Raw genomic sequence first — 55,675 nt, forward strand, 5'->3', positions numbered from 1 at the left:
GTCGTGAAAGAACGCGACACGCCAGGCGCCAGGCAGGAAAAAAGCCGTCCATTGGACGGCTTTTTTGCTTTAGCCAGCTTTAGCAATCAAAGTCTTATTGCGCCGCCTTCTGCACAGCCGCCGCGACCGCGGCGTCCTTCGCCAAAGCAGCATCCTCTGCGACATCCGAGAGTTGCTCCTGCGTCAGCTCCTCGAGCAGCGCCAGGTCGCGTTCGATGACTTGCGGAAGATGCGCGCGCAAGAATTCCACCCACGTCTTTGTTTTCGCGTCGACGAACTTGCGCGACGGATAAAGCGCGTAGACGTTCGTCTTCTGCAGCTTGTGCTGCGGCAGCACGCGCACGAGCGTACCGTTACGCAGTCCTTCGATTGCCGCGTAGACCGGCAGCATCCCAATCCCCATCCCCTCGCGTATCGCCACTGCGAGGGATTCCGCGATATTCACCTGCACGGGGCCGTCCACGTGCATTTCGACGCTACCCTCGGGTCCGTCAAGCGTCCATTCGTGCGCTGGAAACGCCGGTGATTTGAGAATCAGACAGTCGTGATGCGATAGATCGGCGGGTGAGCGCGGTGCGCCGTGCGTATGCACATAACCAGGCGATGCGCACAGAATGCTGTACGTCGAGCCCAACTGGTGCGAAACAAGATCGGAATTCGGTAGTGACGACGCCGTGACCACCGACACATCGCTGCTGCCCTCGAAAAGATCTGGCATGCGTTGCGAGAGCGTCAGTTCGACGGTGACCTCGGGATGCAGTGCGCGATAGCGCGAAATCGCCGGCAGGACGTACTGTTGACCGATACTCGCGAAGCTGTGCATGCGCAGCGCGCCGGCCGGGCGTTCGTGTGCGCAGCTCGCTTCTTCTTCTGCACTATCGACGTCCGCGAGAATCTGCGAGCAGCGCTTCAGATACCGCTCGCCGGCTGGCGTGAGCGCAAGCCGGCGCGTTGAGCGATTGAGCAGACGGGTGCGCAAATGCGCTTCGAGTTCCGATACCGCGCGCGACATTGCGCCGGTGGTCGAATCCAGCGACTGAGCCGCTGCCGTGAAGCTGCCCGCTTCTACGACGCGGACGAACACCCGCATGTTTTGTAACGTATCCATCAGACCTTCTTGACCTTCTTGTTCGGTGCAGAAACGATATTGTCCGCCTCTCGGGGCGCGTCATTGTTGAGTGATCTGGAACGGAGGTTCCCCGCGCGTCCCATTAATGCGGCGCAATGACGCTCCTACAATCGGCCCCTGTCCTCGAAACAGCCCGAGCGTTTGTCATGAGCCGCCAGCCTGCGATACATCGAGCGTTCGACTCGCGTCGGCGCGCGGAAATCATATGGCGCGCCGCCAGACGGGCGCTGCGCGACTGGCAGGCCACCGATGGCGCGATCTGGATTCATCTGCTGAAAACGGTGGCGGCCGGCTTGCTTGCCATGGGCATTTCCATGCTGCTGGATTTGCCGCAGCCGCGAATCGCGATGACCACGGTCTTCGTCCTGATGCAGCCGCTCTCCGGCATGGTGTTCGCCAAGAGCTTCTATCGCATCGTCGGCACCGCGGTGGGAATGATTGCAGCAGTCGTGCTGGGCGCCGTGTTCGTCCAGCAGCCCGAGCTTTACATACTCGGGATGACGGTGTGGGTGGCTGCCTGTACGGCTGCCGCCATGAGGAATCGCCATTTTCGCTGGTACGGTTTCGTGCTCGCCGGCTACACGGCGGCGCTGATCGGCATCCCGCTAGTCATGCAGCCCAACGGTCTCTTTCTCGCCGCGTTAGGACGCGGCGCCGAAGTGGCCGTTGGCATTCTTTGCTCGGGCATGGTCAGCGCAGTGATCGTGCCCCGGCAGTCGGGCTCGCTGCTCGATCGCACCCTGCGCGCCCGATATCTCAATTTTACTGCGTTCGCCGCGGCGGTGTTGGCAGGGCGGCTCGAAAGGGGCGCGTTCGAAGGGCGATTCGCGAGTCTCGTCGACGATGTCGTCGGTTTCGAGGCGACGCGCGCTTTCTCATTCTTCGAAGATCCGACCATGCGCGCGCGCAGCGGCCTGCTTTCGCGCCTGAACTCCGAATTCATGGACGCCTGCGCGCGGCTGCACGCGCTGCGCCAGTTGCTCAAAAGGCTGCATTGGAGCGACGCGGCGATCGCACCGCTCGCGCCATATTTCGGCGAGCTTGCCGCGCTGCTCGCGCAACGGCCGAGCCGCAACGAAAGCGATCGCGCCTATACGCGGCGGCTCGCCGACGGGCTCGAAGCCTTCCAGCGCACGCTGCCGCGTCACGTGCGCGAGACGCGGCGGCCGCTCGAACATACGCTTCCCGACGCGCTGCCCGACTTCGACACCTCGGCTGAACTCATCTATCGCTTCACGACGGAGATCGTGCGCTACAGCCGCACGTGGGCATCGCTCATGGACGCGCGTCCTGCGCAGGAGCCGCGCGGCGCGCGCTACGTGCCTCGCACGAGCTGGTACGTGGTGGCGTTCACCTTCGTGCGCACGGCCGTGGTGGTCGCGGCGCTGGGCTGGTTCTGGGTCGAGACGGACTGGCCGAGCGGCGGCCTCGCGATGATCGCGGCCGCGCTCACGTGTGCGCTCACCTCGTCGTCGCCGAACGCGTCGCGCATGGCCGTGCAGATGGCGGTCGGCGCAGTCTTTGCCGCCGTGACGGGCTATCTCTTCACCTGCTACGTCTATCCCAATGTCGATGGCTTTCCGTTGCTCTGCGCGACGCTCGTACCCGTGCTCGCCATCGGCGCTTTTCTTGCCACGCGCTCGCGCATCGCGGGCTACGGCGTCGGCTTCTCGGTGTTCTTCTGCTTGCTTGCGGGTCCCGACAACGTGATCGTCTACACGCCGGATCTGCTGATCAACAACGGCATCGCCGTCGTTGCCGCGATGCTGGTTGCCTCGCTCGCATTCGCAGTGGTGTTTCCACCGCACATGAACTGGCTCGTCGAGCGTATGTGCGTGTCGTTGCGCGGGCAGGTCGTGCTGGCCTGCCATGGGGAACTGAAAGGCCTCGGGCAGCGCTTTCAGTCCGGCACGCACGATCTGATGCACCAGTTGCGGCTCCTGCTGAACGGGCGCCGCCAGGCGCACCGGCGCGCGCTGCGCTGGATGCTCGTGACGCTCGAAGTTGGGCATGCCGTGGTGGATCTGCGCAACGAGGCGCATGCGGCAGCGTGGTTCGACCGTCATGACGCGCGCTGGCCTGCCGCATTGGAGCGCGTGCAGGAGGCTATCGCGCATCTTTTCGAGAGCCCGGACGGAACCTCGCTCGACCACGCGCTCAGTGCCGTGCGCGCGGCGACCTGGATCGCCCAGGAAGCGCTCGCGACGGTGCATCACGAGCGAGAGAGGCGGCACGCGGTGCAGCGTCTGTTGAGCCACCTGCACTTCATCCGCAGCGCGCTGCTCGACCGCGATGCGCCGCTCGGGCCGCTGGCGCACCGTGCACGCCGCACGCGTGCGCCGCGCAGATCGTTGAAAACACAATGAAAAAGCAGGCGCGCGCGATCTTGCTGCAGTCTGGAAATATGCCTTCCACCCCGCCTTCTTAATCAATTCGACCGTGAGTCATATAGTCACATCACTGCTTCGCAGTACCCGTTAGCACTGGAGAGTAAAATGAAGTCCGTGAAGATCGCTGTTGTTGCCTGTTCGCTGTTTGCCGCCGCCGCTGCTTATGCACAGAACGAAGCACCGGCAGCGAGTGTCCCTCAGCAGGTCGCGCAGTCCGCTGCTCCTCAAGTAGCGCAAGCGCCCGCGCACCGCGAAATCGTCAAGCCGGCAAAGAAAGATGAATGCGTCGGCCCGGTCAGCTTCTGCAATATTTATTTCGGTAGCTGAGATCGAGATCACGCCCGCCATGTGCAGGCGCACGCCGACATCTTGTGCCGCGACGCCTTCATATGGGTGCCGCGGCTTTGCGCATTGTGGCTGCGCGAAACACTGCAACAGTGTTTTGTGAAACTCGCAGTGCACGACCGCCGATGCAAGACCTGAGAATAGGCACCAGGCGATCAGAGAGTTTGTGGAGACTGTGATGTACGAAGACCGTATTCGTTGTGCCGCCTTGCGCGGGAAAATTACTTCGGCTGCCGAGGCGGCTCAACTCGTGCGCAATGGCATGCGCGTTGGCGCGAGCGGCTTCACGCGCGCGGGCGACACGAAGGCCGTGCCGATCGAACTGGCGCGCCGCGCGCGCGAAGAGAAGGAGCCGCTGCGCATTACGCTGATGACGGGCGCCTCGCTCGGCCACGACGTCGACCGCATGCTCACCGAAGCCGGTGTGCTCGAGCGCCGTTTGCCGTTCCAGGTCGACTCGACGCTGCGTAAGGCAATCAACCGCGGCGAGGTGATGTTCGTCGACCAGCATCTTTCGGAAACCGTCGAGATGCTGCGCGCGAACCTGCTCGGCAAGCTCGATCTCGCGATCATCGAAGCCGCCGCGATCACGGAAACCGGTGCGATCGTGCCCACCACTTCGGTCGGCAATTCGGCGAGCTTCGCGATTCTCGCGGAGAAAGTGATCGTCGAGATCAACCTCGCGCAGCCGCTCGCGCTCGAAGGCCTGCACGACGTGTGGATTCCCGGCCGGCGCCCGCATCGCGATCCGCTGCCGATCGTGCGGCCGCAGGACCGCGTGGGTACGACCGCCATCGAAATCCCGCCAGAGAAGATCGCCGCCATCGTCATCACGAACGAGTCGGACAGCCCTTCGACCGTGCTGCCCGCCGATGAAGAAACCGCGCGCATTGCCAGCCATCTCATCGAATTCCTGCAGCACGAAGTGAAGCATGGCCGCATGAACGCGCAATTGCCCCCGCTGCAGGCCGGCATTGGCACGATCGCGAATGCGGTGCTCTCGGGCTTTGTGGATTCGCCGTTCGAAGCGCTTACGATGTACTCCGAAGTATTGCAGGACTCGACTTTCGATCTGATCGATTCCGGCAAGATGGTCTTCGCCTCAGGCGCCTCGATGACGCTCTCCGCACAGCGTCAGGCTCAGGTGCTTGCCGAACTCGACCGCTATCGCGACAAGCTCGTGCTGCGTCCGCAGGAAGTGAGCAACCATCCCGAAGTCATTCGCCGTCTCGGCTTGATCGCACTGAACACCGCGCTCGAATGCGACATCTATGGCAACGTGAATTCCACGCACGTGGGCGGCACGCACATGATGAACGGCATTGGCGGCTCGGGCGATTTCGCGCGCAATGCATCGTGCGCGATCTTCGCGACCAAGGCGATTGCAAAGGACGGCCGCATTTCGAGCATTGTGCCGATGGTGCCGCACGTCGATCACAACGAGCACGACGTGGACGTGATCGTGACCGAACAAGGTCTGGCCGATCTGCGCGGTCTCGCGCCGCGCGAACGTGCAAACCTCGTGATCGAGCGCTGCGCGCATCCGCTCTATCGCGACCTGCTGCGCGACTACTATCGCGACGCCCTCAAGATCGGCGGCCAGACACCGCACGATCTCGCGCGTGCGTATGAAATGCATCTGCGCTTCAATCAAACGGGCTCGATGCTGCCCGAAGCGACGGGCGGACTCGCATCGAACGCATAATCGCGGGAGCGATCAAAAGCAGTACACAAAATAAAAACGGGAGCACCGGCAACGGTGCTCCCGTTTTTCATTGATAGCGCGGATTCGCTACGCTCGTCTAACCAACCGGATGATGAAGAGCAGAATGACCGCACCGACAATGGCGGTGATGATCGAACTGATGATACCGGCGCCGATATGAATGCCGAGCACCCCGGCAAGCCAGCCGCCGATGAACGCGCCGACAATGCCGACGATGATATCGATGAACAATCCGAAGCCGCCGCCCTTGACGAGGACGCCAGCGAGCCAGCCTGCGATTGCGCCGATGATGAGCCAGGCAATGATGCCGTGTTCCATATGAATAGACTCCCCTTGTTGGCGTGAAAGAATCACGGTGAATGCAGCTTAGTCCAAGGGCGAATAAGCGTCCATGCAACGCGGCCAGAATTGACAGTTCTTGAACTCTGTCGCGGATAGTTTTAAAAAGCGCAATAAATTAGAAATGCAATCGTAAGGAATCCGAGCCGATGCCATGCGCAATCGTCATTCGGGCGCGATTTCGGGTTCCGCAGCCGTCCAGCTCACGCTGGACACGCCTTTCTCCATGCTCAGGCGGCTCGCCATGAGTTCGAGCTTCGACTGGTACTTCGGATGCAGGCGCATCGTTGCCGTCACGCGCAGGCGCGGCGGATCGCCGGCCAGGTCCTCGCTCGTGAGGCTTTGAAATGAAAGCGGCGTGGAGTACAAAGAATTTGAAAGCAACGTGCGGATATGGACTTCGTCCTCTTCGCGGCAAACCACGGTAAGCACATAAGCGCGCACGAGATCCGCATTCGAAACGGGCGATGCGTTGATGATGCGGCTCACCTCGCGCAGCACGGTATTCGTGAGCAGCACGACGACGGTGCCGGCCACCGCCGGGCCGTAATGACCTGCGCCGCACAGCACCCCCACGGCCGCCGAACACCATAGCGTCGCCGCAGTATTGATGCCCTGAATCGAGCCCTTCTCGCGCATGATGACGCCACCGCCCAGAAAGCCCACGCCAGAAACCACATAGGCCGCAATTTGCGTGACGCCGGTCGAGCCATTGCCGGTCAGCACGCCGAGCGTGACGAACAAGCACGCGCCGCTTGCCACGAGCGTGATGGTGCGCAGACCGGCCGTGCGTTGGCGAATCTGGCGTTCGAGGCCGATGGCGACGCCGCAGGCGAACGCCGCGAGAAGGCGCAGGGCGAATTCGAGAGTCATCGTTTTGTCATGAAAACGCAGGGCGGCCGCACGCCTTGCGGCTCTCGCGCAAGCGTGGCGGGTACATCGGGGGCCCGTGGATCATACGCGGGACGGGGCTTTGCGCCAAGCTGTCCGCGCCGTCATGTTCGAGTCAGGATCTGGCCACGGCTCGTAGGCGAAACTAGTTTCATTCGTGTGGAGATGGGAAGGCAGGCCGAATGAACGGGAGTTTCTGATGGATACGCTGCGCAATATGCGGGTCTTCGTGCGAGTGGTGGAGTCCGGCAGCTTTACGCGCGCTGCGGCGAGCGAAACGATGACGACCGCGCAGGTCTCGCGCGCGGTCACCGACCTCGAATCGCGGCTGCGCACACGGCTCCTTAACCGGACCACGCGGCGCATGTCGATGACAGAAGCGGGCGAGCGCTACTTTCAAAGCTGCAAGCGCATTCTCGCCGACATCGAGCAGGCCGAGGCCGAAGCCGCCGCGGCGCACGCGAACCCCGCGGGCAAGCTGCGCGTGTACGGCGGCACGAGTTTCGGGCAGCACTATGTGATGCCGCTCATCGCGCGCTATCAGCAGCATTTGCCGGAGGTCTCGGTCGATCTCACCATCGCGCAGCAAATGCCCGACATCATCGAGGAGGGCTTCGATGTGGCGGTCGTGGTGGCCGCCGAGCTCGAGGACTCCGCGCTGATCTCCCAGCATCTGGGCAGCACCGCCGCGATTCTCTGTGCTTCGCCGGCGTATTTGCGCATGCGCGGCGAGCCGCAATCGTTCGACGACCTCGAGGCGCATACCTGCCTGCATCTGACTGACGCGAGTCTGCCCGCCGGCCAATGGGTTTCCGAGGGACCGCTCGGCGAGACCTTCCGGCATACGGGCGTGACGCCGTTCCAGGTGAACAACCCCGAAGCGCTCGCGCTTGCCATACGCGAAGGCATGGGCATCGGCCCGCTGCCGGTGCCGGTGGCGCTGCCCGGGCTTGCCGACGGCACCCTGGTGCGCGTGCTGCCCACGCACACGCTGCAAAAGCTCAATATTTACGCGCTGTACGCTTCGCGCCGCTATCTGGACGCGAAGATCCGCACCTTCGTCGAGTTTTTACGCGAGAAGGTGCCGCTCGTTCTCGCCGAACAGGAGGCCGCGCTCGCCACCTGTGACGAGCCGCCGCTTCGCGAGATGGAGGCGCACACGGGGCCGCGAGGTACGCGTGCGCGCAGCGGCCGTGGCCGCGCTCACAACGCGCACGACCTGGAGCGCCTGCGCCTCGTGAATTGAAGCAGTGAACTGAAGCAGTTAAAGAACGGCTCGCGAAGCGCGCGGCTGTTACCGGGCGTTTCGCGGGCGGCTTTTCAGGCGCTTCGCGACGCTGCAGCGGCGATCTATCTGCGTTCCCGTACGCTTTCGCGCGCCTCGCGCGTTGCCTGTCAATTTCGCCATATTGGCGCCAGCAAACTGCCACCGCCATTGCCTATGATGCGGCACCCGCTGGATGAATGCGTCCTCGTCTCAACCCCTCGCCTGAGTTGTCCGAAACACTGACATGTGGATTGTCAATCTCGCGCTGAAGCGACCGTACACGTTTATCGTGATGGCCATCATGATCGTGCTGGCCACGCCGTTCGTGCTTATGTCGATGGCCACCGACGTGCTGCCGAACATCAACATCCCGGTCATCAGCATCATCTGGTCGTACACGGGCTTTTCCGCGAAGGACATGGCCGACCGCATCACTTCGGTCAACGAGCGCAGTCTCACGACCACGGTGAGCAACATCGAGCACATCGAGTCGCAATCGCTGCCGGGCATCGCCATCATCAAGCTGTTCCTGCAGCCGGGCGCGAGCCTGCAAACGGCGATCGCGCAGGCCGTGGCGTCGGAGCAGGCGCAGGTGAAGCAGATGCCGCCCGGCGCCACGCCGCCGCTCGTCATCAGCTATTCGGCCTCGAGCATTCCGGTGATCCAGCTCGGCCTCTCCAGCAAGTCAATGAGCGAGCAGGCGCTGGCCGACATCGCGATGAACTTCCTGCGCCCGCAGCTCATTACGATTCCCGGCGCGCAGGTGCCTTACCCGTATGGCGGCAAGACGCGCGTGATCTCCGTGGATCTCGACACGCGCGCACTCATTTCGAAGGGCCTCACGCCCGCCGATATCGTCAACGCAGTCAACGCGCAGAACCTCATTTTGCCCACGGGTACGGCCAAGCTCGGGCAAACCGAATATCGTGTGGACACCAATGCGTCGCCCGATACGATCGCGGGCCTGAACCGGATTCCCGTGCAGACGGTGAACGGTGCGACCACCTATCTCGGCGACGTGGCGCACGTGCGCGACGGCTTCACGCCGCAGACCAACGTCGTGCGCCAGGACGGCCAGCGCGGCGTGCTGCTGTCGATCCTCAAGAGCGGCGACGCATCGACGCTGCAGGTGGTGGGCGTACTCAAGGACCTGTTGCCCAAGGCGCGCGACACGCTGCCCGCCGACCTTGTTGTCAAACCGCTCTTCGACCAGTCCGTATTCGTTTCCGCAGCCGTGCAGGGCGTGGTGCGCGAAGCGCTCATCGCTGCGGCGCTCACGGCGGCGATGATCCTGCTCTTTCTCGGCAACTGGCGCAGCACGCTCATCATCGCGGTGTCGATTCCGTTGTCGATTCTCTCCTCGATCATCGCGCTCTATGCGCTTGGCGAGACCATCAACATCATGACGCTCGGCGGCCTCGCGCTCGCGGTCGGCATTCTGGTTGACGACGCAACGGTCACGATCGAGAACATCGAACGGCACTTGCATCTGGGCGCGAAACTGCACGACGGCATTCTCGAAGGCGCGGGCGAAATCGCCGTGCCCGCGCTCGTTTCGACGTTGTGCATCTGTATCGTGTTCGTGCCGATGTTCTTCCTGACGGGCGTGGCGCGCTTTCTTTTCGTGCCGCTCGCGGAAGCCGTGGTGTTCGCGATGATCGCGTCGTACATCCTCTCGCGCACGCTCGTACCGACGCTCGCCATGCTGCTGTTCGAGGGCCACGATCCCAGCGCGCATGCGCAGCGCGCGCAAGGCTCGTTCTTCTCGCGCATTCACTGGCGCTTCAATCATGCATTCGAGCGCGTGCGCGCCAATTACATCGCGCTGTTGAGCCTGCTGCTCTCGCGCCGTAAGCTTTTCGGCGGCAGCTTCCTCGCGTTTTGCCTGCTGTCGCTCGTCCTTGTGTTCTTCCTTGGCCGCGACTTCTTTCCCTCGGTCGATGCCGGCAACATTCGCTTGCACATGCGCGCGCCAACGGGCTTTCGCATCGAGGAAACCGCGCGCCTCGCCGACCAGGTGGAGCAGGTGGTCCGCGACGTGGTGCCGCCCGATCAACTCGATACGATCGTCGATAACCTCGGGCTGCCCTATAGCGGCATCAATCTCTCGTACAGCAATGCGGGGACGATGGGCACGCTCGACGGCGAAATCCAGATCGCGCTGAAGCCCGATCACGATCCCTCCAGCACGTATATCGACAAGTTGCGTGCGTTGCTGCCGCAACGGTTTCCGGGCGTCGAGTTCTTCTTTCAGCCCGCGGACATCATCACGCAGATTCTGAACTTCGGTCAGCCCGCCGCAATCGACGTGCAGGTGGTGGGTGCGAATCTGAATCAGGACATGGCGCTGGCGAGCACGCTGCTCAAGCAGGTGCGGCAATTGCCGGGCGCCGTGGATGCGCACATCGAGCAGCGCAACGACGAACCCGCGCTCACGCTGGCGATGGACCGCTCGCGCATGCAGCAGCTGAACCTGAGCCCGCAGAACGTTGCCCAGGACGTGCTGATCGCACTTTCGGGCAGCACGCAGACCTCGCCCGCGTTCTGGGTGAGTCCGCAAAACGGTGTGGAATATCCGCTCACGGTGCAAACGCCGCAGTATCGCGAAACCTCGATGAACGAACTGATGGGCACGCCCGTTTCCGCGCACAGCACGAACGCCAATGCGCCGCTGCAGCTGGTGAGCAATCTCGTGCAGCTCAGGCCGCATAACGGGCCCGCCATCGTCACGCACTACAACATCCGTCCTGTGATCGACCTGCTCGTGAGCGTGGAGGGCAGCGACCTCGGCTCCGTTGGCGCGAACATCAACGACATCATCCGGCATGTGCAGGCGCACGCGCCGCGCGGCACGACCATCACCATGCGCGGGCAGATCGGCACGATGCGTTCGTCATTCGTGGGACTCGGCGTGGGCATTGCGATGGCGGTGGTGCTCGTGTATCTGCTCATCGTCGTGAACTTCCAGTCCTGGGCCGATCCGCTCATCATCATCAGCGCGCTGCCCGCCGCGCTCGCGGGCATCGCCTGGATGCTGTTCATCACCGGCACGCACCTGAGCGTGCCCGCACTCACGGGTGCGATCATGACCGTGGGCGTGGCGACCGCGAACAGTATTCTCGTGGTCTCGTTCGCGCGCCAGCGTCTCACCGCGGGGGCTACGCCGCTCGCCGCCGCGCTCGAAGCGGGGGCCACCCGCATACGCCCGGTGCTGATGACGGCGTTCGCGATGATGATCGGCATGGTGCCGATGGCGCTCGGCCTCGGCGAGGGCGCGGAGCAGAACGCGCCGCTCGGACGCGCGGTGATCGGCGGGCTACTGTTCGCTACGGTCTCCACGCTATTGTTCGTACCCCTGATGTTTGCGACCGTGCATACGCGGCTCGCCCAGCGCACCGCCGCGAAGCGCGAGCGCGAGGCGCAGCGCCGTGGTGCACGCGGCGATACCCGTTAAGTCACAATTGGCCGAAGACATGAACGAACCCCACCACCATTCATCTCTCGACATCACCGTCGGCGGCGAGCAGGGCATGGACCTGCCGGCGCGCGGCCAGGCGGGCAAGCGCGCACGCTTTGCGGTGATCGTGGTCGCGCTGCTGCTCGCGGCAGGCGCCACGCGCACGATCGTCTCGAACCTCATGAATGCGCACCATCTCGCCGATGTCACGAAGCAGAACGCGAAGCAGTACGTGAGCGTCGTGCAACCCGTGGCGGCAGGCGCGGACGGCCGCATCGTGCTGCCCGGCACACTGCGCGGCTATGTCGAAGCGCCGATCTACTCGCGCGCGAACGGCTACGTGCGGCGCTGGTACGCCGATATCGGCGCGCATGTGCAACAAGGCCAGTTGCTCGCGGAGATCGACACGCCCGAGATCGACCAGGAACTCTCGCAGGCGCAGGCGCAGCGCGATCAGGTCGCAGCGACGCTCGCGCTCGCGAAGACCTCGTTCGATCGCGCGCAGCAGTTGCGTCAGCGCGATGCGGTCTCGCAGCAGGAACTCGACGACCGCCAGGGCGCGTTCAACACCGGCCAGGCGAATCTCGCCGCCGCCGACGCGAACGTGCGCCGCCTCACGGAGATGAAGTCGTTCCAGCGCATCGTCGCGCCGATCACGGGCATCATCACGCAGCGCAACGTCGATATCGGCGACCTCGTGAATGCGGGCAATGGCGGTGCGGGGCATGCGCTCTTTTCGATTGCGCAGTCCGACCCGCTGCGTCTCTATCTCGACGTGCCGCAGACCTACGCGCATCAGGTTGCGGTTGGCCAGCACGTGAGCGTGACCGAGCAGGAGTTGCCGGGTGTGACGTTCGACGGCACCGTTACGCGTACGGCGCAGGCGATCAACGTCGCCACGCGCACGCTGGAGGCCGAAATCTCGCTGCCCAATCACGACGGCAAGCTGCTGCCCGGCGCCTATGTGCAGGCCGCCTTGCAGACCGATGCGAAGGGCGTGCTCACGGTGCCGGGCAACACGCTGCTGTTCCGCTCGGAAGGCCCGCGTCTTGCGGTTGTCGATGCGGATGGCAAGGTCAAGCTCAAGGCGGTGGAAATCGCGCAAGACCTCGGGCAGACGCTCGAAATCAGTGGCGGGCTCGATCCGACCGATCGCGTTGTGCTCAACCCGAGCGATTCGATTGCAGATGGCGACAGCGTCGTCGTGGTCGCGCCGAACAAGACCGAATCGGCGCGTGAGGCCGCCAGACGGAGCGCGACGTGACGATGTGGCCAAAAACGCGGCAAAACGCGCGGCAAACCGTGCTGCCACGTCCGCGCGCTTACTTCACGGCGCTCGGCGCGATCGGTCTCGCGGCCTGCACCGTGGGCCCCGACTACCACGCCCCGCAAACGCAGAGCCCGACGGCGTGGCGCGTCGATTCCGCCGATTCATACTGGCACGCGGCGCAGCCTTCGCATGCGCCGCTCGATCCACAATGGTGGAAGGCCTTCGACAACCCCGAGCTGGACGGTCTGGAAACCGCCGCGCTCGCCGAGAACCAGACGCTGCGCGTGGCCGCCGCGCACTACGCTCAGGCGCGCGCCACGCTCGCTTCGGTGTCGTCGCAGCAAAGCCCGCAGGTCGGCCTCGACGCGGGCCTCGCGCGCGAGCGCATTTCCGCGAACCGGCCGCTCACGAACTACGCCACGCCCAACACGTCGACCGTGCAGAACCAGGTCACCGTTGGCGCGACCGTGAGCTACGAGCTGGATCTGTTCGGGCGCATCCGGCGCATGGTCGAGTCGGCGCAGGCTTCGACGCAGCAGGCCGGCGACGATCTCGCCAACGCACGTCTCGTGCTCACCGCCGAACTCGCCACCGACTACTTCGCCATGCGGGAACTCGACAATGAGATCGACGTGGTGAACCGCTCGGCGCAACTGCAGCAAAAGGCGCTCGATTTCGTGACCGCGCAGCACGATCTCGGCGCGGTTTCGGGCCTCGAGCTGCTGCAGCAAAAAGCGCAGCTCGCCGCGACGCTGACCCAGGTGCATTTGCTCGAAAATCAGCGCCAGCAGGAGCAGAACGCCATTGCCGTGCTGGTCGGCCGGGCGGCGCCCGAGTTCGCGATTGCGCAGAAGGTCACGACGCTCCCGGTGCCGGCGCTTCCCACGGGCCTGCCGAGCGAGCTGCTGCAGCGGCGCCCCGACGTGGCTTCGGCCGAGCGTGCGATGGCCGCGGCCAATGCGCAGATCGGCGTCGCGCGCTCCGCGTATTTCCCGGACATCACGCTTTCGCCCACGTTCGGTTGGGAATCGACGCGCTTTGGTGGCCTGTTTTCCGTACCGAGCCTGATGTGGTCGGTGGGCGCGACGGCCAGCGAGGTGCTGTTCGACGGCGGCAAGCGCGCGGCGGGCGTGGATTTCGCGCAGGCCGGCTACGAGTCGGCGCAGGCGACTTATCGTCAGACCGTGCTCACCGCGTTCCAGGAGGTGCAAAATGCGGTAACGGGCCTTTCGGTGCTCGAGCGCGCATCGACCGATGGCCAGGCGGCCGTGGACGACGCACGCAAGTCCTTCGATCTCGCCAACGACCGCTATCAGGGCGGCCTCGTGGCGTTCATCGACGTGCTCAACGCGGAGCAGCAGTTGCTCACCAGCGAGCGCCAGGAGGTGCAGATTCAGGGCCAGCAGGTCGCCACCGTGGTGTTTCTCGCCAAGGCGCTGGGCGGCGGCTGGAGCGCCGGCGACCGCGAGATGGCATGCAGCGCGGGTACGTGCCGCGAAGTGCCGAAGGCCGAGGGTAGAGGCTAAGCGGTATGCAAGGACTGAAAGCGGGGCATATAAGCGGGCTTGAGCGAGCCCGGCACCAGGGTATATAACAGCGCGCAACGGCGGTCACGAGCCGCAGCGGCCGGAACCGCCAGGGCAGCGCGCGAAGAGGAGGGCGGGCATGAAAGTATTGGTTATCGAAGACGAGCGCAAGGTCGTGGACTATTTGCGCAGCGGACTCACGGAACAGGGCTGGGTCGTGGACGTCGCCATGGACGGCGAGGAAGGCGCGTGGATGGCCACGGAATACGACTTCGACGTGATCGTGCTCGACGTCATGCTGCCGAAGCTCGACGGCTTCGGCGTGCTGCGCGCCGTGCGCACGAAGAAGGACACGCCGGTCATCATGCTCACCGCGCGCGACCGCGTGGATGACCGCGTGCACGGCCTGCGCGACGGCGCCGACGACTATCTCACGAAGCCGTTCTCATTTCTCGAACTCGTCGAGCGGCTGCGCGCGCTCACGCGGCGCGCACGCACACAGGAATCCACGCTGATTTCGGTGGGCGATCTGCAGGTGGACCTCATCAGCCGCCGCGCGACGCGCGACGGCGTGCGTCTCGATCTCACAGCGAAGGAATTCCAGTTGCTTTCGGTGCTCGCGCGGCGGCGCGGCGAAATTCTTTCCAAGACGCTGATCACCGAGCTGGTGTGGGACGTGAATTTCGAAAGCAACGCGAATGTGGTGGAAACGGCGATCAAGCGGCTGCGCGCCAAGCTCGACGGCCCGCATGCTGCGAAGCTGCTGCACACCATACGCGGCATGGGCTACGTGCTCGAAGTGCGCGAGGAAGGAGGCCAGACGTCATGAAACGCTCGATCTCGCTGCGGCTTTCGGCGATGTTCGCAGCGGTGTCGCTCATCGTGTTCACGCTCACGGGCGCGGGTCTCTTCTTCCTGATGCAGCGCCAGCTCTTCAACGAGTTGCGCGAAACGCTCGATACGCGCGCGCGCATTGCGAGCCTGATCGTCTCGCACGCACCGGACGTGCAGAAGTGGGCCTTCGTGCAGGAAAAGCTGCGCGACCTCTCGCCTGCGGACAGCCGCATGCACTACTACGTCGAAGGCCCCGATCCGCGCTTTCGTTTCGGCACGCCCATCGTCGGCAAGGTCACGGGTAACGTCGGACCGAACCATGTGCTCGTGCGTCCGCCCGATTGCAGCTACGACATCATCACGACGACCTTTATCGTGCCCGCGAGCGGCGACCGGCCCCAGGTGAAACTCGTGGTCGGCAGCGACTGCGTGCGCACCGAAGGCATGTTGCGGCGCTTTGGCATTGCGCTCGGCGTGCTGATCGCGCTCTCCACCATCGCGGTCGCGTTGCTGAGCCGCGCGGTCACGCGCTTCGGGCTCGCGCCGCTCACGCGCCTCTCGCGCGAGGCCGCGCAACTGAGCCCGTCGAACCGGCGCCAACGGCTGCATTCTGACGAGCTGCCCGAGGAATTGCACGAACTCGCCACGTCGTTTAATGGTGCGCTGGAGCGTCTCGACAAGGCCTACGAGCGCCTCGAATCGTTCAACGCCGACGTGGCGCACGAGTTGCGCACGCCGGTGAGCATCCTGATCGGGCAGACCCAGGTGGCGCTCACGCGCGACCGTTCGGTCGAGCAGCTGCAACAGACGCTGCAATCGAATCTTGAGGAATTCGAACGATTGCGTGTGATCGTGAACGACATGTTGTTCCTCTCGCGCAGCGACCGCGGCGAACGCGCGACGGACCTGGCAGAAGTGTCGTTGCGCTCGGAGATCGAACGCATGCTCGATTTTCTGGAAATGCCGCTCGAAGAGGCGCAACTGCGCGTGGAAGTGCAGGGCGACGCGCGCGCATGGGTGAATACGTCGCTGATTGGCCGCGCCGTGAGCAATCTGTTCGTCAACGCGATCCAGCATTCGCAGCCCGGCACGACGCTGCGCGTTACGGTCGCGCCGCAGAGCGGTCATGTCGAGATCGCCGTTTCGAATCCCGGCGAGCCGCTCGACCCCGTGACGCGCGAGCATATTTTCGACCGCTTCTACCGCATACAGGAAGCGCGCTCGAACAGCCACGAAAATCACGGGCTCGGGCTTTCGATCGTCAAGGCCGTGGCGGAAATGCACGGCGGCACGGTGTTCGTGCGCAGTGCGGACGGCGTCAACACGTTCGGGTTTTCGGTGGCCGTGGACGGCGTCGAAGCGCCCGAAGCACCCGTTGCCGGTCTCTCGCGCCAGGGCCGCGCCGGTGTGCCGCTGCACGTCTCGCCCTGACGTTGCTCTGAAGCTGTCCTCTAGCGGCGCTTACACGGGCTCGTCTTCCACGGGCGCGCTCTCGTTTTCGATGTTGTGCTGGTCTTTGCGCAGCAAGTCCCAGCAACTGATGAAGAGCGCGGCAATGAGCGGCCCGATCACGAAGCCGTTGATGCCGATGAGCGAGATGCCGCCGAGCGTCGAGATCAGCACGACCCAGTCGGGCAGGCGCGTGTCCTTGCCTACGAGCACGGGCCGCAGCACGTTGTCCACGGTGCCGATCACGACGGAGCCGAAGACGATGAGCCCGACGCCCTTCGCTACCGCCCCCGTGGAGAGGAAGTAGATCGCAATGGGCCCCCACACGAGCGCTGCGCCCACGGCGGGCAACAGCGAGAGCAGCATCATCACGAAGCCCCACAGCAACGCGCCCTGAATGCCGAGCACCCACAGCGCGATGCCGCCCAGACCGCCTTGCACGACCGCCACAGCCACGTTGCCCTTGACCGTGGCGCGGATCACCGTCGTGAACTTGCGCATGAGATGCAGCTTGTGCTGCTCGTCGAGCGGAATGGCGTCGCGCACGAGCCGCGATATTTCGCGGCCGTCGCGCACGAGGAAGAAGAACAGATAGAGCATCACGCCGAAGCTCACCAGAAACTGCAGCGTGTTCTGCCCGAAGGAAAGCGCGCGCGTGGCGACGAACTGGCTGATCTGCGCGGCGCCCGCCGAAAGGCGCTGCTGCAGCCCCGGCAGATCCATGAGGTCGTAGCGCGCGAGCAGGTTCTGAATCGACTCGGGCAGGGCATGAACGATCTGCGTGAAGTACGCGCCGACGTCGAGACTGCCGCCGCGCACCTGCTGATACGCCGAGGCGACCTGCTGCACCAGCGTGGCCGTCACGAGCGTGAGCGGAAAGATCACGATGACGAGACAGATCGCGAGCGTGATGAGCGCGGCGAGATTGCGCCGCCGCCCGAGGCGCGCGACGAGCCGGCGCTGCACCGGCTGGAAGATCAGCGCGAGTATGGCGCCCCAAAGCACCGTGCTGAAGAACGGCGCAAGAATGAAGCACAGCGCAATCGACACTGCGAACAGCAGCAAATAGAACGATGTCTGGTGAAGGTGCTTGTTGCCTTCCATGTGCGATGAATTCCGGTTAAAGCGTTCTGGCGGACGAACGGCGGCATCGCCGGATGATACCGGCAAGACCATGCAGGCCGTGGGGCGCAGCGTGCCCGGCGGCTTTTACCTGGCGCCCACGAGCCGTACCTGCGTGATTTCCGAAGGCGCGCCAAGGCGCTTGGGCGGCCCCCAGTAGCCCGTGCCGCGGCTGGTGTAGACCCATAGGCTGCCGAGCTTTTCGAGGCCCGCTGTGAACGGCTGCTGCAGCCGCACGAGGAAATTCCACGGGAAGATCTGGCCGCCGTGCGTGTGGCCGGAGAGTTGCAGCGTGAAGCCCGCGTCGGCGGCGGCGTGGGCCGTGCGCGGCTGGTGCGCGAGCAGCACGCGCGTGTTGACGTCGGCGGGCGCGTCGCGCAGCGCCGCCGCCGGATCGCTGCGGTGCGCGGGATCGAACTGGCCGCCCGTGAAGTCGGTCACGCCGGCCAGCACGAGCCGCGCGCCGCCATGCTCGATCACCACGTGCTGATTCATCAGCACCGTGAGGCCGATGCGGCGGAACTCGGCAATCCACGCGTCCGCGCCCGAGTAGTACTCGTGGTTGCCGGTCACGAGATACACGCCGTGATGCGCATGGAGCTGGCCGAGCGGCGCGGTGTGCCTGGCGAGATGCGCCACGCTGCCGTCGACCACGTCGCCCGTAATGGCGACCACGTCGGCGTCGAGCTGGTTCACGGCGCGCACGATTGCGTCGACATAGCCGTGCTTGATCGTCGGCCCGACGTGGATATCGCTCAACTGCACGATGGTGAAGCCGTCGAGCGCGGCGGGCAGGCCGCGAATCGGCACCTCGACGTTGCGCACGCGCGCGCGCCGCCGCGCGTTGAAGAAGCCGAACCCGGTAGTGAGGAACGCAAGCGCGATCACGGCGGCGGCGCTCACGATGCGCCAGCCGGCGAGATCGATGGCGTGGGGCCACAGGGCTTCCACGGTCATGGCCGAGGCGAGCACGATGTCGCGCGCGATCGTCAGCATGAGCAGCGACGAGAAGAAGCCCATGGCGAGCATGCCGATCCAGGCGAGGCGGTCGCCGAGCGGCTGGCGCTTGAAGCGCCGCGCGAGCAAGCCAGGCGGGATGAACAGCACCGACAGGACGAGCCACAGCACGGCGAGCCATTTGCCGGCGGCGGGCACGGGCAGGTCGGGAATCAGGCGAAAGCCGACATAAGCGTGCAGCAGCACGCCAATGGCGATGAAGCGAACCAGAAACGAGAGTCGGGGCATGGCGGCGCGAACGGATGGGAGCGGACCGGCGTGAAGCCAGACCAACGAGGCCCGGCCGAAAACCCGGCGAACGGAGCAGCGCAGGTAGCTGCGTTGCATTCTACCGGCGCAGCAGACTTCGTGCCGCCAGGCGGCGGCGGTGAGTGGCTGCGCATGCCGCGATGCGTCATGAACCGGCCCGTCAACATCGCATCGATATCGCTTCAACATACATGCATGCGTGTATGCATCGGCGTTGGCGCTTGGTCTCTTACGCGTGTGGCAGTGCGGCATTTCCCTGGATTGCCAGGGCGATCGCAGTCGTCGCACTATGTTCTCGTGGGGCCGGGCACACTCTATTAAACGTCCATTGAATCGGCCTCTGCGATGGACTATGCTCGAAATGAGGCCCGCGCTGTTTCGGGCGCTCTGGGGGAGACGGATCATGAAAGGCATCCGGCCAGTCACACATGGGCTGCACGAAGGGTTGCATGGTCGTCACGTCGGGCACGAGGGCAGCCATGTCATGCTGCCGATGGTTGGGCTCTCGATCATGGCCATCGCGCTGTATATCGCGGTCAAGCACATCGATATCATCGATATTGGCCGAAGCGCGTTGTTCGACGTCGTGATGGTGTTCGTCGCGCTCGGTATTGCGGGCATGTTCGGCGTGCTGGGGGCCTGGCTGCGATCTCGCACCACCGATGAGCCGGCAGAAGGCTTCTGCTTCGTCGGCGCGCTCATTGGCGCGGTGGTTTTCTACGTCGCGCTGCTCACCTGATTCGCTATCCTGCGGGAAGCGAGGGCGCACGGCGGCGGGGACCGCGCCATGCGAAACTGCACGTTTCCCGCTCGATTCAAGCATTCTCGATGTTCGATCTTTTCGACGATACGCCGGCCCCCGACGTGGCGTGGCATCCGTCATGGCTCGCGCCTCGCGCGGCCGCCGAGGCGCTCGCGCGCATCATTGCCGAGGCCGACTGGCGTCAGGAACGCATTCGCACGCCCGGCGGCTGGGTGGACCAGCCACGCCTCACCGCCTGGCAGGGCGACGAGGGTGCGGTATACATCTATTCAGGCATCCGAAATATTCCCCAGCCGTGGACGCGCCAGGTCGCCGAACTGCGCGACGCCATTTCTGCGCTTTGCGGCGTGCGCTTTAACAGCGTGCTGCTCAACCGCTACCGCATGGGCACCGACAGCATGGGCTGGCACGCGGACCACGAACCCGAACTCGGCCCCGAACCGGTGATCGCTTCGCTGAGCCTCGGCGCGACACGGCGCTTCGACTTGCGTCACAACGCGACGGGCGTGGTGCGCTCTTTCCAGCTGACGAGCGGCAGTCTGCTCGTGATGCAGGGCAAGACACAGGCGCAGTGGCGGCATCGCGTGCCGAAAGAGCCTGCCGTGACTGGCGAGCGCGTCAACCTCACGTTTCGCGTGGTAACGCCCGGTTTGCGGAAGTAGGCTGCGAGATCGTGTTGGATGGGTGATCAATTGCCGATTTTCGACGCGGCGACGACTGTTCGGCGCGCGGCTTCGCGTTTAAAAGAAAATAAGAATTTATGCGCATAAACGCCGTGGTCGGCGTTGGCATGGCTTTCAGGCGTCGTCGCCTAGCCGCCGCCGCACGATCGCGACGAGCCGCTCCAACGGCAAACCTGAGCCTGCGAGCGCCGCCACTTCGGGATACTGCTCACGGGCGATGTCTGTGAGCACCTGGCCGGGGGGCGCCTCTACCAGCACGCTGGCGCCCGACTCGATCATGACCGTGAGCGCGTCGTACCAGCGCACCGTGTAGCGCATGTTGGTGGCGAGATCGGCGCGGATCGCGTCGGCGCTGTAGAGCGGCCGGCCGCCGCGATTGTCCACGTAGACGCCACGCGGCGCGCGAAACGGTATGTCTCGCGCCCACTCGGCGAGCGTCTCTGCAGCATCGGCCAATAGTTCGCAATGCGAAGGAACAGCTACTGCCAGCCGTTGCGCCTTGCGCGCGCCGGCGGCGAGCGCGCGGGCCGCGAAGGTTTCGAGGGCGGCATCGGCGCCCGCCACGACGATCTGGCGCGGCGCGTTGACGTTCGCCACGTACACCTGCTCGCCGCCCTCACGCGCATACGCGCCCGCGAGCGTTTCCACCTGAGTCTCGCTCAATCCGGCAATGGCCGTGAGGCCATAGCCCGAGGGCCACGCGCTTTCCATCAGCTCGGCGCGTTTGCGCACCATATGCAGCGCGTCGCCGAACGCCAGGGCCTCGCAGCTTACGGCGGCCGCATACGCGCCCACGGAGAGCCCGGCGCTGAACTGCGGCGCGAGGCCTTCTTGCGCGAGCGCGCGTGCGACGGCGACGCCCGCGACCGTGAGGCCGATCTGAACGGCGACCGTGGAGCGCAAGGCGTCGTCGCTATCGAGCGTGAGGACGTCGAAGCCAAGTGCAGCCGACGCCTCGTCGAGCGTGGCCCGCACCGCGTCGTGCTGCGGCAGTTTGTGGAGGAAGCCTGTGCTTTGAGCGCCCTGGCCGGGAAAGAGCAGGGCGAGCGTCATGGCGTGTGCCAAGGGTCGGCGACGAGTTGCGCGCCGCTCGAAGCGCGCGCCAGCACGCGTGGCTTGTGCGCCGCGAGTTCGGCGAGCGCGACGCCGCCCGCGGGCGTTTCGAGTTGCGCGTCGATGCGCGTGCCGCCGCGGCTGGCGGCTTGTGCGAGGGCTTGCGCGAGCGAGTCGATCGCCGCACGCGAGATGCGTTGCGGCAGGCGAATCAGGATGTCGAGATCGCTCGAGGCCGTGAGGGTGGGCACGCCCGTGGCGAGCTCGAAACCGGCGCTGCCCGTTGGGCCCCAAACATGATTGCGCAACGGCGCGGCGGAGGTGCGCAGGGTTGCTAGCGCGATGAACGCAGGCAGCGCGCGCCGTGCGCGCAGGGGATCAACGTCGAGAAGATGCTCTGGGCTCGAATATGATTCGATATCCTCAATATTGACCCACGTTCCGAAACGTTCCGAACGCACGCCGCCGCGCACACCCACGGCCACGAAGCCCTCCGCCGCGCATGTGCGCCGCACGACAACCCAAGGCGCGCGAGCAAGCGCGCCGCGCACCCAATCCGGTTCATTGTCGCCGTGCGCGAGACGCGCGACGCACAGCAGGTCGTGCGGGCGCCAGCGCGCGTCGTCCCCACGTGGCGCATCAGCAGCGAACGGCGGGGCGGCGCACACGCGCATCAGCTAGCGTCCCACTGTTGCGCGAGGCGCTTGCGCACCTCGATCGACGCCGCGCGCGTCCGCTGCGCCGACTCGCCCTGCAACCGATGCGCGAGACCGCTCTTGTCGCCGCGCGCTTCGCGCACCTTCTGCGCAAGCACATCGCGCACGCGAGCGATCTGCGCGTCGCTGGGCGCGTCTGCGTCGACGCCCTCGATCAGTTCGTCGAGCAGACCGAGCTTCGCAAACGACGCCATCGAATACGACATCGGCACGATCTTTTCGCCGAGTGCGTCGAGGTCCTCCACGCTGCGCCGCGTCACGCGCGCCGCGGCTTCCTTGCCCATGGCGTGCACCATCGTACCGGGCGCGTCGAGCGCGACGATTCGATTGGCCTGGTAGCCATGGGCGAGGAACGCACCCGACATCGCGGGCCCGACGATCAGCGCCACCACGGGATGCCCGGCGAGCCGCGCGCTCGCATAGGCGTCCACGGCGGAGGCGCAGGCCAGGTGAATGCCGAGCATCTCCTCGCGATAGCCATAGGCCTGACTCTTCACATCGACGATGGCGATGATGGGGCGGCGCTTGCCGCTTGCGGCGTCTTCGGCAATCGCTTCGCGCACGGCCTTCGCGAGAAGCCAGCCTTGTTCGAGGCCCACCACGTTGTCGCGTGCGCGCGGGAAACGGTTCGCAGGATCGGGCACAACGGTGATGAAGCGCGCGGCCTCGTCGTCGAGCGGCGCATCGGCATATTGCACGCATGCGCCTTGCGTTTCCGCGCCCGCGAGGGCGCGCAGCCAGCGTGCGCCGCGGCTCGTCGTCGTATCGTTCATGCGTTTTCTCCGCTCAGGTTCAGGGGCGAAGCGGTAAACACCGCACGCATCGTTTCGGGGGTGACGCTGGCGGGATCGATCTGCGCGAGCTTCGCGAGCGTGCCGTCGACATTCGCCGATCGCGGCGTGTGTGGCGCGCCTTGTGCAAACGCCGCGCGCACGGCGGCGCGCACATCGTCCACGGCATCGTCGACGAGCGCATCGGCGAAACCCGTCTCTGCACGCTGCTCTCCGCCGATCAATTGCCACACCTGGCGGCGGTCGCTCGAATCGAGTTCCTCGATGCCGGCTTCCTGCTCGATCACCTCCGGACCATTCATGCCGAGGCGGCCTTGCTTCGTCATGACGAGCGTCGAACATAGCGCAGCCGCGAGCGACATGCCGCCAAAACAGCCCACCATGCCCGCGATCACGCCAACCACGGGAACGTGCTTGCGCAACGCGACGATGGCCGACTGGATCTCCGCAATCACCGCGAGGCCGAGATTCGCTTCCTGCAGGCGCACGCCGCCGGTTTCGAACAGGATGACGGGCCGCATGATCTTGCCGCGCTCGCAGTCGGCGAGCGCCAGTTCGAGTGCGGCGGCGATCTTGCTGCCCGACACTTCGCCGATACTGCCGCCCTGGAAGGCCGATTCGATTGCGGCCACCACGGCGGGCTGGCCGTCGATCGTGCCGCGCGCGATCACCGCGCCGTCGTCGGCCTGGCAGACGATGCCCTGCAGCGGCAGCCACGGCGATTCGATACGGTCGAACGGCCCGAGCAGTTCGCGAAACGTGCCCGCGTCCAGCACAGCGCTCGCGCGTTCGCGCGCGCTCAATTCGATGAAGCTCTCGCGCAGCAGCGCACCGGGCGTCAGTTGATTAGCGCTGCTCATGACTGCGCTCCCTGTGCCGCCTCTACGGCTTCTGCGAGCCGCAGCGCCACCACGCCGGGCGTGGCGCCGAAGTCGTTGATCTCGATGAGCGCCGCGCCGTCATAGCGCGTGAAGAAGCGGTCGAGCACGCTCTTCCAGATGTGGCTGTAGCCGTCCACGCTCGTATGCACGACCACGCGCGCCTGCATGTCGCTTGCGGGCTGCAGCAGCACCTCGAGATCGCCCGAGCCCACCACGCCCACGTGAGCGCGCGTCGTCACGGCGCGTTGCGCCGGATAGTCGAATGTCAGTTGTTCCATGAAACCGTCCTTCCGCCCATGCGGTGCTGAACCAGTTTGTCGATGAAAAGCGTCGCGGCGAGCAGATCGGCCGCACCACCCGGCGATGCGTTGAGTGCGAGCAGCGCGCGTTCTAGCGCGTCGAACGCGGCACGGCCGGCTTGCGTGGCGACGCCACCCGCATCGCGCACGCGCTGCGCGCCCGCTTGCGCGGCCTCGCGCCCGGCGAGTCCCGCGCGGTGCAGCACGCAGGTGTCGTCGAGCGAGGCCATGATCGCGAGCAAGGCGTCCACGCGCGCGTGGGCTTCGTCGTGGCCTTGCGCGCGAGCGGCCTGCAGCGCGGGCAGGCCCACGCGCGCGACGTGCGGAAAGCCTTCTTGCGCTTCGCTGCGTGCACCGCCCACGTTGTAGCGCTGGCGCACGCGTTCCCCGTTGCTTTGCACGGGTTGTGCGAGCAGGTCGTCGTAGCGCGAGATCTGCGCAGCTGTCTCGCAGATATGTGCGGCATGCGCCCACGCGCTGTCGCTGCCTTGCGGTGTATGCACGATCGCCGCGCCGGCCACGAGCAGCCCGACGATCCAGATCGCGCCGCGATGTGCATTGCTGCCTTGCGTCGCGCGCATCATCGCGGCTTCGCCGGCGCGGCCGATGCGCGCGAGATCGGTGCGCAATGTCACGCCCGGCGTGGCCCCGCGCGAAGCGCGCGCGAGCGCTTCGAACGTGGGTTCGAGCGCGTGCGCCGAGCGCAGCATGGTGGAGAGATCGAGATCGTTGTGCGCGCCACTGCCGCGTGCGTCCACGAGCGCGGGCTTCGGCGTGAGGCGCGCCTCTTCGATCAGCGCGTCGCGGGCCAGGCGTGCGAGCAGCGCTTCGGAGCAGGGCGCTTGCGAAGCGTCAGCGTAGGCAACGCGCCGCGCAAGGCCCGCCGAGCCCTCGGCAAGCACGGTAGAAGGAAGCGTGCGCATCGCCGCTTACCAGCTGCGGAAACGCGCAGGCGGCGTGTAGAGTCCGCCCGACCACGTGACCAGATCGTCGATGCTGCGCGCCGCGAGCAGCGAGCGCTTGGCCTCGCCGCGCAGAATGCCGAGGTCCTCGGGAAACTGCACAATGCCGCGGCGGCGCAGTTCGTCGGTTTTCTGCTGCTGCGCGCGCAGGCCGATGGGCGTCACGCCCGCCACGGCCGCGAGCGCGGCGCGGCGCTCGTCGATGCCCTCTGCGCGATGCAGGTGCGCAATGCCCTCTTCGGTCACGACGTGGCTGACATCGTCGCCGTAGATCATGACGGGCGCGACGGGCATGCCGCTCTTCTGGCCCACGGCGATGGCGTCGAGTTCGTCCACGAAAGTCGGCTCGCCGCCTTTCTTCCAGGTTTCCGCCAGTTGCACGACGAGCTTTTGGCCGCGCGAAACGGGTCCGTTGTCCTTGAGCAGCTTGAGCCACGCTTCGCTCGCATGGCGCCGCCCGCGCGGATCGTGGCCCATGTTCGGCGCGCCGCCAAAGCCCGCGAGCCGCCCGCGCGTGACGGTGGAGGAATTCGCGTCCGCGTCGATCTGCAGCGTCGAGCCGATGAAGAGATCCACGGCGTATTGCCCCGCGAGCTGGCACAACACGCGGTTCGAGCGCAGGCTGCCGTCGCTGCCGGTGAAGAACACATCGGGGCGCGCGGCGATATACGCTTCCATGCCCACTTCGCTGCCGAAGCAATGCACGCTTTCCACCCAGCCCGACTCGATGGCGGGAATCAGCGTGGGGTGCGGATTGAGGGTCCAGTTGCGGCAGATCTTGCCCTTGAGACCGAGCGACTCGCCATACGTGGGCAGCAGCAATTCGATCGCGGCGGTGTCGAAGCCAATGCCGTGATTGAGCGCAGTGATGCCATAGGGCGCGTAAATGCCCTTGATGACCATCATCGCGGTGAGCACCTGCAAGTCGCCAATGTGACGCGGGTCGCGCGTAAAGAGTGGCTCGACCGCGAACGGGCGGTCGGCCTGCACGACCACGTCGACCCACGAGCCGGGAATGTCCACGCGCGGCAGTTCATCGACGATTTCGTTCACCTGAACGATCACGATGCCCTGGCTGAATGCGGCAGCCTCGGCGATAGTGGGCGTGTCTTCGGTATTCGGGCCGGTATAGAGATTGCCATGACGGTCGGCCTTTTCGGCGCACAGCAGCGCGACCTGGGGAATCAGGTCCACGAACATGCGCGCATACAGCTCCACATAGGTATGGATCGCGCCCACTTCGAGCTGGCCGTCTTCGAGCAACTGCGCGACGCGCAGGCTCTGCGGCCCCGCGAACGCGAAGTCCACCCGGTGCGCAATGCCGCGTTCGAACAGCGTGAGATGCTCGGGACGGCTGATGCTCGAAATCAGCAGATGAACGTTGTTGACCTTGGCCGGATCGGCCTTTGCTAGCGAGCGCGAGAGGAAGTCGGCCTGCTTCTGGTTGTCGCCTTCCAGCGCGACGCGGTCACCTGGACGGATCAGCAGTTCGAGCGCATCGGTCATGCGGGAGGCGGGCAGGACGCCGTCTTCGAGCCAGCCGGAAATGGCGGCGAGGCGGCGGGCCTTTTCGTCCCGGCGCGTAGTCCACGAGCGTGGCGCGAGGTCAGGCGAGGTTGGCGTATCAGCTTGAGGCTTCATCGGCAGTTCGGCTCCGTGAGCGGGAAGAGGCGGCGCGCGGCTTGGCGGCGGCAGTGTGTGCCGAAGGCGGCACTGAAGTTGCCACCGAGGTTGCCACTGCAGGAAGCGCGGCGCGCTCGGTCAGGAAACGGTAGATGAGTTCGCCCGTGCCGAGCAGGTGCTCGGCCACGAGCTTTTGCGCGGTGGGCACGTCGCCGCGCTTCACGGCGGCAAGAATTTCGGTGTGCTCACTATCGGATTCACCCTTGTATTCGGGAAAGCCGAATTTCAGGCGCAGATAGCGTTCTCCGCGGCGATGCAGCGCGGTGAGCATCTCCATCAACTGGGGGCGGCCGGCAGGCGCGTAGAGGCTCATGTGAAACGCCTCGTTGCGCGCGACGTAGAGCGACGGATCGCGTTCGCGTTTCGCGGCGGCGGCCAGCGCCGTCACTTCGCGCAGCGTCGCGCTCGTGTGATTCGGAATGGCGAGGCCGAGCGCGAGGCTTTCGAGTGCGGAGCGGATCTCGTAGATCTCGCGCGCTTCGTCGGCGGAAAGCGAGGCCACGCTCGCGCCCTTGTTCACCTCGATCTTCGCCCAGCCTTCGCTCGCGAGCTGGCGCAGCGCCTCGCGCACGGGGATTGCGCTGACCGAAAAATGCCGCGCGATCGCGTCCTGACGCAGCGGCGCGTCGGGCGCGAGCTTGCCCTCGACGATCGCGCTGCGCAAGGCGTCGGCGATCATGCGCGAGGTGCTGGTGCGGGGCGCGGCTGCGCCTTCCAGGGGAAAACCATTCGTTGCGTCGCTCATGAGATCACATATTATATATAAAACGACCAAGGCGAAAGCCTCGAAAACCCGCAACACGGAAACACCAGATTCACTATAGACGGGTAAGAAGAACGGGGGCTTACAGGGAGTTCCTGAACACGGCCGGCACTGTCGCGGCCTGCATTTCCGCGTTTCGCGGCGCGCGTGCGCATCCTGCTGCGCGTGCTGGCGAGGCATCAAAGGAGAGAGGAGCATCATGAATTCGATTACCGGGTCCGCGGGGCGAACTCGCACCAAGACACCGCTCAACCGGTCGCAGATCGCCGGTTTCTGGGGCGCCTGGGCAGGCTGGACGCTCGACGGGATGGACTCGTTCATCTACGCCCTCGTGCTCACGCCCGCGCTTACGGAGCTGTTGCCGCGCTCGGGCTATGAGGCGAGTGCGGCGAACATCGGGCTTGCCGGCTCGATCCTGTTCGCGCTCTTCCTCGTGGGCTGGGGCCTGTCGTTCATCTGGGGGCCGCTCGCCGACCGCTTCGGCCGCACGCGCGTGCTGGCCGGCACCATCTTCATGTTTGCGATCTTCACGGGACTTGCGGCCACCGCGCAGAGCGTATGGTCGCTCGGCTTTTATCGCTTTCTGGCGGGCGTGGGCATAGGTGGGGAGTGGGCGCTCGCGGGCACTTACGTGGCCGAATCGTGGCCCGAAGACCGCCGCAAGATGGGCGCGGGCTATCTGCAGACCGGCTATTACGCTGGCTTCTTCATTGCGGCCGCGCTCAATTACACGGTCGGCGTGCATTTCGGCTGGCGTGCCATGTTCCTCACGGGCGCGGTGCCGGTGGTGGTGGCGATTCTCGTGCTCACGCGCGTGGAGGAACCGGCGAAGTGGCAGAAGTCGGAGGCGAGCCATGTGCATCGGGGCCGTCCGCTGCGTGAAATCTTCGGCGACCTCTATCGTCAGCGCACCGTGGTGGCGTGCGCGTTGCTGACCATCGCGATCATCGGCTTGTGGGCAGGCGCGGTCTATGAACCGTCCGCCGTGATCCAGCTTGCCACGAAGGCGGGTGCGAACAAGGCCGAGGCGATCCGCACGGCTTCGATCGCCACGGGCATCCTGTCGATCGGTACGATTCTTGGTTGCCTCGCGTTGCCGCCCATGGCCGAGCGAATCGGCCGCCGATGGACGCTCGCCGTCTATTTCGCGGGCATGGCTGTGACGATCGCGGCAAGCTTCGGCTGGGCGTTCTACCTGGAGAACGGGCTCGTGCCGTTCATCGCGCTGCTCTTCGTACTGGGCTTCTTTGGCGGCAACTTCGCGCTCTTCAGCCTCTGGCTGCCCGAACAGTTCGAAACGCGCGTGCGCGCCACGGCGTTCGCGTTCTGCACGTCGTTTGGCCGCTTCGTGGGTGCGGGCGTGAACTTCCTGCTTGGCGCCGCAGTGCTGCGCATGCACACGCTTGGCGTGCCGGTTGCGCTCACGGCGCTGGCCTTCGTGCTCGGACTCCTGATCATTCCGTTTGCGCCGGAAACGAAGGGTCAAACGCTGCCTTCGTAACCTCAGTGCGGCGCGTTGATCAGCGCCGCGCCTTCACGAGCCTCGGCGGCAACAGGCGCCAGCCGAGATTGACGCCGAGGCTCGCCGCCACGATCAGAACCATACCCGCAAGCTGCGGCACGCTCAGCGCGCGGCCGTAGACGATCGCATCGACGGCGATCGCGGTGAGCGGATACACGAACAACAGCACGGCGATCACGGGCGTGGTCAGCATCGGCAGCGCGCCGTAGATCAGCACGTACGAAAGCCCCGTGTGCAGCACGCCCATGCCCACGAGCCAGCCCCATTGCGTGGCCGAGATATGCGCGAGTTCGAGCGGAGCAAAAAACGGCGCGATGAGCGGCAGGCACACCGAACCCACCACGCATTGCGTAAGCGTCAGCAGATGCGGGCGAAAGTTGCGCAGGCTCTTGGCGATGAGCGTGACGCTCGCATAGAGCACCGAGCCGCCCAGCGACTCGCCAATGCCGATCATGTAGCTCGTGCGGTCGGCCACATGGGTTTCCGCAAGCACGCCGGAAGCGAGCACGAGCCCCACGAATGCAATGCCGATCCAGCCCAGCCGGTCGGCGCCGAGCCGCTCGTGAAAGAGCGCCGCACCCATCAGCACGACCCAGAACGGCTGCACATGGAACACGACCGTTGAAACGGCGATGCTCGTGCGATGGATCGCGTCGAAGAAGGCCACCCACTGCGTGACCATCAGCACGCCAGAGATCACCGCGAGCGCGAGCGTGCGGCGCGTGAACTGCCGCGGCGAGAGCCAGCCCTTGTAGGCGCAGTACGCGGCGAGCGCGAGCATGCCGAAAAAGCAGCGGAAGAACACGAGCGTGAGCGCGCCGAGGCGTGCCTCTTCGACGAACACGCCGATCGTGCCCATCAGGAGGCCGCCGCCCGCGAGCATGAGGACGCCTTGCTGGCGGTTGCCGTGATGTTCGGATTGCATGGCCGGAGCGGGGGAATCGAAAGCGGGTTGGGGACATGTCAGTATTCGCCAGTTGCGGGGCGCGGGCAAACGAATTAAATTGAAGAATTCCATCAACGCAGCTTATGAATGGTCACCGCAGGCCATTCTTTGCCTGACGCGCCCCGCGTATGAACCCCGAATTCGACATCGATTTGTTGCGCACCTTCGCCGCCGTGGCGGACGCGGGCAGCTTCACGAAGGGCGCCGTAGCCGTGCATCGCTCGCAGGCGGCCGTGAGCATGCAGATCAAGCGGCTCGAGCAGATGCTCGGCACCACGCTGTTCACGCGCGACACGCGCAATCTCGCGCTCACGCGGCCCGGCAACACGCTGCTCGAATATGCGCGGCGCGCGCTCGATTTGCAGGAAGAGGCATGGGCGGCGCTGGTGCGGCCCGAGGTGACGGGGCGCGTGGTGCTCGGCGCGCCCGACGACTACATGGCGTCGCTGCTTTCGCCGGTGCTGCGGCGCTTTTCGACCCTCTATCCGCACGTGGAGATCGAGATCGTCTGCGCGCAGAGCGTAGCGCTTGGGCCGATGCTCGCGGACAACAAGATCGACATCGCGTTCGTCACGCGCGACCGCAAGATGCGCGGCGAATTCGTGCGGGCCGAGGAGATGGTGTGGGTGGGGTCCGCCACCGACCCCGCGCCGCTCGCCATGTCGCCGCTGCCGGTGGGGCTCTACGAGCATGGCAGCGTGGCGCGTGCGCATACCGTGGCGGCGCTCGATGCCGCCCACATCCGCTACCGCGCCGCGTATAGCAGCGCGAGTTTGATGGGTTTGACGGCGACGGTGGAGGCGGGCATCGCGATCGTCGCGCTCACGCGTTGCAGCGTGCCGTCGCGTTTCGCGATTCTCGGCGAGGCGCAGGGCCTGCCAAAGATTGAGCCGCTGGAGATCGTGGTAGCGCGCAGCGTCAAATCGAATCGCCCGACGTGCGACTACCTCGCGCAGCAGATGGTGCAGGACCTTTCGGTGCCGCGTCAGCGCGGGTAGACGCTCACTTCGCCGCCCACCGCGAGCCGCACGCGCTCGCCTTCGCGTGGCGTGCGATAGCCGGGCACGCGCGCACGCACCGTTGCGGGCGCATCGATCAGTTGCAGCGTGAGCGCGGCGTCCTGGCCCTGGAAAGTGATGGCGCTTACCACCGCATCGAGCGCGCCGTCGCGCTGGGCGGCTTCGGGCAGCACGTCGATCTGCTCTGGGCGCAGCATGACGTCCACGGCGCCTTCTGCGCCATACTGGTCTTGCTGGATCGGCAGCGTGCCGAGCACGCAATGCGCGAACCCGTTGGCCACCGTACCCGGCAGCAGCACCGCTTCGCCGATGAAGGCCGCGAGTTCGCGCGTGGCCGGGCGGCGATAGAGCATTTGCGGCGGCCCGCTTTGCAGCAGTCTTCCGCGCCACAGCACGGCGACCTCGTGGCCGAGCGAGAGCGCCTCGGCCTGGTCGTGCGTGACGAGCACGGCGGTCGCGCCGGCGGCGGCGAGCGCGCGCGCCACGGCTTCGCGCGTTTCGACGCGCAGCGCGGCGTCGAGCGATGAGAACGGCTCGTCGAGCATCACAAGGCCGGGCGACGGCGCAAGTGCGCGGGCGAGCGCCACACGCTGCTGCTGGCCGCCCGACAGCTGTTGCGGCGCGCGCGATGCATAGGATTCCGGAAGACCGACGAGTTCGAGCAATTCGGCCACGCGATGACGTGCGCGGCGCTGCGCGCGCGGCAGGCCGAACACGATGTTCTCGGCGACCGTGAGGTGCGGAAAGAGCGCGCCTTCCTGCGGCACATAGCCGATATGACGCTGCTCGGTCGGCAAATGCAGCCGGTCGCCGGCCACGCGGCGGCCGTCGATTTCGATCGTGCCGGCGTCGGCGCGCTCGAAGCCGCACAGCACGCGCAGCAGCGTGGTTTTGCCACTGCCCGAAGGCCCGAGCAGCGCGACGAGCGAACCCGAACGCACGGAAAGGTCGATGCCGTGCAGAACCGGATGGCCGTCGAAGGCCTTCTGCAGGCCGGAAATGCGAAGTGTGCTCATGGTCTCAGACGTCGTGGGAGGGCGCGTTGGCCGTATCGACCGACAGGGTCACGGGTGCATGGCCCGCGAGCGCGGAGCGGCCTGCAAACGCGAACAGCAGGCCCGAAGCGGCGAGCGAAAGCGCGGTGAGCAGTGCGGCATAGGGTGCGGCGGCCGCGAAGGCGAGCGTCGAAGTGTCGGTCCAGACCTGCGTGGCGAGCGTGTGTGTGCCGATCGGCGCGAGCAGCAGCGTGGCGTTGAGTTCGGTGACCACCGAGATGAACACCATCGAAGCGGCTGCGCCAAGGCCTGGGCCCGCGAGCGGCAGCACGACGCGGCGCAGCGTCGCGAACCAGCCGAGGCCAAGTGCGCGCGCCGTATCTTCGAGGCGCTGTTGCGCCTGCATGAGCGCCGCGCGCACGCTCACGAGCGCAAGGGGCAGGCAGAGGATCGCGTACGCCGTAATCAGCAGCGTGGTGCCCTGATAAAGCGGTTCGAGCGCGCGCACGGCGAGCGAGACGATGGCCAGCGCGATGACGAGACTGGGCACGCCCTGCGCGATGAAGGCCGTGCGTTCGAGAAACGTGGCGGCGCGGCCGGGATAGCGCGCAAGCAGATACGCGAGCGGCAGCGCGAGCAGTACGGTGAAAAACGCGGCGGTGAGGCCGAGGCGCAGCGAGGCGAACGTGGTCGAAACCAGCAACTCCGGCGAGACATCGGCGGGTGTGATCGCGGCCGCGCCCGGCTGCGTGAGCCAGTAGCCGATCATCGCGAGCGGCACGCCGAGCGTCGCCACATTGAGCGCGACGAAACCCGCCGCAACGGGCCAGCGCCAGCGGCCGAGCGCATGGCGCACGCTCGCGCGGCGCGCGCCGCGATCCACGCGCTCGTAGCGCGAGCGCCCGCGCACGCGAAACTCGAGCACGAGACACACGAGACAGAGCAGGATCAGCACACAGGCCAGCAGCGAGGCGCCGCCGCCATCGAAGCTCGTGCGGTATTCCGCGTAGATCTCGGTGGTGAACGTGCGAAAGCGCAGCAGCGTGAACGCGCCGAATTCGGAGAGCACGCCGAGCGCAACGAGCAGCATCGAGCCGAACAGCGCAGGCCGCAATTGCGGCAACACGACACGCACGAAAACGGCCCAGCGGTTGCAGCCGAGCGCGCGCGCCGATTCTTCGAGCGCGGGGTCGAGGCCGCGCAGCGCGGCGGCCACGGGCAAATAGACGAGCGGGAAGTACGCCGTCGTGATGACGATGAACGCGCCGAGAAAGTCCTGCAAATCGAGGCTCAGCGAGACCCACGCGTAGCTCGTGACGAACGCGGGCATGGCGAGCGGCGCGGCGGCGAGGAGCGCCCACGCGCGCCGCCCGGGCACGTCGGTGCGCTCGACGAGCCACGCCACCGCTGTGCCGAGCGCGGCGCTGGCGAGCGTGGCCGAAACGGTGATCGAGAGCGTGTTGACGAGCAACTCGCCCACCAGCGGCCGGAAGATCAACTCGGCGGCGTCCGCCAGACCAAAGGAGAGTGCGCGCCAGAACGTCAGCGCGAGCGGCAGCAGCACCAGCAGCGGGCCGAGCGCGGCGGCGGCAAAGAGCGCGCGCGGCGCCCGCCGTCGCGCGCGTTGGGGAGGGCCAGCCGCGACATCCACTTGATGAGCCTCGGGTACGGCCTGCGCCGTAGTGACTGCTTCGCTCACGATCTTGCTTCGAACTCCATACGGTTTACAGCAGGCCGGCCTGGCGCAGCAGCTTGCCTGCCTGGCTGTCGTCGCCGAGCTGCTGGATGGTCAGCGCGGGCGGCTTCAGCTGGTCGAACGGCTTGTTGATGGGATCGCTCGCCACGCCGGGCCGCAGCGGGTACTCGTAGCTGATATGGTTCTGCGCCATCAGCTTCTGCGCGCGTTCGCTCACGAGGTAGGCGAGGAACTTCTGCGCACCGTCCACATTGTGCGCGGACTTCATCACGGCGGCGCCCGAAACGTTGACGAGCGCGCCCACGTCGCCATCGGCGAAGTGCGCGACGGCGCTTTGGGTCTTCTTGTCGCCGATCTCGGCGTGCAGGCGGTCCCAGTAGTAGTTGTTGATGATGCCGGTGGCGACGGCGCCACGGTTCACGGCAGCAACCACGCCTTCATCGTCGTCGAAGATCTGCGAGTTGGTCTTCAGGCCCTTGAGCCATTCGAGCGTTGCGGCTTCGCCCTTCACGGCGAGCACGGCATCCACGAGCGGCAGGAAGTCGGCGTCGCTCGGCGCGATGCCAACCTTGCCTTTCCATTCGGGCTTCGCCAGATCGAAAATCGATTTCGGCAATTGCGCGGGCTGCACTTTGACCGTGTTGTACGCGAGCACGTTCTCGCGCGCGGTCACGCCGACCCATTGTCCTTGCGGCGAGTTAAAGCGTGCGGGCACGACTGCGAGAGTGGCTTGCTGGACGGGAGCGAGCAGGCCCTTTTCTTCAAGTAGCATCAATTCCGGCGAATTCTCGGTGAAGTAGACGTCGGCGGGCGTCTTCTCGCCTTCGGCGACGAGCTGCGCCGCAAGCGCCGGGCCTTCGCCGCTGCGGATCTTCACGTCGATGCCGGTTTGCTGCCCGAAGTCCTTCGCAAGCTGGTTCACGACCTGCTCGTGCTGCGCGTTGTAGAGCGTGATCGACGCGGCGTGCGCGGCGAGCGGCAGCATGCCCGCAAGCGCGAGCGAGAAGGCGGCGGCGCGCAGCGGCGCGCGCATCATGGAAATTTTCATATTGCTTCGTTGTCCGTTGTTATCGAATGATTTCAAGCGATCTCAGGCGCTGAACAGCTCCGCGCCGATGAACGAGCCCGCTTTCGCGCCGGGCGGGCACGCGAAAATCGCGCTGCCCACGTGCGTCGTGAACTGGTTCATCATGTCGAACTTCGCGAGGCGCTCGTTGATCGGAATGAAGCCCGTGCGCGGGTCGCTCTGGTGCGCAACAAAGATCAGACCCGCGTCGTATTCGGTTTCCTGGCGCCACGGCGGCCAGCGCTCGATATAGAAGTCCGTGCTGTCGTTGTACGAGTACGAGCGGCGCAGGATCTGCGCGCCGTTGTTCGACGCGCGGTTCGAAAGACGCACGTGCGAATTCTCGGGAATCAGCGGGTTGCCGTCCTTGTCCTGCGCTTCGAGATCGACGTTGTCGAACTCCTTCTTCTGCCCGATAGGCGCGCCACTGTACTTGTGGCGGCCGAACACCTGCTCCTGGAAGCCCAGTTCCATCTGGTCCCAGTGCTCCAGCGTGATGCGGATGCGGCGCACCACCGTATAGGTGCCGCCTTGCATCCACGGCGCGTCGGCGGCAGTGGCCCAGACGAACTGGTTCATCGCCTTCGGGTCGGTGGTCGGCGGATTGTTCGTGCCGTCCTTGAAGCCCATGAGGTTGCGCGGCGTCTGCGCGCGCGGGCCCGAGAGAAAGCCCGCCTGGCCCCAGCGCATCGTCAGGATTCCGTAGCCTTGGCGCGCGAGTTGGCGCACCGCGTGGAAGGCCACCTGTGCGTCGTTGGCGCACGCCTGCACGAAGAGATCGCCGCCGGTTTTTTGCGCGATCAGTTGGTCGCCGTTAAAGCGCGGCAGGTCGACGAGCGCGGCGGGGCGCTTGTGCGCGAGACCATAGCGATCCTTGTCCTGCGACGTGAAGAGGCCGGGACCGAAGCCGAACGTGACCGTGAGACCCGCCGGGCCGAGGCCCAGCACGTCGCCGGAATCGGGCGCAGGGTGGTCGTCGCCGGTGCCGTCCAGCGACGCCGCCGGCTGCGCCTGGCTCATGCGCGCCGCGGACTCGGTCCACTTGCGCAGCAGGTTGACGACGTCGTCGCGCGAGGTCGTCGTGAGGTCGAAGGCCGCGACATACGTGTGCGCCTGCTGCGGCGTCACGATGCCGCCCTGGTGCTCGCCGTAGAACGGCTCCACCGCGAGCATCGGGTCGGCGGGCATGGCGTGGTGCCTGGCCTCGGCGGCCTGGGCGAGGCCGCTCGTGGCCGCGCCTGCGCCAAGGCTCGCACCGACGCTTGCACCCAATGCGGCGCCGGCTTTCAGGAAGCCGCGCCGCGCAAGGCGCGTTGGGTTGTTGGGAGTATCGTCGGAGGACATGATTATTTAGCCAGCACGAGAGTATTCACATCGTCTTCCACATAGTAGAAGCCGTCGCCCGCCGGGGTCAGCGCGATGCCGAAAAGGTCGCCGTTGCCAGGGGGCGTTTGCGCCTTGTCGGTATCGATCCAGCGTGCGTAGAGCTGCTTCGCTGCGGTCGGGTCAATCTCGACGACCTGGCCGTTCAAGGCATTCGTCACGAGCAGGTGGCCCTGCGGCGTGGTGATCATGGCGAGCGGGCGGTGCAGCAGACCGTCGGCGGTGAGCTGGCGGCCCACGCCCGCGCTCGTGTCGCGCGTGAGCGGGTCTTCGATCACGTTGATGCGGTTGCCGATCGCGTCGGACACGTAAAGCAGCTTGTTGTCCGCCGAAAGCGCGAGGCCGGTCGGGCCGACGAGGAACACGCCCTTGTCCGCCTGCGCGCCAAAGCCGCTCGCCACCACGGTTTCGCTCTTCACGGCCGGCGCCTGGCCGCTCGGGATGTCGAGGTCGAGGCGCAGCACCGTGGCCTGCTTGAACACAGGTGGGTCACCTGCTGCGCTGCCCACGCCGAAGCCCGCGTTGCTCACGAACAGCGTGGCGTGGTCGCCGTTGTCGACCACGGCCATGTTGCCCCACGGGTCATTGATGTTCGGACTGCTGATGACCTTCGCGATCTTGCCGCCGCTGTCGAGCACGATCATGCAGCCCGCGCCCTTGGTGCCGGTCGTGCCGTCGTTGCTCGGCGTGCTGCCCACGATGACCCAGCCCGACTTGAGCATCGTCATCGCGGTCGAGAGGCCGACACCGCCCGGACACTCCTTGAGATCGCGCGGAATCGTCGCGAACAGCGTCATCTGCTTCGTGTCGGGGTGATAGTCGATGATGGTGCTGCCGGTGCCCTGCAGGTTGGCCGCATTGTTGAAGTTGTCCACCAGCACGTCGCCTTCTTTCACCGTGCCGGCGGAAACCGGCGCGACGAAGATCGCGTACGGGTTCTGGTCGCCGTTGTCGGGCACGGTGTTGATGAGCGTGGTGTGGTGCTTGACGGTCTCGAGCAGGCCCTGCGGGTCGGCGTGGGCCGCGAGCGGCGCGCCGGCGAGCACTGCCGCGGCGGCCAGCGCGAGCGCGGAGCGGGCCGCGTGGACCGTGCATTGCAGGAGCGTGCGCGTAGCGTGTTTCATACTGAATCTCCGTGCCTCGCGCGGCCGCAGTGCGTGCGGTTGGGAAAACGCGAGGACTTGGGGTTGAACATGGGTCGGTTGCGCTTTCTTGGGCTTAGAACGTGATGTTGGTCCGCACGCCCACCACGAACGTGTTGCGCAGCGGCGCGGTCGGGTCCTGCGGATTCTGGCCCGCGCCCGCGTTGAACGTGTATTGCGCGTCGGCCTGCAGAATCCACCATGGCGTGACCTGATACTGATAGGTCAATTCGAGCGCCGTTTCCTGCGTGCGCACGCCGTAAGGACCGCCGGTGAACATCTGCTGGTCGAGGTCGAGGTTGTGCACGTTGTTGCCGACCTTGATGTAGGTGGCGGCGATGCCCACGCTGTCGTTGTCGCGGCCCTTGAACGGCGCCTTCATCACGATGCCGAGGTTGGCCGCGAGGCTCACGAGATTGCGGTCGCCGGGCGCGCCCATCACGCGTGCGAATACGCCGATGCTGCGCGGCTCGTCCGGGTCGGGGCGCCAGATCATCTGGTCGGCCACGGCATAGAAGCTGTAGTTGCCCTGGTGCTGCAACGCAATGCCGGTCGAAGCCGGGTTCGCGAGCGAAAGCCCCGTGTTGTCGAAGCGCTGGTCGGCGAACGAGTTGGTGTTGTACCAGAAGCCCAGCTTGTAGGTGCCCGGCAGGCCGTGATTGTCTGCGCTGACCAGTTCGCCTTCTGACGGCTGGTTGATGGCGTATTGCAGTTCGCCGATCCACAACGTGCCGTTGTGCAGATTGAAGTTCGTACCACTAAGATTATTCGGATCGTTGCCGAGCGGGTCGCCGGAGAACACACCCGCGAGCGCGGTCAACGAAGGCGTGATCTGCCCGCGCACGCGCACGCCGAGACCGGCGAGCGGATAGGCGGGGCCGCCCGAGGGCATGTCGTACGAGGGCAGCGCAGGCCAGCCGAACATCGTGTTGATGAACAGCGCCCCGTACTGGCTCACGATGAATTCCTGGTCGAGACTTTGCTGACCGATCTTCACGTCGAGGCGCTTGTTGAAGAACGATTGCTGATACCACAGCTCCCACAGGCGCGTGGTCGGCGTCGCTTCAATGCCGCTCGCGGTGTTCAGCGTGCCGAGGTTCGACGTGCTCAGGTTGGTGCCGTGAATCTGCAGGGCGCTCACGTTGAAGAGGCCGCCCGGAATGCCGAGCGCCTTGCTCGTGTCGACCTGCACCGTCGCCGTCGTGAGGCCGTCGTACGCGCCGCCCGTCTTGAGACCGCCACGCAGATTCGCGAGGTACTCGCTCGTCTCGGTAAGCTGGAATGTCACACCGTATTTGCCGAGCCAAGGCCGCAGGCCGCCCATGTCGCCGAGCAGGTTCTGGCGCGTCCAGATGCCGGTCCAGAAGTTCGACGGCTGCGACTGAATGGCGAGGTCGGCTTCCGGAGCTTCAGGAGCGGCGTCGGGGTTGGCATTGCTCTGTGCGCGCGCTGCGCCGCATGCGAATGTCGCGCTCGCGGCGAGCACGGCAATGGCGCGCAACGCCGGTGCGCGCCGACGCGCCGGGCGGCCTGGCGCCGCGCTGCGCGAGCCGGCCGGCGCGGGCACGCGGACGGTTCGGGTCAATTCCATCGTATTCCTTACTTATTGAAATGATTGCTTGATTGATCGCGTTGGCGTTTGTTATTCGCAAGCCGCTGAATACCCGACATCTCCAGACGGCGCCATCGTACTAACAGCAAATGCGAGCGTCAACAAAAACGAGAATGATTCTCAACCGTTTTACGCAAGTTTTACGTGGCGTCATCTGAATGCTTACGGATGCCTGTCTATTGCGCGTTCGTGCATTACAGACAGTTAGTTTTGGACGTAATAGTCAGGCGAATGAAGTCGCATATCATCACGGTTGTGAACGCACGTTCACCGCTCAAACTTCAAACCAAACTGGCTCCATGACCGACACTTCCTCACGCTACGAACTCGATCTCGATGCGTACTTCGCCCGCATCGGCTACGGCGGTTCGCGAGCCGCCACGCTCGCCGTGCTGTGCGAACTGCATCGTCTTCATCCGCTTGCCATTCCGTTCGAGAATCTCGATCCGCTCGCCGGGCGGCGCGTGTCGGTCAAGTTGCCGGACATTGCCGATAAACTCGTGGCGCAGCGTCGCGGCGGCTACTGCTTCGAGCACAACACGTTGTTTGCGCACGTGCTCATGCAACTGGGCTTTTCCGTGACGCCGCTTTCCGCGCGCGTGCTGTTCGGCCAGGCGCCGGGCGCGCGCACGCCGCGCACGCATATGCTGCTGCGCGTGGAGGCCGAGGGCGATTCGTGGATCGTGGACGTGGGTTTCGGCGGCGCGACGTTGTGCGTACCGCTCCTGCTTTCGAGCGAGGCGCAACAGCAAACGCCGCACGAGCCGGCGCGGCTCGTGACGCTTTCAGACGATGAGCGCAAACTCGAATTGTTCGACGGCGAGAAGTGGTTCGACGTTTATCGCTTCGAGTTGACGCCCGCGGAGTGGGTCGATTACGAAGTGGCGAACTGGTATACGTCGGCGTCGCCCGATTCGTTTTTCACGTTCAGCCTGATCGCGTGCATCGCGCGTGAAGGTGGTCGCGCGATCCTGTTCAACGATCGATTTACCGAGCGCGACGCGCAAGGCCAGGTGAGCGAGGAGCGTACGATCGCCAATGGAGAGGAACTCGCGAAGTGTCTGCGCGAACGCTTCGGCATCGACCTCACCCGCGGCGAAGCGGCGCAGCGTATCGACGCCGATGTGCTCTATGCGCGCATGACTTCGCACGGCGCATAGCAGGAAGCGCGCGTAACAACACCTGGGCCGCGCGCAAGGAGGGCATCATGACTGAGCCGAAAATGACGAAAGCGCTAATGGCGAAGCTGTTCGTGCAAGTCGTGGTCTGGTTCGGGTTGATGGGTGCGCTGCTGTTCGTTTCGGCGGGCACGCTGGCCTGGACGGCAGCGTGGCTGTGGCTCATCGAGTGGGCGTTGTGCGGCGTGTGGATCGGGCTGTGGCTCGGGCGCGAAGATCCGGGGCTCCTCGTCGAGCGGCTCGCGCCTTTCGCGCAACGCACACAGCAGCCGTGGGACCGCGTATTCATGCTGTGCGTATCGGTGGGGTTCTGCGCGTGGCTGTGCCTGATGGGCATCGACGCCGTGCGCATGGGCTGGTCGCGCGTGCCGCTGTGGCTCAGCGTGCTCGGCGCCATTTTCATCTTCGTCGATATCTACGCAACGCGTGCGGTCTTCGCGGCGAACCGCTTTGCCGCACCGGTCGTAAAGATTCAGAGCGAACGCGGGCATACGGTCAGCGACACGGGCCCGTATGCCTACGTGCGTCACCCAATGTATGGCTTCGCGCTGCTCTTTCTCGCCGGCACGCCGCTCATGCTCGGTTCGTGGTGGGGGCTCGCGTGCGTGCCCGTCATGGTCGTGGGGATCGGCTATCGCGCGGTGCGCGAAGAGCAAACGCTCGCGGAGAATTTGCCCGGCTACCGCGAGTATCTGGCGCGCGTGCGTTATCGCTTCGTGCCGGGCATCTGGTAGCAGGGACTAGCGCGTGGCGGGCGAAGTCAACGCTTGCGCGTAGCGCCGGTAAAGCCAGGCGAGCGCCGTGGTGGTGAGCAGCGCGAACACGATATTGCCGATGCTCTGGCCAATGGCGAGCGCGGTGAGCCAACCGGGCTGCCGCACGATTTCAGGCGAAACGCCCGCGAGGCCCATGCCGATGAGCACGATGAGGCCGCATACGGCAATGGGCAGCGCCGCGACGAAGGTGACGCCAAAGAGGCTCCAGAAATGCCCGCGGCTGTCGCGCCATGCGGCGCCGAAGGCGATCGGGCTGCCGATTGCAAGCGCCGGAAAGAGCAGCGAGAGGCGCACCGCCACGAACATCCAGATTGCAAGGACCACCAGAAAGAGGAACGCCGCGCCGCCCTGGTACTGAGGCCGCAGCACGACCCACAGCAAGAGCGCGAATGCGCCGAGCGCGACCGCCAGAATGAGGCCAACCGCGAAGATACGCAGGAACGGTTTCGCCCCTGCCGGCATGAGCGGCGCGCTGCGCTCGCCTAGCAGCACGAAGCGCGAGATCTTCAGCGTGAACCAGAGGTAGACGAGCGAATTCAGCAGCGAGGCGAGATTGCCGAGCGCAATGAGTCCGGCCGAGGGCGTCGCGCCTTCGGCCGGCACGGGCCGCCCGGCGAGCCCGAACCACCCGAGCGCCGCGTAGATCGCGAAAGTCGCCAGAACGAGAACCGGCATTTGCACGGCGGCCTGCCAGGCGCTCGCCCACGCGCGCTTGACGCATTCCATGAAGGTCATCTGTTGCATGAAGGTTTCACACGGGTGACAGAGAGCCTACAGTCTAACGCGGCGCCGTGAAATCGAGCGCGCCTGTGCCAATCACTTGACGGCGAACAGCGTGAGGTTCATGAAGACCTTGAACGCGAAGCCGAGCGACACGGCCGCACCCACGCCCGCACACCAAAGGAGTACGAACCAGATCCAGCCGGGCAGCTTAGTGGTAGTGATGGGTGTCGCCATGACGCACCTTGCCTCTGAAGACCCAGTAACCGAGCATCGTGTACGCGAGAATGATCGGCAGAATGAATGCGGCGCCCACGAGCGTGAACGTCTGGCTCTCGCGCGGCGCGGCCGCTTCCCAGAGCGTGAGGCCCTGCGGAATCGCGTAAGGCCACAGGCTCACGAGCAAGCCTGCGTAGCCGAGCAGCACGAGCCCGATGGCCGCGATGAAGGGTGTCTTGTGATGGCGCGCATGCACGGCCCAGCGCATCCATGAGGCGCAGGCGAGCACGAGCAGCGGCACCGGCGCGAGACGCCAGAAGAGGCCCGAACGGAACCAGCGATCGGCAATCGCCGGGTCCTGCAGCGGCGTCCACAGGCTCACGAGCGCGATGAAGCCGAGCAGCATGACAGTAAGCGGCCAGACGAGCTTGCGCAGGCGGCGCTGCAGGTCGCCCTCGGTCTTCGCGACGAGCCAGCAGCAGCCGAGCAGCGCGTAGGTCGCGACGAGCCCGAAGCCCGAAAGCAGGCTGAATGGCGTGAGCCAGCCGAAGGCGTCGCCGGCGAACTGGCCGCCGTCCATCGGAATGCCTTGCAGGAAGGCGCCGAGCGCAATGCCCTGGAAGAACGCCGCACCGGTCGAGCCGCCGATGAACGCGAGGTCCCACAAATGCTTCGTGCGATTGGCCTTGGCGCGAATCTCGAACGACACGCCGCGGAAGATCAGGCACGCGAGCATGAACACGAGCGGCAGATAGAGCGCGGAAAGCACGGTTGAGTAGACGACGGGGAACACGGCGAAAAGCCCCGCGCCGCCTAGCACGAGCCAGGTCTCGTTGCCGTCCCACACGGGGGCGACGGTGTTCATCATGAGATCGCGCTCTTCCTCGTCGGGAAAGAGCGGAAACACGATGCCGATGCCGAGATCGAAGCCGTCGAGCACCACGTAGAGAAGAACGCCGAGCGCGATGATCGCGGCCCAGATGACGGTGACATCCATTTGCTTGCTAGCCTCGTAACGATGAATGCGGGGCGCCTCAAGCGTCGATCAGCTGATCGGCGGCGGACATGGGGCGGCGTGCGGTCTGATTCACAGTGAGCGCAGGGTGGGCCACGCGCGGTTCACGCGGCTCGTCGTGCGAGTGCGGCTTCGTGCCGGGCAGCGCAGGGCCTTTGCGCAGCAGCTTGAGCAGGTAGTAGATGCCCGTGCCGAACACAAGGAAGTACACGGCCACGAACGCCATCAGCGAAACGCCCACTTGCTGCGCCGTGAGTGGCGACACCGCTTGCGCCGTGCGCATCACGCCGTAGACCACCCAGGGCTGGCGGCCGGCTTCGGTCGTGACCCAGCCCGCAAGCAGCGTGATGAAGCCCGTTGGTCCCATGGCGAGCGCGAAGCGCTGGAAACCACGCGATTCGTACAGCGTGCCACGGCGGCGCAGCACCCAGCCCACCACGCCGAGCAGAATCATCAGGAGGCCTAAACCGACCATGACGCGGAAGCTCCAGAACAGCAGCGGCGAATTGGGCCGCTCGTCGGCGGGGAAGGACTTGAGCCCCTTGATCTCGCCGTCCCAGCTATGCGTGAGGATCAGGCTGCCCAGGTGCGGGATGGAAACGGCGTAGCGCGTGGTCTCGGCCTGCATGTCTGGGATGCCGAACAGGTTCAGTGCTGTGCCGCCTTGTTCGGTGTCCCAAATGCCTTCGATCGCGGCGATCTTGGCGGGCTGATATTCGCGCGTGTTCAGGCCGTGCGCGTCGCCCACGAGGGCTTGCACCGGTGCGAGCACGAGCAGCAGGCCGAGCGCCATCGAAAACATCTTCTTGATGGCGGGGTCGCGCCGCCCCTTGAGCAAGTGGTATGCGCCGCTCGCGGCCACCACGAGCGCGGCCACGATGAACGCGGCGATCGCCATGTGCGCAAGACGGTAAGGGAACGACGGGTTGAAAATGATCTTGAACCAGTCGACCGGCACGACGTGGCCATCGACGACCTTGAAGCCTTGCGGCGTCTGCATCCAGCTATTCGAGGCGAGGATCCAGAACGTGGAGATGAGCGTGCCGATGGCGACCATCAGCGTCGCGCCGAAGTGGGCGCGCGGGCTCACGCGGTTCCAGCCGAACAGCATGATGCCGAGGAAGCCTGCCTCGAGAAAGAACGCGGTCATGACTTCGTACATGAGCAGCGGCCCGGTTACAGGGCCGGCGAACGACGAAAAGCCCGACCAGTTGGTGCCGAACTCATAGCTCATCACGACGCCGGAGACGACGCCCATGCCGAAGGCCACGGCGAACACTTTCGACCAGAACAGGCAAAGGTCCTTGTAGAACGGCTGACGCGTTTTGAGCCAGCAGGCTTCGAGCACGGCGATAAAGCTTGCAAGCCCGATGGAAAGCGCCGGAAAGACGATGTGAAACGAGACGGTGAAGGCGAACTGCAGCCGGGCCAGGTCGAAGGCGGAGAGTGACGTGTGCATGTGCGTGCCTGTTGCTTGCTTACTGGGAAATGCGCGGGGGAACCTGCACACTGCACCGCAGTGGGGGCGCTGCGGTTGCGTGCGATGGACGTAAGCGTAGGGGAATGGCGGCGGTTTTGCTGCACTGCGACGTGCGCCAGCGTGTCGCAGTCGTCAATCTCAATCAGTAGAAAACATGCGCTAACGCATTGATAAAGATCAATTTAGATTAAACGTTCGTTGTGCAGGCGGGGTGTGCGAGGGGTGTGGCGCTGCGGCAATACACCGCGCAGCCGCGTGGGGTGCGTCAATGCGCCTCGGGGTGCGGCGCAAGAAAGCGTGCGAGGGAGGATTCAGTCGCGCCTGGCGGCGCGGGCGCTGCGTGCGACGCCAGGCGGAAAAAGATAAGGAATGCGATAGAAGGGGAAGCGTCAGCGCGGATCGCTCCACAGCTTGCCGGCCGTCGCCCAATTTTCCGGCTTCACGTCGTGAAAGATGATGTCGACGGATTGCGGCTCGACGCCGAGCACCTTGCAGGTGGTCTCGGTCAGTGCCGCGGCGAGCTGGCGCTTTTGTTCGACGCTGCGGCCTTCGAACATTTCGATGTGGAATGTTGGCATGCGGGTCTCCTCGGAAAGTCAGTGATGCGATGGAATGGGCGTGGTTAGTCGCGGTATGACGAATCGATGCGATCGAGCTTGCGCAGCAGCGCCGGCCATTCGAGCACGCCTTCGATCGCGCCGCCGTCGCGCAATTGCTCGGCGGTGCGTTCGGCCACCTCGGGCGGCGGCAAGACGAGCGGCACGCCGCCGGCCTGCGCTTGCAACTGGATTTCGCAGGCCTTGATGAGCGTCGCCATCAGCACATAGGCTTCAGCCACCGTGCGGCCGGTGGTGAGCGTGCCGTGATTGCGCAGCAGCATGGCCGGGTGCGTGCCCAGGCTCGCGGTGAGGCGCGTGCCTTCGGCGGGCGTGAAAGCAAGGCCCTCGTAGTCGTGCCACGCTAGCTGGCCGTAAAAGCGCAGCGCGTGCTGCGAGCCAGGCAAGAGTCCGTCGCGCTGCATCGACACGGCAATGCCCGCCGTATTGTGCAGATGCATTACGCACACTGCGTCGGGCCGCGCGAGATGCACGGCCGCATGCAGCGCGAAACCGGTGGCGTTCACAGGGTGCTCGCTCTCGCCGACGATGCGGCCTTCGGTGTCGATCTTCACGACGTTCGAGGCGCGCACTTCGTCGAAGGCGAGGCCGAACGGATTGATGAGGAAGCGGCCAGGTTCCCCGGGCACGGCGGCGGAAACGTGCGTGTAGATGAGGTCGTCCCAGCCGTTGAGCGCAATCAGGCGGTAGGCGGCGGCGAGATCGACGCGCAGTTGCTGCTCGGCGGCGGAGCGCGGTGCGGTCTCGGCGCAGGTGCTCGTCGGGCGATGGGCGAAAGACATGGCGATTCCTTCAGCGGACGGTGGATTCTTCAGGCGGCGTGGCTGACGCGGGCAGCGCGCGCAGGCGTCGCGCTGCCACATGCACGCACCAGCTCGCCAGCACGAACGGCGCGGTTAGCGCGGGCAATCCGCAGCGCACGGCGGCCAGATGCAGGGCCGCGGCGAGCATGGTCGCACAGAACGCGGCGCGCATGCCGAGCGTGCACACGGCGAGCGCCGCAAGCGCGCCATTGAAGCCCGCGAGGCCCGCGCCGAAGGCGTCCGGACTCACGCCGCACGCGAGTTCGAGGGCGCTCGCGAGCGCCGCGCCGCTGAGCGCATAGACTGCCGCGCGCCGCGACGACCAGGCGAGACCGGCTAGCACACACAGGCCCGCCGCCGCGCCCGTTGTGAACGTGGTTTGCGCGAGGCCGCTCAATACGCCAGCCGCGGCGTGGACTGCAGCCTCGAGCGGCGAACCGTGCGGGGCGAGCGGTGCAACGGCGCTCGCGGTGGCAACGGGCTCGCTGCCCGGATGCAGCGGCAGCCAGATCCAGGTCGCGATGAGGCAGGGCACGGAATACAGGCCGAGCCGCGCGCGGGCGAGCCAGCGGTTCAGCGGCCCGGCGATCCACGCGCTCGCGCCGCCCGCGATGAGCGCGAGCGCAGCCGCCGTGCCCGCGTCGCCGACGAAGGTGAACGCCGCGAGCGCGGCGAGCGCGCCGTTGTAGCCGGCGAGGCCGTCGTGGATCGCGGTTTCTGCGTGGCCCGCCACGAGCGCGCAGACGTTGGCCGCCGCGGCGCCGAGCAGGGCGGCGAGCGCCAGCCGCCAGTCGGTGAGCGCGAGCGCCGCGAGCAGGCACGCGCCCGTTCCCGCGTTCGCCTGCAGCACGATCTGGCCGAGGCTGCGTAAGAGCGCGCGCAAGGCGGGGCCTGCGGCTGTGTCGGCAGTGGCGCTGGAAGCGGCGGAAAATCGGGCGGACATGGTGAAATGCGGATACTGGCGAGTGCGGCCCCGGTGCGAGACGCACGGCCGGCCAGAGTGCGAGCATAGGCGATGCAGCCCGCTTCGCGCATGCGCGTAGGTTGATAGTCGCTATTTGCCGCCGCGTTACGATACGCACACGGCGGGTGCCGTGATCTTTGTGGAGGCGGACGATGCGGGAAGTGCGTTGGGCATCCGAAACGGGCGAGGGCATCGAGCATCTGGCGTTCGATGCGCATTGCGGCCCGAAATTTGGCGAAAAAGGCGACACGATCCGCGCGGAAAGCGTGGTCGTCGGCGAGCGCTACGGCAAATCTTATGGCCTGGCTTACGCCATCGAGTGCGACGCGCAGTGGCGCGTGCGTTGGGCGGCGTTTCGCGTGATGGGCGGCCGCTCGCTCGTGCTACAGGGCGACGGCAAGGGTCACTGGACCGACGGGGAAGGGCGCGCACTGGCAGCGCTCGACGGCTGCATCGATATCGACATCGCCGCGACACCGTACACGAACACACTGCCGATCCGGCGTTTAGGCCTCGCGCGCGGCGAGCGCCAGCCAATTCGCGTGGTGTACATCGCCGCGCCGGAGCTGGAGCCCAAACCGGTCGAGCAGGCCTACGTGTGCATCGAACGCGACCGCGAGTACCGCTACGAGGGCATCTTCCGCGATTTCACGGCGAACTTGCGCGTGGACGAAGATGGGCTCGTGATCGACTATCCGACGTTGTTTCGGCGATTGCCGCCCACGCAACGGTAAAACGGTTATGCGGCGCCCCCCGTGCTCTTCCCAAACAACAACTGCTCGATCAGCGTGTTGTCGATGGTCTCGTTGTTGAGCGTGCGCGCGAGCAGTTCGCCTGCGAGCAGTTGCGGCGAAAACACCATGTCGGGCTGCAAGAGGCGCAACCGCTGCAAGTTGCGGCTGTCGTTCACGAGCGCCACTGTGCGCACCTTCGGCGCGATCTCCTTGATCGCGAGAATCACGAACGCGTTCTCGGCGTCGTCGGAGCGCAGCGCGAGCGCGGCGAGCGCGGTTTCGGCGCCTGCGTTGTGGAGCGTGGCGGTGTCGCTCGCGTCGCCGACGATCAGGTCGGCCTCGGCCGGATAGTTGTGCGGCGTATTCGGCGCGACGATCACGGTTGCCGCGTAGCCGCGCTTAACGAGCCCCCCATACACGCTATGCGCGAGCGGCGAGGCGCCAACGATCAGATAGTGGTTCTTGCGGGTCACGTTGGAAATGCCTCCCTTGACGATGCGTTTCAAATGGCCGCCGATCACGGGCCCGATCACGGCGCTGATCGAAGTCGCGAACACGGTGATCCCGAGCACGATGATCGAGGCCGTGAAAAGCCGCGCGGTGTCCGAGTGCGGCACGATATCGCCGTAGCCGACCGTGGACATCGACACGATCGAGAAGTAGAACGCGGTGACGAGGTTGCGAATGGGCGGCGCAAAGTCGTCGCCGAGATACAGCGCGCCGAACACTGCGTAGACGACCAACGAGCCAATGCTCAGGAATGCGAACAAGGAGCCCGCAGCGACGCTCGCGCGATCGAAACGGCGCCAGTAGTAAATGAGCGCGCAGGCGAGTGCGAGCGAGAAGGCCGCTAGCGCGTGGCTGCGATAGTCGCCCCACAGGCAGATGCTGGCCGCGCCGGCGAGCAGCACGAGTGAGAGCACCCATGCCACGCGCGCGCGCAGCGCAATGCCGAACGACATCATCGTGAGGCCGGTGGCGACCAGCGCCTGGGGAAGCGCGAGCACGCCGAATGCGTTGATGAGCGTGATCCAGTCGTCGAACCAGTTGCCGCGCGCGTGTTCGAGCGCTCTCTGCGCGACCGGGCGCACGAGCAGCAGGCCGTCGAGCACCAGCAGCAAGGCCAGGTAGCCGTGCGGCACTAGCCCTCTGGCATAGCCGCGCAGGCGGCGCGCGTACGCGTTCATTGCTGCGCTTGTTGCGTCGACTGCGTCGGTTGTGTCGGTTGCTCCGGCTGCGTCTGCACGATGTGCAGCTCGCGGGTGCGCAGCGGCAGCGAGCAGTGCGCGTCGTTGAGCGCCTGGCGCACCTGGCGCGAAAGGTCCCAGCGCATGTCCCAGAACGTGTCGATGTTCGACCACACCCGGATGTTGAGCACGGCGGTGCTGTCGTCGAAGCGCGTCACCATCACTTGCGGCGCGGGCGAGGCCAGCACGCGCGGGTCGGCGGCGGCGAGCGTGCGCAATACGTCGATCGCGCGGTTCACGTCGTCGCGCACCGACACCTCCACTTCGAGGTCGAGCCGGCGCGTGGGATTGCGGCTGTAGTTGCGGATCGAATTGCTCCACAGCGCGCTGTTCGGCACGTATTCGCAGATGCCGTCCGGCTTCGTGAGGCGCGTGGTGAAGAGGTTCACTTCCTCGACGGTGCCCGCAACGGTGCCTGCGCCGCCGTCGATATAGTCGCCTACCTTGAACGGCCGCAGCAGCAACAGCATGATCCCCGCCGCGATGTTCTGCAGCGTGCCTTGCAGCGCGAGACCGATGGCGAGACCCGCCGCGCCGAGCACTGCGACGATGCTGGCGGTCTGGATGCCGATTTGCGAGAGCGCGCCGATCACGGCGACGAGGCGCACGCCCCACACGGCCGTGTCGCGCACGATGGGGCGCAGCGTCGGGTCGATGGCGCCGCCGCGTCGCGCGATCCAGTTGGCTACGCGCCGGGAGAACCACCAGCCGAACCAGATGATCGCGAAGGCCGCGCACAAGCGCAGCGCGAGCGCGGAGAGCGCGTCCCACAGGAAGCCCCAGTTGGCCGGGTGCAGGTGTTCGAGGAGGGGTTGCATGGCGAATCAGTCCTTGTCTTCGGAGCCTTGGAACTGGCTCCGTTGCGAAAGGACGTATTGTACGAGCCGCGTTTCGCTTGCGGCGCGTGTGCGGCGCGCCGGAGCGTTTTTTGCGCGTGCCGCGTCAGCCTTTGGGCGGCGTATCCGCGCCCGGCCCGAGCGTGCGCTGCATGAGCGCCGTGTCGCGCCACTGGCCGTGCTTGAAGCCTACGCCGCGCAGCGTGCCGGTCAGTTCGAACCCGAGGCGCTCGTGCAGTTTGAGCGAGCCGCCGCGCGGGTCGGCGACCACGGCGATCATTTGCCGCCACGGGCCTGCCTCGCAGCGTTCGATCAGCGCGTTAAGCAACGTGTGGCCGAGTCCGCGGCCGCGAAACGCTTCGTCGATATAGATCGAGTCTTCAACGGTGAAGCGGTACGCCGGGCGCGGCCGGTAGGGCGTGGCGTAGCAGTAGCCCGCCACGCGGCCGCCGATCTCGGCGACGAGCCAGGGCAGGCCGTGTTCGCGCACGGCGGCGTGGCGGCGCAGCAGTTCGTCGAGCGCAGGCGGGGTCTCCTCGAACGAGGCCGTGCCGTGCAGCACGTGGTGCGCATAGATCGCGGCGATGGCGGGAAAGTCGTCGGCGGTGGCGTCGCGCACGTGCGCGTCGGTGTGTGGGGTCATCGGTTGGAGCGGGGCGCGAAGGCACAGCGGAAGGAGGTTTGCATCCCTCACTATGCCTCGCGCGCGGGCGCTTTTGAAGCGCGCCAAAAATGCATGGCTTAGACGCGCTGCGTGCGGGTGCGATTCGCGACCGTGGATGCGCCCGTTGCGCGCCCGAAGCGCCGCGCCCCGGCCACGCACGCGATCACCACGGCAGTGACGGCGATCATCGCCGGCGGGACGGTTTCGTGCAGCAGTAGCGCCGCGAGCACGAAGCCGAAGAACGGCTGCAGCAACTGCAATTGCCCCACGCCCGCAATGCCGCCGAGCGCGAGCCCGCGGTACCAGAACACGAAGCCGATCAGCATGCTGAAGAGCGACACATAGGCGAACCCCCACCACGAAGCCGCGCCGACGGCGGCGAACGACGCGGGGCGCAGCCACCACGCGAGCGGCGCCATCACGGGCAGCGAGATCGCGAGCGCCCAGCAGATCACCTGCCAGCCGCCAAGGCGCCGCGAAAGCCGCGCGCCTTCCGCGTAGCCGAGCCCGCACACGACGATGGCGGCGAGCATGAGCGCGTCGCCGAGCGGCGAGGCGTCGATGCCGTGGCGCAGCGCGAACGCCACCACGGCGGCGCTGCCCGCCGCTGAAAAGACCCAGAAGGCCGGCTGCGGACGCTCGCCCGCGCGCAGCACGCCGAACACGGCGGTGGCGAGCGGCAGCAAGCCGACGAACACAATCGCGTGCGCCGAACTCACGTGCTGGAGCGCGAGCGCGGTGAGGAGCGGAAAGCCCACCACCACACCGAGCGCGACGATGACGAGCGGCCAGATTTCGTTGCGCGCCGGCCGCGCCGCGCGCAGCGACAGAAGCAGCAACACGCCGAGCACGCCCGCGATGGTCGCGCGCGCGCCCGTGAGGAACACGGGGTCGAGGCCGAGCACGGCGAGTCGCGTGGCGGGCAGCGAGCCGCTGAAGATGAGGACGCCTGCGAGGCCGCAGAGCCAGCCATCGGTGGTGGGATCGAGCGTTTTGCGCATGGGCAATGGCCAAGGGGAAAACATCGGTGATCGATCCAGCGATGATGCGCGCCGAGCCGCGCGGAGGTAAGCTACAGATCAGTACAATTTCTTCAAACTGTATTGAACACGGAGCAGTACAGATGAAAGACAGAGCGAGAACGGAAGGCTTGCCCATGACGCGCGTCGAGCAGGTGATGCAGGCGCTGCGCGAGCGTATTGCCGCGCGCTCGCTGGCCGCGGGCGCGCGCGTGCCGTCCATTCGCGCGATGAGCGAGCAGCTTGGCGTGTCGAATTCCACGGTGGTGGAGGCCTATGAGCGCCTCGTTGCCGAAGGCGTGCTGGTCGCACGGCGCGGGGCGGGTTTCTTCGTGGCCGGTCACGCGCCGCCGCTCGCGCTTGCCGCGCTCGGGCCGCAGCTCGACCGCGAGATCGATCCGCTCTGGCTCACGCGCCAGTCGCTGCAGACCGAGGCGGGTGCGCTGCGGCCCGGCTGCGGCTGGCTGCCCGCCTCGTGGCTGCCGGAGGACGCCGTGCGGCGCGCGCTGCGCGCCATCGCACGCGATCCGCGCGCGCCGCTCACCGATTACGCCTCGCCGCTCGGCCTGCCCGCGCTGCGCCAGCAACTCGCCTGGCGGCTCGGCCAGCATGGCGTGGAGGCCGCCCCGGAGCAGATCGTGCTGACCGACGGCGGCACCCAGGCGCTCGACCTCCTTTGCCGCTTTCTGCTCGAGCCTGGCGACACCGTGCTCGTGGACGACCCGTGCTACTTCAATTTCCAGGCGCTGCTGCGCGCGCACCGCGTGCGCGTGGTCGGCGTGCCGTACACGCCGACGGGTCCGGATCTCGCCGCGTTCGAGCGCGCGCTGGCCGAATCGCGCCCTCGCCTTTACGTGACGAACTCGGCGGTCCACAACCCCACCGGCGCGACGCTCGCGCCTGCCGTCGCGCATCGCCTGCTCAAGCTCGCGGAGGAACATGACCTCCTGATCGTCGAGGACGACATCTTCGCCGACTTCGAAATCGAACCCGCGCCGCGCCTAGCGGCTTTCGACGGCCTCGCGCGCGTGGTCACCATTGGCAGCTTCTCGAAGACGATGTCGGCGGCGGCGCGCTGCGGTTTCATCGCGGCGCGCACGGACTGGATCGAACCGCTCGTGGATCTCAAGCTCGCGGTCTCGTTCGGCAACGGGGAGATGGTGGCCGAACTCGTGCACCGCCTGCTCGTGGACGGCACGTATCGGCGGCATCTGGACGGCCTGCGCGCGAAGCTCGCCGACGCGATGGGCGACACGCTGCGCCGTCTTTCAGCGCTCGGCCTCACCGCGTGGACGCGGCCGCAGGCCGGACTATTCGTGTGGGCGCAATTGCCGGATGGGCTCGACGCCGCGCAGATCGCGCGCGAGGCGCTGGTGGAAGGCGTGGTGCTCGCGCCGGGCAACGTGTTCAGCGTGTCGCGCAGCGCGGGCGATTTTCTGCGTTTCAATGTTTCGCAGTGCAATCGTCCGAAGGTCTACGAAACGTTGCAGCGTGCGATGGAACGCGTGGCGCAGCCCGTTTGAGCAACGGCGTGCGCCACGCCCGGGTCACGGCTCGTGGCGCAAATACCCTTCCTTGGCCGGATCGCGCATGCGCCACGACACGATGAGCGCAACCGCGCAGATCGCCGTGACGTACCAGTAGAACGTGGTCTCGCTGCCAACGGACTTGAACCACAGCGCGACATATTCGGCCGAGCCGCCGAACAGCGCATTCGCCACCGCATACGAAAGGCCCACGCCCATGGCGCGCACTTCGGGCGGGAACATTTCGGCCTTGATGAGGCCGCTGATCGACGTATAGAAACTGACGATGGCGAGCGCGACGATGATGAGCACGAATGCGGCCACCGGGCTCGACACGTCCTTGAGCGCGTGCATGATCGGCACCGTGCCGAGCACCGAAAGCGAGCCGAAGAGGATCATCGACGTGCGGCGGCCGATCTTGTCGGAAAGCGCGCCGAACAGCGGCTGCATCAGCATGTAGACGAAGAGCGCGCAGGTCATCACGTTGCTGGCGGTCTTCGCGTGCATGCCGGCCGTGTTCACGAGGTACTTTTGCATGTAGGTCGTGAACGTATAGAAGATCAGCGAGCCGCCTGCCGTGAAGCCCACCACCGTGAAGAACGCGCCCTTGTGCTGCCACACGCCGCGAATCGTGCCCGCGTCGCGCTTGTGGCGCGATTCGCTCGTCGAGGTTTCGTCGAGCGACTTGCGCAGATAGAGCGAGATCAGCGCCGCGGCCGCGCCGACCACGAACGGAATGCGCCAGCCCCAGGCCTTCAGTTCTTCCGTGGAGAGCGTCTGCTGCAGGATCACGAGCACGAGCAGCGCGCAGAGCTGGCCGCCAATTAGCGTGACGTACTGGAACGACGCGAAGAAGCCGCGCCGGCCCTTGAGCGCGACCTCGCTCATGTAGGTCGCGCTCGTGCCGTACTCGCCGCCCACCGAAAGCCCCTGGAAGAGGCGCGCGAGCAGCAGCAGGAACGGGGCGAACGCGCCGATCTGCGCATAGGTGGGCAGCATGGCGATTACGAGCGAGCCGCCGCACATCATGAGCACCGAGATCATCATCGCATTGCGGCGGCCGTGGCGGTCGGCGATGCGGCCGAACAGCCAGCCGCCGATCGGACGCATGAGGAAGCCCGCGGCGAATACGCCGGCGGTGTTCAAAAGCTGCGTGGTGGTGTTGCCGCTCGGGAAGAACGCGGGCGCGAAATACAGCGCGCAGAACGAGTAAATGTAGAAGTCGAACCACTCGACGAGATTGCCCGACGAGGCGCCGACGATGGCGAGTACGCGTCGCCTCGTGTCCTGCGCGGATAGCGTGGTTGGGTCGTTCTGGACGTCCATGGGCGGGTCTTCTCCTGGTTGTGTGTTTTATGGCGAGCGGCCGTCATGCAGCCGTCGCGAGAGTTCGAACGCGCGCCGCCGGGTCCCGGCGCGCGGTGCCCGCGATTTTAGCTAACTGTAATTAAATGTGTGGAAAATGTAATGCTGATGCGAGCGGGCCCCATTAGACCGATGGGATGCTGGTTCGCGGGCAAAAAAATGCCAGCGGGAATCCGCTGGCTGGAGGGGAAAAAGCGGCGAAGCGCGCTCAATGCTGCTTGCGCAGCGGCACGTCGCGCAGCAGCAACGACAGCGCGAACGAGAACACCACCACGATCGCAGCCGAGAGGTAAACCGTGTGTAGCGCGCCTGCGAACGCATCGAGATACTGCGCGTGCAGCGTGGGCGGCAGATGGTGGATCACGTCGGGCGTGAGCGGCTGCGGCAGTTGTACGTCGGCCGTGAGCACCTTTTCGAGTCGCGCGTGCAGCCCGTGCGAAAACACGGCGCCGAACGCCGCCACGCCCACCGAGCCGCCAATCGAGCGGAACAGCGTTGCGCCCGACGTCGCCACGCCCATGTGGCGAAACTCCACGGCGTTTTGCACAGCAAGAATCAGCACCTGCATCACCATGCCCAGGCCGCAGCCGAGCAGCCCCATGTAGAGATACATGCGGTGAATGGGCGTGTCGAGCTGCAAGCGCGCGAGCAGGATCATTGCCGCGGCCACGAGCGCCGTGCCCGCAATGGGGAAGATGCGGTACTTGCCGATCTTGCTGATGATGCGCCCGGTGATGATCGACATCACGAGCACGCCGCCCATCATGGGCAGCATCTGCATGCCGGCCTGCGAGGGCGTGGAGCCCTTCACGACCTGCAGATACAGCGGCAGGAACGTGACCGAGCCGAACAGCGACACGCCCACGATGAAGCCGATCAGGCTCGCGAGCACGAAGGTGCGCTGGCGAAACAGTTCGAGTGGCATGATGGGCTCGGCCGCATGCTTTTCCTCGTGAATGAAGCCCGCCACGGCCACCAGGCCGAGCAGCAGCGTGAGCCAGAGCGTGGGCGACGTCCACGGCAGCAGCGAGCCGCCCTCGCTCGTGAAGAGAATCAGGCAGGTGAGGGCGGCGGCGAGCCATGCCGCGCCCATGTAGTCGATCACGTGCTTCACGTGCGCGGCGCGCGGCTTGAACACGGCGCCGATCACCACGAGCGCGATCGCGCCGAGCGGCAGGTTGATGTAGAAGATCCAGCGCCACGACAGATGCTCGACGAGAAAGCCGCCGAGCAGCGGCCCGATCACGGTGGCGATGCCGAACACGCCGCCGAACATGCCCTGATACTTGCCGCGCTGCGCGGGCGGGATGACATCGCCGATGGCGGCCATCGTCACGACCATGAGGCCGCCGCCGCCAATGCCCTGAAGCGCGCGCAGCACGATGAGCTGCTCCATGTTCTGCGCCACGCCGCACAGCGCCGAGCCGATCAGGAAGATCACGATGGCGGCCTGCAGCACGATCTTGCGGCCGAACAGGTCGCCGAACTTGCCATACAGCGGCACGACGATCGTCGAAGTGAGCAGG

The 55,675-nt window shown here is 65.9% G+C and carries 50 protein-coding genes (1 of these 50 cut by a window edge); 17 read left to right on the forward strand and 33 right to left on the reverse strand.

Translation table 11 applies throughout. From position 1 onward, the window contains the following. Positions 1-94 precede the first annotated feature (94 nt). A complete protein-coding gene (locus tag U5A57_RS36920; protein WP_321916803.1) occupies positions 95-1,108 on the reverse strand; it encodes a LysR family transcriptional regulator in 1,014 nt (337 codons plus the stop codon). A 167-nt stretch (positions 1,109-1,275) separates the two neighbouring features. Here U5A57_RS36920 and U5A57_RS36925 point away from each other — a divergent pair, with 167 nt between their 5' ends. From U5A57_RS36925 to U5A57_RS36935, 3 genes are all read left to right on the forward strand, one after another. Further along, positions 1,276-3,495 (forward strand): FUSC family protein, encoded by a 2,220-nt coding sequence (locus U5A57_RS36925; protein ID WP_321916805.1) that lies wholly within the window; start codon positions 1,276-1,278, stop codon positions 3,493-3,495. 129 nt (positions 3,496-3,624) lie between these two features. Beyond that, on the forward strand, positions 3,625-3,846 hold the full coding sequence (locus U5A57_RS36930; RefSeq protein WP_158759427.1) for a hypothetical protein: 222 nt from the start codon (positions 3,625-3,627) through the stop codon (positions 3,844-3,846). Between the two features lie 196 nt (positions 3,847-4,042). After that, positions 4,043-5,569 carry an acetyl-CoA hydrolase/transferase family protein gene (locus U5A57_RS36935; RefSeq protein WP_321916807.1) on the forward strand — a complete coding sequence of 509 codons (1,527 nt, stop codon included), beginning with the start codon at positions 4,043-4,045 and terminating at the stop codon, positions 5,567-5,569. Between the two features lie 87 nt (positions 5,570-5,656). Here U5A57_RS36935 and U5A57_RS36940 read toward each other — a convergent pair whose 3' ends face one another. Both U5A57_RS36940 and U5A57_RS36945 read right to left on the reverse strand, forming a co-directional pair. Continuing rightward, positions 5,657-5,908, reverse strand: coding sequence for a GlsB/YeaQ/YmgE family stress response membrane protein (locus tag U5A57_RS36940; protein ID WP_321916894.1), 252 nt, complete (start codon positions 5,906-5,908; stop codon positions 5,657-5,659). Between the two features lie 186 nt (positions 5,909-6,094). Next, a complete protein-coding gene (locus U5A57_RS36945; RefSeq protein WP_321916809.1) occupies positions 6,095-6,802 on the reverse strand; it encodes an MgtC/SapB family protein in 708 nt (235 codons plus the stop codon). Between the two features lie 217 nt (positions 6,803-7,019). Between U5A57_RS36945 and U5A57_RS36950 the strand changes: the two genes are divergently transcribed. The 6 genes from U5A57_RS36950 to U5A57_RS36975 all read left to right on the forward strand — a co-directional run bounded on the left by U5A57_RS36950 (position 7,020) and on the right by U5A57_RS36975 (position 16,605). Continuing rightward, a complete protein-coding gene (locus U5A57_RS36950; RefSeq protein ID WP_321916811.1) occupies positions 7,020-8,066 on the forward strand; it encodes a LysR family transcriptional regulator in 1,047 nt (348 codons plus the stop codon). Between the two features lie 265 nt (positions 8,067-8,331). Beyond that, positions 8,332-11,541 (forward strand): efflux RND transporter permease subunit, encoded by a 3,210-nt coding sequence (locus U5A57_RS36955; protein ID WP_321916813.1) that lies wholly within the window; start codon positions 8,332-8,334, stop codon positions 11,539-11,541. A gap of 19 nt (positions 11,542-11,560) precedes the next feature. Beyond that, positions 11,561-12,808 (forward strand): efflux RND transporter periplasmic adaptor subunit, encoded by a 1,248-nt coding sequence (locus U5A57_RS36960; RefSeq protein ID WP_321916814.1) that lies wholly within the window; start codon positions 11,561-11,563, stop codon positions 12,806-12,808. A 2-nt stretch (positions 12,809-12,810) separates the two neighbouring features. Then, complete coding sequence (locus U5A57_RS36965; protein WP_321916896.1) at positions 12,811-14,340, forward strand: efflux transporter outer membrane subunit; 1,530 nt, start codon at positions 12,811-12,813, stop codon at positions 14,338-14,340. 139 nt (positions 14,341-14,479) lie between these two features. After that, positions 14,480-15,169 carry a heavy metal response regulator transcription factor gene (locus tag U5A57_RS36970; protein ID WP_042265081.1) on the forward strand — a complete coding sequence of 230 codons (690 nt, stop codon included), beginning with the start codon at positions 14,480-14,482 and terminating at the stop codon, positions 15,167-15,169. After that, entirely contained in the window at positions 15,166-16,605 is a 1,440-nt protein-coding gene (locus tag U5A57_RS36975) for a heavy metal sensor histidine kinase (protein WP_321916816.1), read from the forward strand. Before U5A57_RS36970 ends, U5A57_RS36975 begins: the two co-directional genes overlap by 4 nt. A gap of 30 nt (positions 16,606-16,635) precedes the next feature. Here U5A57_RS36975 and U5A57_RS36980 read toward each other — a convergent pair whose 3' ends face one another. Both U5A57_RS36980 and U5A57_RS36985 read right to left on the reverse strand, forming a co-directional pair. After that, the gene (locus U5A57_RS36980) at positions 16,636-17,727 is read right to left on the reverse strand and encodes an AI-2E family transporter (RefSeq protein ID WP_321916818.1); all 1,092 of its coding nucleotides are present in this window, start codon (positions 17,725-17,727) and stop codon (positions 16,636-16,638) included. Positions 17,728-17,832: 105 nt separating this feature from the next. After that, a complete protein-coding gene (locus tag U5A57_RS36985; protein WP_321916820.1) occupies positions 17,833-18,990 on the reverse strand; it encodes a metallophosphoesterase in 1,158 nt (385 codons plus the stop codon). 424 nt (positions 18,991-19,414) lie between these two features. Between U5A57_RS36985 and U5A57_RS36990 the strand changes: the two genes are divergently transcribed. Both U5A57_RS36990 and U5A57_RS36995 read left to right on the forward strand, forming a co-directional pair. After that, positions 19,415-19,750 carry a hypothetical protein gene (locus U5A57_RS36990; RefSeq protein WP_321916822.1) on the forward strand — a complete coding sequence of 112 codons (336 nt, stop codon included), beginning with the start codon at positions 19,415-19,417 and terminating at the stop codon, positions 19,748-19,750. 89 nt (positions 19,751-19,839) lie between these two features. Further along, positions 19,840-20,436, forward strand: a complete 597-nt coding sequence (locus U5A57_RS36995) for an alpha-ketoglutarate-dependent dioxygenase AlkB family protein (protein WP_321916824.1) — start codon at positions 19,840-19,842, stop codon at positions 20,434-20,436. A 135-nt stretch (positions 20,437-20,571) separates the two neighbouring features. On the opposite strand, the gene mdcH is transcribed toward U5A57_RS36995, so the two are convergent. From mdcH to U5A57_RS37035, 8 genes are read right to left on the reverse strand one after another with little or no spacing between them, the layout of a single operon-like run. Further along, positions 20,572-21,510 carry a malonate decarboxylase subunit epsilon gene (mdcH, locus tag U5A57_RS37000; RefSeq protein ID WP_321916828.1) on the reverse strand — a complete coding sequence of 313 codons (939 nt, stop codon included), beginning with the start codon at positions 21,508-21,510 and terminating at the stop codon, positions 20,572-20,574. Then, positions 21,507-22,184 (reverse strand): malonate decarboxylase holo-ACP synthase, encoded by a 678-nt coding sequence (locus U5A57_RS37005; protein ID WP_321916830.1) that lies wholly within the window; start codon positions 22,182-22,184, stop codon positions 21,507-21,509. Before U5A57_RS37005 ends, mdcH begins: the two co-directional genes overlap by 4 nt. After that, entirely contained in the window at positions 22,184-22,999 is an 816-nt protein-coding gene (gene mdcE / locus U5A57_RS37010; protein WP_321916832.1) for a biotin-independent malonate decarboxylase subunit gamma, read from the reverse strand. Before mdcE ends, U5A57_RS37005 begins: the two co-directional genes overlap by 1 nt. Further along, entirely contained in the window at positions 22,996-23,877 is an 882-nt protein-coding gene (locus U5A57_RS37015) for a biotin-independent malonate decarboxylase subunit beta (RefSeq protein WP_321916834.1), read from the reverse strand. The genes mdcE and U5A57_RS37015 overlap by 4 nt, the downstream gene beginning before the upstream one ends. Next, the gene (locus U5A57_RS37020) at positions 23,874-24,176 is read right to left on the reverse strand and encodes a malonate decarboxylase subunit delta (RefSeq protein WP_321916836.1); all 303 of its coding nucleotides are present in this window, start codon (positions 24,174-24,176) and stop codon (positions 23,874-23,876) included. The genes U5A57_RS37015 and U5A57_RS37020 overlap by 4 nt, the downstream gene beginning before the upstream one ends. Next, a complete protein-coding gene (locus tag U5A57_RS37025) occupies positions 24,164-25,120 on the reverse strand; it encodes a triphosphoribosyl-dephospho-CoA synthase (protein WP_321916838.1) in 957 nt (318 codons plus the stop codon). Before U5A57_RS37025 ends, U5A57_RS37020 begins: the two co-directional genes overlap by 13 nt. Before the next feature lie 6 nt (positions 25,121-25,126). After that, on the reverse strand, positions 25,127-26,800 hold the full coding sequence (gene mdcA / locus U5A57_RS37030) for a malonate decarboxylase subunit alpha (RefSeq protein ID WP_321916840.1): 1,674 nt from the start codon (positions 26,798-26,800) through the stop codon (positions 25,127-25,129). Further along, positions 26,784-27,587, reverse strand: coding sequence for a GntR family transcriptional regulator (locus U5A57_RS37035; RefSeq protein WP_321916898.1), 804 nt, complete (start codon positions 27,585-27,587; stop codon positions 26,784-26,786). Before U5A57_RS37035 ends, mdcA begins: the two co-directional genes overlap by 17 nt. A 217-nt stretch (positions 27,588-27,804) precedes the next feature. Between U5A57_RS37035 and U5A57_RS37040 the strand changes: the two genes are divergently transcribed. Beyond that, positions 27,805-29,106 carry an MFS transporter gene (locus U5A57_RS37040; RefSeq protein WP_321916842.1) on the forward strand — a complete coding sequence of 434 codons (1,302 nt, stop codon included), beginning with the start codon at positions 27,805-27,807 and terminating at the stop codon, positions 29,104-29,106. A 19-nt stretch (positions 29,107-29,125) separates the two neighbouring features. On the opposite strand, the gene U5A57_RS37045 is transcribed toward U5A57_RS37040, so the two are convergent. Then, entirely contained in the window at positions 29,126-30,052 is a 927-nt protein-coding gene (locus U5A57_RS37045) for a DMT family transporter (RefSeq protein WP_321916843.1), read from the reverse strand. Between the two features lie 149 nt (positions 30,053-30,201). On the opposite strand from U5A57_RS37045, the gene U5A57_RS37050 reads away from it, so the two are divergent. After that, complete coding sequence (locus tag U5A57_RS37050) at positions 30,202-31,071, forward strand: LysR family transcriptional regulator (protein ID WP_158759449.1); 870 nt, start codon at positions 30,202-30,204, stop codon at positions 31,069-31,071. Here U5A57_RS37050 and U5A57_RS37055 read toward each other — a convergent pair. From U5A57_RS37055 to U5A57_RS37080, 6 genes are all read right to left on the reverse strand, one after another. Then, the gene (locus U5A57_RS37055) at positions 31,059-32,108 is read right to left on the reverse strand and encodes an ABC transporter ATP-binding protein (protein WP_321916846.1); all 1,050 of its coding nucleotides are present in this window, start codon (positions 32,106-32,108) and stop codon (positions 31,059-31,061) included. The two genes, U5A57_RS37050 and U5A57_RS37055, sit on opposite strands and share 13 nt — an antisense overlap. 4 nt (positions 32,109-32,112) lie before the next feature. Beyond that, positions 32,113-33,738 carry an iron ABC transporter permease gene (locus U5A57_RS37060; RefSeq protein ID WP_321916900.1) on the reverse strand — a complete coding sequence of 542 codons (1,626 nt, stop codon included), beginning with the start codon at positions 33,736-33,738 and terminating at the stop codon, positions 32,113-32,115. 73 nt (positions 33,739-33,811) lie between these two features. Beyond that, positions 33,812-34,831 carry an iron ABC transporter substrate-binding protein gene (locus U5A57_RS37065; protein ID WP_415774703.1) on the reverse strand — a complete coding sequence of 340 codons (1,020 nt, stop codon included), beginning with the start codon at positions 34,829-34,831 and terminating at the stop codon, positions 33,812-33,814. 42 nt (positions 34,832-34,873) lie between these two features. Then, positions 34,874-36,193, reverse strand: a complete 1,320-nt coding sequence (gene efeB, locus U5A57_RS37070; protein WP_321916848.1) for an iron uptake transporter deferrochelatase/peroxidase subunit — start codon at positions 36,191-36,193, stop codon at positions 34,874-34,876. Between the two features lie 2 nt (positions 36,194-36,195). Further along, a complete protein-coding gene (locus tag U5A57_RS37075; RefSeq protein ID WP_321916849.1) occupies positions 36,196-37,356 on the reverse strand; it encodes a hypothetical protein in 1,161 nt (386 codons plus the stop codon). A gap of 94 nt (positions 37,357-37,450) precedes the next feature. After that, positions 37,451-38,965 carry a carbohydrate porin gene (locus U5A57_RS37080; protein ID WP_415766395.1) on the reverse strand — a complete coding sequence of 505 codons (1,515 nt, stop codon included), beginning with the start codon at positions 38,963-38,965 and terminating at the stop codon, positions 37,451-37,453. A gap of 320 nt (positions 38,966-39,285) precedes the next feature. Here U5A57_RS37080 and U5A57_RS37085 point away from each other — a divergent pair, with 320 nt between their 5' ends. Together U5A57_RS37085 and U5A57_RS37090 are read left to right on the forward strand one after the other, a co-directional pair. After that, a complete protein-coding gene (locus tag U5A57_RS37085; RefSeq protein ID WP_321916851.1) occupies positions 39,286-40,146 on the forward strand; it encodes an arylamine N-acetyltransferase in 861 nt (286 codons plus the stop codon). A gap of 47 nt (positions 40,147-40,193) precedes the next feature. Continuing rightward, complete coding sequence (locus U5A57_RS37090; protein WP_321916852.1) at positions 40,194-40,898, forward strand: isoprenylcysteine carboxylmethyltransferase family protein; 705 nt, start codon at positions 40,194-40,196, stop codon at positions 40,896-40,898. 6 nt (positions 40,899-40,904) lie between these two features. On the opposite strand, the gene U5A57_RS37095 is transcribed toward U5A57_RS37090, so the two are convergent. From U5A57_RS37095 to U5A57_RS37125, 7 genes are all read right to left on the reverse strand, one after another. Then, complete coding sequence (locus U5A57_RS37095) at positions 40,905-41,684, reverse strand: hypothetical protein (RefSeq protein ID WP_321916854.1); 780 nt, start codon at positions 41,682-41,684, stop codon at positions 40,905-40,907. A gap of 72 nt (positions 41,685-41,756) precedes the next feature. After that, positions 41,757-41,897, reverse strand: a complete 141-nt coding sequence (locus U5A57_RS37100) for a hypothetical protein (protein ID WP_321916856.1) — start codon at positions 41,895-41,897, stop codon at positions 41,757-41,759. Then, positions 41,872-42,876 carry a cytochrome d ubiquinol oxidase subunit II gene (cydB, locus tag U5A57_RS37105; RefSeq protein WP_321916859.1) on the reverse strand — a complete coding sequence of 335 codons (1,005 nt, stop codon included), beginning with the start codon at positions 42,874-42,876 and terminating at the stop codon, positions 41,872-41,874. The genes U5A57_RS37100 and cydB overlap by 26 nt, the downstream gene beginning before the upstream one ends. Before the next feature lie 37 nt (positions 42,877-42,913). Beyond that, entirely contained in the window at positions 42,914-44,353 is a 1,440-nt protein-coding gene (locus U5A57_RS37110; RefSeq protein ID WP_321916861.1) for a cytochrome ubiquinol oxidase subunit I, read from the reverse strand. 410 nt (positions 44,354-44,763) lie between these two features. Next, the gene (locus U5A57_RS37115) at positions 44,764-44,952 is read right to left on the reverse strand and encodes a 4-oxalocrotonate tautomerase (RefSeq protein ID WP_028205614.1); all 189 of its coding nucleotides are present in this window, start codon (positions 44,950-44,952) and stop codon (positions 44,764-44,766) included. 44 nt (positions 44,953-44,996) lie between these two features. Continuing rightward, positions 44,997-45,773: a class II aldolase/adducin family protein gene (locus U5A57_RS37120; RefSeq protein WP_321916864.1), complete on the reverse strand. Its 777-nt coding sequence runs from the start codon at positions 45,771-45,773 to the stop codon at positions 44,997-44,999. Positions 45,774-45,783: 10 nt separating this feature from the next. Continuing rightward, positions 45,784-46,737 (reverse strand): urea transporter, encoded by a 954-nt coding sequence (locus U5A57_RS37125; protein WP_321916865.1) that lies wholly within the window; start codon positions 46,735-46,737, stop codon positions 45,784-45,786. A gap of 173 nt (positions 46,738-46,910) precedes the next feature. On the opposite strand from U5A57_RS37125, the gene U5A57_RS37130 reads away from it, so the two are divergent. After that, entirely contained in the window at positions 46,911-47,492 is a 582-nt protein-coding gene (locus tag U5A57_RS37130) for a putative glycolipid-binding domain-containing protein (protein WP_321916866.1), read from the forward strand. A 5-nt stretch (positions 47,493-47,497) separates the two neighbouring features. On the opposite strand, the gene kch is transcribed toward U5A57_RS37130, so the two are convergent. From kch to U5A57_RS37150, 4 genes are all read right to left on the reverse strand, one after another. Then, positions 47,498-48,679, reverse strand: coding sequence for a voltage-gated potassium channel protein (gene kch / locus U5A57_RS37135; RefSeq protein ID WP_321916868.1), 1,182 nt, complete (start codon positions 48,677-48,679; stop codon positions 47,498-47,500). Further along, positions 48,676-49,557: a mechanosensitive ion channel family protein gene (locus U5A57_RS37140; RefSeq protein WP_321916870.1), complete on the reverse strand. Its 882-nt coding sequence runs from the start codon at positions 49,555-49,557 to the stop codon at positions 48,676-48,678. Before U5A57_RS37140 ends, kch begins: the two co-directional genes overlap by 4 nt. Positions 49,558-49,681: 124 nt before the next feature. Further along, positions 49,682-50,218 (reverse strand): N-acetyltransferase family protein, encoded by a 537-nt coding sequence (locus tag U5A57_RS37145; protein WP_321916872.1) that lies wholly within the window; start codon positions 50,216-50,218, stop codon positions 49,682-49,684. 98 nt (positions 50,219-50,316) lie between these two features. Then, positions 50,317-51,240, reverse strand: coding sequence for a DMT family transporter (locus U5A57_RS37150; RefSeq protein WP_321916874.1), 924 nt, complete (start codon positions 51,238-51,240; stop codon positions 50,317-50,319). Positions 51,241-51,362: 122 nt separating this feature from the next. Here U5A57_RS37150 and U5A57_RS37155 point away from each other — a divergent pair, with 122 nt between their 5' ends. Further along, a complete protein-coding gene (locus tag U5A57_RS37155; RefSeq protein WP_321916876.1) occupies positions 51,363-52,781 on the forward strand; it encodes a PLP-dependent aminotransferase family protein in 1,419 nt (472 codons plus the stop codon). A 24-nt stretch (positions 52,782-52,805) separates the two neighbouring features. Here U5A57_RS37155 and U5A57_RS37160 read toward each other — a convergent pair whose 3' ends face one another. Beyond that, a complete protein-coding gene (locus U5A57_RS37160) occupies positions 52,806-54,110 on the reverse strand; it encodes an MFS family transporter (protein ID WP_321916878.1) in 1,305 nt (434 codons plus the stop codon). A 247-nt stretch (positions 54,111-54,357) separates the two neighbouring features. Beyond that, positions 54,358-55,675, reverse strand: the 3' portion of a protein-coding gene (locus U5A57_RS37165) for an MDR family MFS transporter (RefSeq protein WP_321916879.1). It continues 266 nt past the right edge of the window; the window shows 1,318 of its 1,584 coding nt (coding positions 267-1,584); its start codon lies beyond the right edge, outside the window; the stop codon is at positions 54,358-54,360.

Source organism: Paraburkholderia sp. J11-2 (assembly GCF_905220185.1).
Classification (GTDB): Bacteria; Pseudomonadota; Gammaproteobacteria; order Burkholderiales; family Burkholderiaceae; genus Paraburkholderia.

What these genes read in the sequence shown, in the direction of transcription:
- U5A57_RS36920 (WP_321916803.1), bottom strand. Translation starts at nt 1,108, where the DNA reads ATGGATACGTTACAAAACATGCGGGTGTTCGTCCGCGTCGTAGAAGCG.
- U5A57_RS36925 (WP_321916805.1), top strand. Translation starts at nt 1,276, where the DNA reads ATGAGCCGCCAGCCTGCGATACATCGAGCGTTCGACTCGCGTCGGCGC.
- U5A57_RS36930 (WP_158759427.1), top strand. Translation starts at nt 3,625, where the DNA reads ATGAAGTCCGTGAAGATCGCTGTTGTTGCCTGTTCGCTGTTTGCCGCC.
- U5A57_RS36935 (WP_321916807.1), top strand. Translation starts at nt 4,043, where the DNA reads ATGTACGAAGACCGTATTCGTTGTGCCGCCTTGCGCGGGAAAATTACT.
- U5A57_RS36940 (WP_321916894.1), bottom strand. Translation starts at nt 5,908, where the DNA reads ATGGAACACGGCATCATTGCCTGGCTCATCATCGGCGCAATCGCAGGC.
- U5A57_RS36945 (WP_321916809.1), bottom strand. Translation starts at nt 6,802, where the DNA reads ATGACTCTCGAATTCGCCCTGCGCCTTCTCGCGGCGTTCGCCTGCGGC.
- U5A57_RS36950 (WP_321916811.1), top strand. Translation starts at nt 7,020, where the DNA reads ATGGATACGCTGCGCAATATGCGGGTCTTCGTGCGAGTGGTGGAGTCC.
- U5A57_RS36955 (WP_321916813.1), top strand. Translation starts at nt 8,332, where the DNA reads ATGTGGATTGTCAATCTCGCGCTGAAGCGACCGTACACGTTTATCGTG.
- U5A57_RS36960 (WP_321916814.1), top strand. Translation starts at nt 11,561, where the DNA reads ATGAACGAACCCCACCACCATTCATCTCTCGACATCACCGTCGGCGGC.
- U5A57_RS36965 (WP_321916896.1), top strand. Translation starts at nt 12,811, where the DNA reads ATGTGGCCAAAAACGCGGCAAAACGCGCGGCAAACCGTGCTGCCACGT.
- U5A57_RS36970 (WP_042265081.1), top strand. Translation starts at nt 14,480, where the DNA reads ATGAAAGTATTGGTTATCGAAGACGAGCGCAAGGTCGTGGACTATTTG.
- U5A57_RS36975 (WP_321916816.1), top strand. Translation starts at nt 15,166, where the DNA reads ATGAAACGCTCGATCTCGCTGCGGCTTTCGGCGATGTTCGCAGCGGTG.
- U5A57_RS36980 (WP_321916818.1), bottom strand. Translation starts at nt 17,727, where the DNA reads ATGGAAGGCAACAAGCACCTTCACCAGACATCGTTCTATTTGCTGCTG.
- U5A57_RS36985 (WP_321916820.1), bottom strand. Translation starts at nt 18,990, where the DNA reads ATGCCCCGACTCTCGTTTCTGGTTCGCTTCATCGCCATTGGCGTGCTG.
- U5A57_RS36990 (WP_321916822.1), top strand. Translation starts at nt 19,415, where the DNA reads ATGAAAGGCATCCGGCCAGTCACACATGGGCTGCACGAAGGGTTGCAT.
- U5A57_RS36995 (WP_321916824.1), top strand. Translation starts at nt 19,840, where the DNA reads ATGTTCGATCTTTTCGACGATACGCCGGCCCCCGACGTGGCGTGGCAT.
- mdcH (WP_321916828.1), bottom strand. Translation starts at nt 21,510, where the DNA reads ATGACGCTCGCCCTGCTCTTTCCCGGCCAGGGCGCTCAAAGCACAGGC.
- U5A57_RS37005 (WP_321916830.1), bottom strand. Translation starts at nt 22,184, where the DNA reads ATGCGCGTGTGCGCCGCCCCGCCGTTCGCTGCTGATGCGCCACGTGGG.
- mdcE (WP_321916832.1), bottom strand. Translation starts at nt 22,999, where the DNA reads ATGAACGATACGACGACGAGCCGCGGCGCACGCTGGCTGCGCGCCCTC.
- U5A57_RS37015 (WP_321916834.1), bottom strand. Translation starts at nt 23,877, where the DNA reads ATGAGCAGCGCTAATCAACTGACGCCCGGTGCGCTGCTGCGCGAGAGC.
- U5A57_RS37020 (WP_321916836.1), bottom strand. Translation starts at nt 24,176, where the DNA reads ATGGAACAACTGACATTCGACTATCCGGCGCAACGCGCCGTGACGACG.
- U5A57_RS37025 (WP_321916838.1), bottom strand. Translation starts at nt 25,120, where the DNA reads ATGCGCACGCTTCCTTCTACCGTGCTTGCCGAGGGCTCGGCGGGCCTT.
- mdcA (WP_321916840.1), bottom strand. Translation starts at nt 26,800, where the DNA reads ATGAAGCCTCAAGCTGATACGCCAACCTCGCCTGACCTCGCGCCACGC.
- U5A57_RS37035 (WP_321916898.1), bottom strand. Translation starts at nt 27,587, where the DNA reads ATGAGCGACGCAACGAATGGTTTTCCCCTGGAAGGCGCAGCCGCGCCC.
- U5A57_RS37040 (WP_321916842.1), top strand. Translation starts at nt 27,805, where the DNA reads ATGAATTCGATTACCGGGTCCGCGGGGCGAACTCGCACCAAGACACCG.
- U5A57_RS37045 (WP_321916843.1), bottom strand. Translation starts at nt 30,052, where the DNA reads ATGCAATCCGAACATCACGGCAACCGCCAGCAAGGCGTCCTCATGCTC.
- U5A57_RS37050 (WP_158759449.1), top strand. Translation starts at nt 30,202, where the DNA reads ATGAACCCCGAATTCGACATCGATTTGTTGCGCACCTTCGCCGCCGTG.
- U5A57_RS37055 (WP_321916846.1), bottom strand. Translation starts at nt 32,108, where the DNA reads ATGAGCACACTTCGCATTTCCGGCCTGCAGAAGGCCTTCGACGGCCAT.
- U5A57_RS37065 (WP_415774703.1), bottom strand. Translation starts at nt 34,831, where the DNA reads ATGAAAATTTCCATGATGCGCGCGCCGCTGCGCGCCGCCGCCTTCTCG.
- efeB (WP_321916848.1), bottom strand. Translation starts at nt 36,193, where the DNA reads ATGTCCTCCGACGATACTCCCAACAACCCAACGCGCCTTGCGCGGCGC.
- U5A57_RS37075 (WP_321916849.1), bottom strand. Translation starts at nt 37,356, where the DNA reads ATGAAACACGCTACGCGCACGCTCCTGCAATGCACGGTCCACGCGGCC.
- U5A57_RS37080 (WP_415766395.1), bottom strand. Translation starts at nt 38,965, where the DNA reads ATGGAATTGACCCGAACCGTCCGCGTGCCCGCGCCGGCCGGCTCGCGC.
- U5A57_RS37085 (WP_321916851.1), top strand. Translation starts at nt 39,286, where the DNA reads ATGACCGACACTTCCTCACGCTACGAACTCGATCTCGATGCGTACTTC.
- U5A57_RS37090 (WP_321916852.1), top strand. Translation starts at nt 40,194, where the DNA reads ATGACTGAGCCGAAAATGACGAAAGCGCTAATGGCGAAGCTGTTCGTG.
- U5A57_RS37095 (WP_321916854.1), bottom strand. Translation starts at nt 41,684, where the DNA reads ATGCAACAGATGACCTTCATGGAATGCGTCAAGCGCGCGTGGGCGAGC.
- U5A57_RS37100 (WP_321916856.1), bottom strand. Translation starts at nt 41,897, where the DNA reads ATGGCGACACCCATCACTACCACTAAGCTGCCCGGCTGGATCTGGTTC.
- cydB (WP_321916859.1), bottom strand. Translation starts at nt 42,876, where the DNA reads ATGGATGTCACCGTCATCTGGGCCGCGATCATCGCGCTCGGCGTTCTT.
- U5A57_RS37110 (WP_321916861.1), bottom strand. Translation starts at nt 44,353, where the DNA reads ATGCACACGTCACTCTCCGCCTTCGACCTGGCCCGGCTGCAGTTCGCC.
- U5A57_RS37115 (WP_028205614.1), bottom strand. Translation starts at nt 44,952, where the DNA reads ATGCCAACATTCCACATCGAAATGTTCGAAGGCCGCAGCGTCGAACAA.
- U5A57_RS37120 (WP_321916864.1), bottom strand. Translation starts at nt 45,773, where the DNA reads ATGTCTTTCGCCCATCGCCCGACGAGCACCTGCGCCGAGACCGCACCG.
- U5A57_RS37125 (WP_321916865.1), bottom strand. Translation starts at nt 46,737, where the DNA reads ATGTCCGCCCGATTTTCCGCCGCTTCCAGCGCCACTGCCGACACAGCC.
- U5A57_RS37130 (WP_321916866.1), top strand. Translation starts at nt 46,911, where the DNA reads ATGCGGGAAGTGCGTTGGGCATCCGAAACGGGCGAGGGCATCGAGCAT.
- kch (WP_321916868.1), bottom strand. Translation starts at nt 48,679, where the DNA reads ATGAACGCGTACGCGCGCCGCCTGCGCGGCTATGCCAGAGGGCTAGTG.
- U5A57_RS37140 (WP_321916870.1), bottom strand. Translation starts at nt 49,557, where the DNA reads ATGCAACCCCTCCTCGAACACCTGCACCCGGCCAACTGGGGCTTCCTG.
- U5A57_RS37145 (WP_321916872.1), bottom strand. Translation starts at nt 50,218, where the DNA reads ATGACCCCACACACCGACGCGCACGTGCGCGACGCCACCGCCGACGAC.
- U5A57_RS37150 (WP_321916874.1), bottom strand. Translation starts at nt 51,240, where the DNA reads ATGCGCAAAACGCTCGATCCCACCACCGATGGCTGGCTCTGCGGCCTC.
- U5A57_RS37155 (WP_321916876.1), top strand. Translation starts at nt 51,363, where the DNA reads ATGAAAGACAGAGCGAGAACGGAAGGCTTGCCCATGACGCGCGTCGAG.
- U5A57_RS37160 (WP_321916878.1), bottom strand. Translation starts at nt 54,110, where the DNA reads ATGGACGTCCAGAACGACCCAACCACGCTATCCGCGCAGGACACGAGG.